The 56,086-nt window shown below is 71.2% G+C and carries 53 protein-coding genes, 1 tRNA gene and 1 pseudogene (2 of these 55 cut by a window edge); 30 read left to right on the top strand and 25 right to left on the bottom strand.

Annotated elements, in window-relative coordinates; translation table 11 throughout:
* Together ACQEWB_RS20065 and ACQEWB_RS20060 are read right to left on the bottom strand one after the other, a co-directional pair.
* On the bottom strand, positions 1-2,166 hold the 5' portion of the coding sequence (locus tag ACQEWB_RS20065) for an ABC transporter permease (protein ID WP_432832859.1). 363 nt of this gene lie to the left of the window's left edge; the window shows 2,166 of its 2,529 coding nt (coding positions 1-2,166); its start codon is at positions 2,164-2,166; its stop codon lies off the left edge, out of view.
* The gene (locus ACQEWB_RS20060) at positions 2,166-2,939 is read right to left on the bottom strand and encodes an ABC transporter ATP-binding protein (RefSeq protein WP_432832857.1); all 774 of its coding nucleotides are present in this window, start codon (positions 2,937-2,939) and stop codon (positions 2,166-2,168) included. Before ACQEWB_RS20060 ends, ACQEWB_RS20065 begins: the two co-directional genes overlap by 1 nt.
* Before the next feature lie 425 nt (positions 2,940-3,364).
* Between ACQEWB_RS20060 and ACQEWB_RS20055 the strand changes: the two genes are divergently transcribed.
* Positions 3,365-3,448 (top strand) — tRNA-Leu (locus tag ACQEWB_RS20055).
* 65 nt (positions 3,449-3,513) lie between these two features.
* Here the strand turns inward: ACQEWB_RS20055 and ACQEWB_RS20050 are convergent.
* Both ACQEWB_RS20050 and ACQEWB_RS20045 read right to left on the bottom strand, forming a co-directional pair.
* Positions 3,514-3,714, bottom strand: coding sequence for a hypothetical protein (locus ACQEWB_RS20050; protein ID WP_432832855.1), 201 nt, complete (start codon positions 3,712-3,714; stop codon positions 3,514-3,516).
* A 190-nt stretch (positions 3,715-3,904) separates the two neighbouring features.
* Complete coding sequence (locus ACQEWB_RS20045) at positions 3,905-4,279, bottom strand: transcriptional regulator (RefSeq protein WP_432832853.1); 375 nt, start codon at positions 4,277-4,279, stop codon at positions 3,905-3,907.
* Positions 4,280-4,518: 239 nt separating this feature from the next.
* Here ACQEWB_RS20045 and ACQEWB_RS20040 point away from each other — a divergent pair, with 239 nt between their 5' ends.
* The 6 genes from ACQEWB_RS20040 to ACQEWB_RS20015 all read left to right on the top strand — a co-directional run bounded on the left by ACQEWB_RS20040 (position 4,519) and on the right by ACQEWB_RS20015 (position 10,625).
* Entirely contained in the window at positions 4,519-4,734 is a 216-nt protein-coding gene (locus tag ACQEWB_RS20040; protein ID WP_360823865.1) for a hypothetical protein, read from the top strand.
* Between the two features lie 73 nt (positions 4,735-4,807).
* Positions 4,808-5,026: a hypothetical protein gene (locus tag ACQEWB_RS20035; protein ID WP_432832851.1), complete on the top strand. Its 219-nt coding sequence runs from the start codon at positions 4,808-4,810 to the stop codon at positions 5,024-5,026.
* A gap of 201 nt (positions 5,027-5,227) precedes the next feature.
* Positions 5,228-7,132: a hypothetical protein gene (locus tag ACQEWB_RS20030; protein ID WP_432832849.1), complete on the top strand. Its 1,905-nt coding sequence runs from the start codon at positions 5,228-5,230 to the stop codon at positions 7,130-7,132.
* Between the two features lie 448 nt (positions 7,133-7,580).
* Positions 7,581-8,252: a hypothetical protein gene (locus ACQEWB_RS20025; protein WP_432832847.1), complete on the top strand. Its 672-nt coding sequence runs from the start codon at positions 7,581-7,583 to the stop codon at positions 8,250-8,252.
* Between the two features lie 162 nt (positions 8,253-8,414).
* Positions 8,415-9,590, top strand: coding sequence for a 4-hydroxybenzoate 3-monooxygenase (locus ACQEWB_RS20020; RefSeq protein WP_432832845.1), 1,176 nt, complete (start codon positions 8,415-8,417; stop codon positions 9,588-9,590).
* A 147-nt stretch (positions 9,591-9,737) separates the two neighbouring features.
* A complete protein-coding gene (locus ACQEWB_RS20015) occupies positions 9,738-10,625 on the top strand; it encodes a Bax inhibitor-1/YccA family protein (protein WP_432832843.1) in 888 nt (295 codons plus the stop codon).
* 74 nt (positions 10,626-10,699) lie between these two features.
* Here the strand turns inward: ACQEWB_RS20015 and ACQEWB_RS20010 are convergent, their stop codons facing one another.
* Positions 10,700-10,930 carry a DUF4287 domain-containing protein gene (locus tag ACQEWB_RS20010; RefSeq protein WP_242765788.1) on the bottom strand — a complete coding sequence of 77 codons (231 nt, stop codon included), beginning with the start codon at positions 10,928-10,930 and terminating at the stop codon, positions 10,700-10,702.
* A 104-nt stretch (positions 10,931-11,034) separates the two neighbouring features.
* On the opposite strand from ACQEWB_RS20010, the gene ACQEWB_RS20005 reads away from it, so the two are divergent.
* On the top strand, positions 11,035-11,346 hold the full coding sequence (locus ACQEWB_RS20005; protein WP_432832840.1) for a hypothetical protein: 312 nt from the start codon (positions 11,035-11,037) through the stop codon (positions 11,344-11,346).
* Here the strand turns inward: ACQEWB_RS20005 and ACQEWB_RS20000 are convergent, their stop codons facing one another.
* The 3 genes from ACQEWB_RS20000 to ACQEWB_RS19990 all read right to left on the bottom strand — a co-directional run bounded on the left by ACQEWB_RS20000 (position 11,347) and on the right by ACQEWB_RS19990 (position 14,794).
* Positions 11,347-12,132: a hypothetical protein gene (locus tag ACQEWB_RS20000; RefSeq protein WP_432832838.1), complete on the bottom strand. Its 786-nt coding sequence runs from the start codon at positions 12,130-12,132 to the stop codon at positions 11,347-11,349.
* 272 nt (positions 12,133-12,404) lie between these two features.
* Entirely contained in the window at positions 12,405-13,625 is a 1,221-nt protein-coding gene (locus tag ACQEWB_RS19995; protein ID WP_432832836.1) for an acetyl-CoA C-acetyltransferase, read from the bottom strand.
* Positions 13,626-13,753: 128 nt separating this feature from the next.
* Complete coding sequence (locus tag ACQEWB_RS19990) at positions 13,754-14,794, bottom strand: SGNH/GDSL hydrolase family protein (protein WP_432832834.1); 1,041 nt, start codon at positions 14,792-14,794, stop codon at positions 13,754-13,756.
* 148 nt (positions 14,795-14,942) lie between these two features.
* On the opposite strand from ACQEWB_RS19990, the gene ACQEWB_RS19985 reads away from it, so the two are divergent.
* On the top strand, positions 14,943-16,331 hold the full coding sequence (locus tag ACQEWB_RS19985) for a cystathionine beta-synthase (protein ID WP_432832832.1): 1,389 nt from the start codon (positions 14,943-14,945) through the stop codon (positions 16,329-16,331).
* A 344-nt stretch (positions 16,332-16,675) separates the two neighbouring features.
* On the opposite strand, the gene ACQEWB_RS19980 is transcribed toward ACQEWB_RS19985, so the two are convergent.
* Positions 16,676-17,530 (bottom strand): helix-turn-helix transcriptional regulator, encoded by an 855-nt coding sequence (locus tag ACQEWB_RS19980; RefSeq protein ID WP_432832830.1) that lies wholly within the window; start codon positions 17,528-17,530, stop codon positions 16,676-16,678.
* Positions 17,531-17,676: 146 nt separating this feature from the next.
* On the opposite strand from ACQEWB_RS19980, the gene ACQEWB_RS19975 reads away from it, so the two are divergent.
* On the top strand, positions 17,677-18,438 hold the full coding sequence (locus ACQEWB_RS19975; protein ID WP_432832827.1) for an SDR family oxidoreductase: 762 nt from the start codon (positions 17,677-17,679) through the stop codon (positions 18,436-18,438).
* Between the two features lie 35 nt (positions 18,439-18,473).
* Here ACQEWB_RS19975 and ACQEWB_RS19970 read toward each other — a convergent pair whose 3' ends face one another.
* From ACQEWB_RS19970 to ACQEWB_RS19945, 6 genes are all read right to left on the bottom strand, one after another.
* A complete protein-coding gene (locus ACQEWB_RS19970; RefSeq protein ID WP_432843903.1) occupies positions 18,474-18,908 on the bottom strand; it encodes a hypothetical protein in 435 nt (144 codons plus the stop codon).
* A gap of 99 nt (positions 18,909-19,007) precedes the next feature.
* Positions 19,008-19,676 (bottom strand): carbonic anhydrase, encoded by a 669-nt coding sequence (locus ACQEWB_RS19965; protein ID WP_432832825.1) that lies wholly within the window; start codon positions 19,674-19,676, stop codon positions 19,008-19,010.
* 131 nt (positions 19,677-19,807) lie between these two features.
* Positions 19,808-20,737 carry an ABC transporter substrate-binding protein gene (locus tag ACQEWB_RS19960; RefSeq protein WP_432832823.1) on the bottom strand — a complete coding sequence of 310 codons (930 nt, stop codon included), beginning with the start codon at positions 20,735-20,737 and terminating at the stop codon, positions 19,808-19,810.
* 10 nt (positions 20,738-20,747) lie between these two features.
* Positions 20,748-21,410 (bottom strand): ABC transporter permease, encoded by a 663-nt coding sequence (locus tag ACQEWB_RS19955; RefSeq protein WP_432832821.1) that lies wholly within the window; start codon positions 21,408-21,410, stop codon positions 20,748-20,750.
* Position 21,411: 1 nt separating this feature from the next.
* Complete coding sequence (locus tag ACQEWB_RS19950; RefSeq protein WP_432832819.1) at positions 21,412-22,053, bottom strand: ABC transporter permease; 642 nt, start codon at positions 22,051-22,053, stop codon at positions 21,412-21,414.
* Entirely contained in the window at positions 22,050-23,084 is a 1,035-nt protein-coding gene (locus ACQEWB_RS19945; RefSeq protein ID WP_432832816.1) for an ABC transporter ATP-binding protein, read from the bottom strand. Before ACQEWB_RS19945 ends, ACQEWB_RS19950 begins: the two co-directional genes overlap by 4 nt.
* 141 nt (positions 23,085-23,225) lie before the next feature.
* On the opposite strand from ACQEWB_RS19945, the gene ACQEWB_RS19940 reads away from it, so the two are divergent.
* From ACQEWB_RS19940 to ACQEWB_RS19930, 3 genes are all read left to right on the top strand, one after another.
* Positions 23,226-24,773: an aromatic amino acid ammonia-lyase gene (locus ACQEWB_RS19940; protein ID WP_432832814.1), complete on the top strand. Its 1,548-nt coding sequence runs from the start codon at positions 23,226-23,228 to the stop codon at positions 24,771-24,773.
* A 179-nt stretch (positions 24,774-24,952) separates the two neighbouring features.
* Positions 24,953-25,813 carry a MurR/RpiR family transcriptional regulator gene (locus ACQEWB_RS19935; protein ID WP_432832812.1) on the top strand — a complete coding sequence of 287 codons (861 nt, stop codon included), beginning with the start codon at positions 24,953-24,955 and terminating at the stop codon, positions 25,811-25,813.
* Between the two features lie 104 nt (positions 25,814-25,917).
* On the top strand, positions 25,918-26,511 hold the full coding sequence (locus tag ACQEWB_RS19930; RefSeq protein ID WP_432832810.1) for a hypothetical protein: 594 nt from the start codon (positions 25,918-25,920) through the stop codon (positions 26,509-26,511).
* Between the two features lie 33 nt (positions 26,512-26,544).
* Here the strand turns inward: ACQEWB_RS19930 and ACQEWB_RS19925 are convergent, their stop codons facing one another.
* The 5 genes from ACQEWB_RS19925 to ACQEWB_RS19905 form a co-directional block, all read right to left on the bottom strand.
* Positions 26,545-26,919, bottom strand: coding sequence for a hypothetical protein (locus tag ACQEWB_RS19925; protein ID WP_432832808.1), 375 nt, complete (start codon positions 26,917-26,919; stop codon positions 26,545-26,547).
* Between the two features lie 16 nt (positions 26,920-26,935).
* Positions 26,936-27,442 carry a roadblock/LC7 domain-containing protein gene (locus ACQEWB_RS19920; protein WP_432832806.1) on the bottom strand — a complete coding sequence of 169 codons (507 nt, stop codon included), beginning with the start codon at positions 27,440-27,442 and terminating at the stop codon, positions 26,936-26,938.
* 13 nt (positions 27,443-27,455) lie between these two features.
* Positions 27,456-29,057, bottom strand: coding sequence for a hypothetical protein (locus tag ACQEWB_RS19915; RefSeq protein ID WP_432832804.1), 1,602 nt, complete (start codon positions 29,055-29,057; stop codon positions 27,456-27,458).
* Positions 29,054-29,461 carry a hypothetical protein gene (locus ACQEWB_RS19910; RefSeq protein ID WP_432832802.1) on the bottom strand — a complete coding sequence of 136 codons (408 nt, stop codon included), beginning with the start codon at positions 29,459-29,461 and terminating at the stop codon, positions 29,054-29,056. Before ACQEWB_RS19910 ends, ACQEWB_RS19915 begins: the two co-directional genes overlap by 4 nt.
* Before the next feature lie 169 nt (positions 29,462-29,630).
* Positions 29,631-31,004 carry a diaminopimelate decarboxylase gene (locus ACQEWB_RS19905; RefSeq protein WP_432832800.1) on the bottom strand — a complete coding sequence of 458 codons (1,374 nt, stop codon included), beginning with the start codon at positions 31,002-31,004 and terminating at the stop codon, positions 29,631-29,633.
* A gap of 157 nt (positions 31,005-31,161) precedes the next feature.
* On the opposite strand from ACQEWB_RS19905, the gene hutU reads away from it, so the two are divergent.
* Genes hutU through hutI form a run of 4 tightly spaced genes read left to right on the top strand, consistent with a single transcriptional unit; the run spans position 31,162 to position 36,618 of the window.
* Positions 31,162-32,826 carry a urocanate hydratase gene (gene hutU / locus ACQEWB_RS19900; protein ID WP_432832798.1) on the top strand — a complete coding sequence of 555 codons (1,665 nt, stop codon included), beginning with the start codon at positions 31,162-31,164 and terminating at the stop codon, positions 32,824-32,826.
* A 50-nt stretch (positions 32,827-32,876) separates the two neighbouring features.
* A complete protein-coding gene (locus ACQEWB_RS19895) occupies positions 32,877-34,079 on the top strand; it encodes an allantoate amidohydrolase (RefSeq protein WP_432843901.1) in 1,203 nt (400 codons plus the stop codon).
* Entirely contained in the window at positions 34,076-35,428 is a 1,353-nt protein-coding gene (locus ACQEWB_RS19890; RefSeq protein WP_432832796.1) for a formimidoylglutamate deiminase, read from the top strand. Before ACQEWB_RS19895 ends, ACQEWB_RS19890 begins: the two co-directional genes overlap by 4 nt.
* Positions 35,429-35,448: 20 nt before the next feature.
* Positions 35,449-36,618 carry an imidazolonepropionase gene (hutI, locus tag ACQEWB_RS19885; protein ID WP_432832794.1) on the top strand — a complete coding sequence of 390 codons (1,170 nt, stop codon included), beginning with the start codon at positions 35,449-35,451 and terminating at the stop codon, positions 36,616-36,618.
* Positions 36,619-36,730: 112 nt separating this feature from the next.
* On the opposite strand, the gene ACQEWB_RS19880 is transcribed toward hutI, so the two are convergent.
* Positions 36,731-38,401, bottom strand: coding sequence for a ricin-type beta-trefoil lectin domain protein (locus tag ACQEWB_RS19880; RefSeq protein ID WP_432832792.1), 1,671 nt, complete (start codon positions 38,399-38,401; stop codon positions 36,731-36,733).
* 180 nt (positions 38,402-38,581) lie between these two features.
* Positions 38,582-39,493, bottom strand: a complete 912-nt coding sequence (locus ACQEWB_RS19875) for an RNA polymerase sigma factor SigF (protein ID WP_432832790.1) — start codon at positions 39,491-39,493, stop codon at positions 38,582-38,584.
* Between the two features lie 239 nt (positions 39,494-39,732).
* Between ACQEWB_RS19875 and ACQEWB_RS19870 the strand changes: the two genes are divergently transcribed.
* The 7 genes from ACQEWB_RS19870 (at position 39,733) to ACQEWB_RS19840 (ending at position 46,629) form a co-directional block, all read left to right on the top strand.
* Positions 39,733-40,110 carry an STAS domain-containing protein gene (locus ACQEWB_RS19870; protein ID WP_432832788.1) on the top strand — a complete coding sequence of 126 codons (378 nt, stop codon included), beginning with the start codon at positions 39,733-39,735 and terminating at the stop codon, positions 40,108-40,110.
* Positions 40,111-40,332: 222 nt separating this feature from the next.
* Complete coding sequence (locus ACQEWB_RS19865) at positions 40,333-40,896, top strand: ATP-binding protein (RefSeq protein WP_432832786.1); 564 nt, start codon at positions 40,333-40,335, stop codon at positions 40,894-40,896.
* A 299-nt stretch (positions 40,897-41,195) separates the two neighbouring features.
* Entirely contained in the window at positions 41,196-42,461 is a 1,266-nt protein-coding gene (gene serS, locus ACQEWB_RS19860) for a serine--tRNA ligase (protein WP_432832784.1), read from the top strand.
* 162 nt (positions 42,462-42,623) lie between these two features.
* The gene (locus ACQEWB_RS19855; protein ID WP_432832782.1) at positions 42,624-43,307 is read left to right on the top strand and encodes an LPXTG cell wall anchor domain-containing protein; all 684 of its coding nucleotides are present in this window, start codon (positions 42,624-42,626) and stop codon (positions 43,305-43,307) included.
* 102 nt (positions 43,308-43,409) lie between these two features.
* Positions 43,410-44,237, top strand: coding sequence for a hypothetical protein (locus ACQEWB_RS19850; RefSeq protein ID WP_432832780.1), 828 nt, complete (start codon positions 43,410-43,412; stop codon positions 44,235-44,237).
* Positions 44,234-45,334 carry a hypothetical protein gene (locus tag ACQEWB_RS19845; protein ID WP_432832778.1) on the top strand — a complete coding sequence of 367 codons (1,101 nt, stop codon included), beginning with the start codon at positions 44,234-44,236 and terminating at the stop codon, positions 45,332-45,334. Before ACQEWB_RS19850 ends, ACQEWB_RS19845 begins: the two co-directional genes overlap by 4 nt.
* Positions 45,331-46,629: a hypothetical protein gene (locus tag ACQEWB_RS19840; RefSeq protein ID WP_432832776.1), complete on the top strand. Its 1,299-nt coding sequence runs from the start codon at positions 45,331-45,333 to the stop codon at positions 46,627-46,629. Before ACQEWB_RS19845 ends, ACQEWB_RS19840 begins: the two co-directional genes overlap by 4 nt.
* 60 nt (positions 46,630-46,689) lie before the next feature.
* Here the strand turns inward: ACQEWB_RS19840 and ACQEWB_RS19835 are convergent, their stop codons facing one another.
* Entirely contained in the window at positions 46,690-48,186 is a 1,497-nt protein-coding gene (locus ACQEWB_RS19835; RefSeq protein WP_432832774.1) for an oligopeptide:H+ symporter, read from the bottom strand.
* A gap of 297 nt (positions 48,187-48,483) precedes the next feature.
* On the opposite strand from ACQEWB_RS19835, the gene ACQEWB_RS19830 reads away from it, so the two are divergent.
* Entirely contained in the window at positions 48,484-49,161 is a 678-nt protein-coding gene (locus ACQEWB_RS19830) for a response regulator transcription factor (protein ID WP_240863652.1), read from the top strand.
* 41 nt (positions 49,162-49,202) lie between these two features.
* Positions 49,203-50,477 carry an ATP-binding protein gene (locus ACQEWB_RS19825; protein WP_432832771.1) on the top strand — a complete coding sequence of 425 codons (1,275 nt, stop codon included), beginning with the start codon at positions 49,203-49,205 and terminating at the stop codon, positions 50,475-50,477.
* Between the two features lie 13 nt (positions 50,478-50,490).
* Here the strand turns inward: ACQEWB_RS19825 and ACQEWB_RS19820 are convergent, their stop codons facing one another.
* The gene (locus tag ACQEWB_RS19820) at positions 50,491-51,009 is read right to left on the bottom strand and encodes a GtrA family protein (protein WP_432832769.1); all 519 of its coding nucleotides are present in this window, start codon (positions 51,007-51,009) and stop codon (positions 50,491-50,493) included.
* A gap of 217 nt (positions 51,010-51,226) precedes the next feature.
* Between ACQEWB_RS19820 and ACQEWB_RS19815 the strand changes: the two genes are divergently transcribed.
* Positions 51,227-52,369 carry a 5-(carboxyamino)imidazole ribonucleotide synthase gene (locus ACQEWB_RS19815; RefSeq protein WP_432832767.1) on the top strand — a complete coding sequence of 381 codons (1,143 nt, stop codon included), beginning with the start codon at positions 51,227-51,229 and terminating at the stop codon, positions 52,367-52,369.
* A 31-nt stretch (positions 52,370-52,400) separates the two neighbouring features.
* Here the strand turns inward: ACQEWB_RS19815 and ACQEWB_RS19810 are convergent.
* Positions 52,401-53,598, bottom strand: a pseudogene (locus ACQEWB_RS19810) (RNA-guided endonuclease InsQ/TnpB family protein).
* Between the two features lie 92 nt (positions 53,599-53,690).
* On the opposite strand from ACQEWB_RS19810, the gene purE reads away from it, so the two are divergent.
* From purE to ACQEWB_RS19795, 3 genes are all read left to right on the top strand, one after another.
* Complete coding sequence (gene purE, locus ACQEWB_RS19805) at positions 53,691-54,212, top strand: 5-(carboxyamino)imidazole ribonucleotide mutase (protein WP_432832765.1); 522 nt, start codon at positions 53,691-53,693, stop codon at positions 54,210-54,212.
* 5 nt (positions 54,213-54,217) lie between these two features.
* Positions 54,218-55,396 (top strand): dipeptidase, encoded by a 1,179-nt coding sequence (locus ACQEWB_RS19800; RefSeq protein ID WP_432832764.1) that lies wholly within the window; start codon positions 54,218-54,220, stop codon positions 55,394-55,396.
* 123 nt (positions 55,397-55,519) lie between these two features.
* A protein-coding gene (locus tag ACQEWB_RS19795; protein WP_432832763.1) for a dipeptidase crosses the window boundary here: on the top strand, positions 55,520-56,086 show its 5' portion. It continues 552 nt past the right edge of the window; the window shows 567 of its 1,119 coding nt (coding positions 1-567); its start codon is at positions 55,520-55,522; its stop codon lies beyond the right edge, outside the window.

The following is a 56,086-nucleotide window of genomic DNA, read 5'->3' as shown; positions in this document are numbered from 1 at the left end:
CGCCATGGCCAGCAGGCCGTAGAGCATGTTCAGCATCAGCGTGAACATCTGGGCGATGCTGTTCGACAGGTCCTGCTTGCTCTGGACCTTGATGGCCGGGTTGGTGCCGAGGGCCTTCTCCAGCCGGTCCTTGGTCGCGGTGGAGGCGCCGTCGGCCGTCTTCACCAGGACCTGCATGTCACCGGGGTCGGTCATGTGCGGGGTGACCACCGCGCTGTCGAGCAGGATGCCCCGGATCAGTTCGTTGCCCTCGTAGATGCCGGCCACCGTCAGCCGGGTCGACCTGCCGTCCTCGTAGTGTGCGGTGAACGTCGAACCGGCCTTCCAGCCATAGGACTTGGCGGTGTCCTCGTCGACGACGGCCTGGTCGCCGCCCACCTCGAAGGTGCCGCTGTCGACCTTCAGGTCGGTGAGCTTCGCGATCGCCGAGCCGTTCACGCCGGTCAGGGACTCGCCGTCGCCGTCGATGCGTGAGTAGACGTTGCGCAGGGGGCTGGTGGCGGTGACACCGTCGGTGGCGTTCAGCTTCTTGTCGACGTCCGGGGAGAGCTCGTTGCCGTTCGCCATCGAGACCACGTAGTCCGCGCGGATCGCCGAACTCGCCATCTTGTCGATCGACTTCTGGAGGCTGCCCGCCATCACCGTCATACCGGTGATGAGGGTGAGCCCGATCATCAGCGCGGAGGCGGTGGCGGCGGTACGGCGCGGGTTGCGCACCGAGTTCTGGCGGGCCAGCTTGCCCGAGACGCCGAAGACACGGAGGACCGGGGCCGCGGCCGCGATCAGCGGGCGGGAGAGGAGGGGGGTGAGGATGAAGACGCCGACGATGAGCAGGACCGCGCCGAGGCCCATGGGGGCCTGGCCGTCCGAGCCGTCCATCGTCGTGGCCGCGAGGACGGTCGCGATGCCCGCGGCGCTGAACAGCGCGCCCAGCGTGTTGCGCAGTACCAGTGACTTGGTGGTCGCCTTCGCGTGCACGCTGCTCATCGCGGCGACCGGCGGGATCTTCGCCGCCCGGCGGCCGGGCAGCCAGGCGGCCACCATGGTGATGACGACGCCGACCACGAGGGCCGTCGCGACCGTGCCGGGCGTGATGACCAGCGGGCCGTCCGGGACGGTGGCGCCCAGCGTGCCCATCAGGGAGCGCAGGCCCGCGCCGATGCCGATGCCCGCGACCAGGCCGGTGATGCCGGCGACCGTGCCGACCACGAACGCCTCGATCAGCACCGAGCGGGTGACCTGGCGGCGGGAGGCGCCGACCGCGCGCAGCAGCGCCAGCTCCTTGGTGCGCTGGGCGACCAGCATGGTGAAGGTGTTGGCGATGATGAAGGTGCCGACGAAGAGCGCGATGCCCGCGAAGACCAGCAGGCCCTGCTTCAGTCCGCTCATCGACGAGGAGATCTGCTGGGCCTGGTCGTCGGCCAGCTGCCTGCCGGTCGTGGTCTCGACGAGCTTGGTGCCGAGTGCCTTGTCCAGTCCGGCCTTCAGGGCGGTCTGGGAGGTGCCGGAAGCCGCCTTCACATCGATCTCGTCGTACGTGCCGGGCTTGCCGAACAGCTGCTGCGCGGTGGCCGTGTCGTAGAGGGCGAGGCTGCCGCCGGCCGCGACATTGCCGTCGTCGGTGGTGAAGATGCCGGTGATGGTGGGGGTGAGGACGGGCCCGTCGACCGAGAGCCGCACCTGGTCGCCGACCTTGTACCCGGCGCGCTCCGCGGTCTCGGAGTCGATGGCGACCTGGTTGTCACCGTGCGGGGCGGAGCCCTCCTTCAAGGGGTAGCGGGGGTCCTTGTCACCCCAGTAGTTCCCGCCCCGGGACTGGAAGCCGCCGCCGATGAGCTTGCCGTCCTTGTCGGCCATGGCGGTGAAGCCGCTCACGACACCGATCGCGTCGGCGGCGCCCGGCACCTTGGCCGCGGTGTCCAGCTGAGCCTTCGTCAGCTCGGGCGTCTTGTTGATCGTATTGCCCTTGTCCTCCTGGGACTTGGGCTGCACGGCGACGTCGACCTGGTCGAAACCCTTGGCCGAACTGTTCTGGTAGGCGTCGGAGATGGTGTTGGTGAAGACCAGCGTGCCGGACACGAACGCGACGCCGAGCATCACGGCGAGCACGGTCATCAGCAGCCGGGCCTTGTGCGCGAGGACGTTGCGCAGGGCGGTGCGGAACATCAGCTGGTGCGGCCCTTCGCGTCGAACTGCTTCATGAAGTCGAGTACGGAGTCCGCCGTCGGGCCGTACATGTGGTCGACGATCCGCCCGTCCGCGAGGAAGACGACCCGGTCCGCGTACGCCGCCGCCACCGGGTCGTGGGTCACCATGACGACCGTCTGCCCCAACTCCCTTACGGAGTTGCGCAGGAAGCCCAGCACCTCGGCGCCGGAGCGGGAGTCGAGGTTTCCGGTCGGCTCGTCGCCGAAGATGATGTCGGGGCGGGAGGCGAGGGCGCGGGCGACCGCGACGCGCTGCTGCTGGCCGCCGGAGAGCTGGGCCGGGCGGTGGCTGAGACGGTCCTTCAGCCCCACCATCTGGATCACGGTGTCCAGCCACTGCTTGTCCGGCTTGCGGCCCGCGATGTCCATCGGGAGCGTGATGTTCTCCAGGGCGGTCAGCGTCGGCAGCAGGTTGAACGCCTGGAAGATGAAGCCGATCTTGTCCCGGCGGAGCTTGGTGAGCTGCCTGTCCTTGAGCGAGCCGAGCTCGGTCTCGCCGATGCGGACCGAGCCGGAGGAGAAGGTGTCGAGGCCGGCCACGCAGTGCATCAGCGTGGACTTGCCGGAGCCCGAGGGGCCCATGATCGCGGTGAACTCGGCCTGCCGGAAGTCGACGGAGACCCGGTCGAGGGCGACCACCTGGGTCTCGCCCTGTCCGTAGATCTTCGACAGATCCGTGGCGCGTGCGGCCACGGTCGCGGTGGACCGGTCGGCGACTGGTGTGGTGGTCACGGGACGGGACTCCTTGGAGGACGGCGTCTTGAAGGGACGTGTTCCATCGTCGTGGCCGATCCGCGGCGTGTAGTCAGCCGCTGTTCCGGTTCACAGGGGCGACTCGGGTCGGACGCCCGGACCCTGTGTCATACCTGGGGATGACGGGGGTCCCTGAGTACCCCCCTTGCCGCAAGCGCTTGCGCCCTGCGGAGCCCCGAACCGTCGAGAACCGGTGGAGCACCCTCGTTCGGGCGGTGAAATTCCGTCATTCCGCATGCACCGCCGACGGCCGCGCGTAAGGCTATTGGCAAGTGCGGATGGCTCGTTCCACGGGCTGATGCACCCTCAGACGTCAATAAAATAAGACAACATCGGTCCGGGGTTCCGCTGTTCGGGGGAAGCATCCCGATAGGCTCGGGACCTCGACGCGGAGCCCATGGCCTGCCCGGATGGTGGAATGCAGACACGGCGAGCTTAAACCTCGCTGCCCCTTCGCGGGCGTGCCGGTTCAAGTCCGGCTCCGGGCACTTCCGTGCCTGCGGGACAGCGCGTTCCGTGGGCGGGTGTCACCCTTCGTGAGCGGCGGCGGTCGTCATCCCTCGTAGACGGTGAGGACCGCGCCCTCCACCTCGACCCGGCGGCCGGCGCGCATTCCGTAGGTGCTCAGCGTGTTCAGGCAGTCGTGGAACAGCTCCAGCTCGTCCGCGTCCAGGATCGCGGCGGCGAGGTCGAGGAGCTCGGCGACCGAATCCTCGGTGAGTACCTCCGGCAGCTCGCCGGACAGCAGCACCACCGACTCTCCTGCGGGCCCACGGACCACGGCCGTGGCCGGCCCACCATGCACGAACAACACATTCCCCCCAGCGGCCCGGGGACTTGCGGCTCGCTCCGCGGGCAGGACGAGAGACTAGCGGGGGATCTCGGTGTGTTCGGGGGCAGTTGAAGTTCTTTTTCCGACTTGGCGGAAGTTGACGGATGCGCGGTCACTTCTCCTTGCGGTCCAGGAGGGACTCCACCAGGGCCGCCACATGTCTGCGGTCGTCGGACGAGAGTTTCTGGACGCTGGCGATGAGGAGGTCGACCTCGGGGTCGGCGGTCGTGCCGGCCGCGTCGGGGCTGCCGTACACATGGATGCCGCAGGCCTCCGCGGCGGCGCGGCGGACGGTGTCCAACGGGAGTTCAAGTCCCTTGGACAGCCCCTCCAGCGTGCCCGACTGGGGCATCCGCACGACCCGGTCCGTGGTGGCCAGGTGGTGGACGGTGGAGCGCGGGATCCCGCCGCGGCGCGCCACCTCACCGTAGGACCAGCCCTTGCGGTCGAGGCGCTCACGGATCAACTGCTGCAGTGCGTTGGCCACGGGTGGGTCACTTCCTGCTCGCCGCTCGGCTGACGGGCTGTTCGTCCTTGTCGGGGCCGATTCTACGGTCGCGTCCCCGGGCCGCCGAAAGGGTGATTCCCCGAACGGGTTGCGCGACGGCCCCAGGAGGCCCTAGTGTCCAATCTCGTTGGACAGCTCGTCCGACCAGATTGGACAGAGTCCGGGGGGAACCTGACTCTCTCCGATCGGAACTGCCTATCCCTGAGGGGGAATTGATCATGATGGACGCTCACGAGCTTGAGGCCGAGTCCGCGGAGCTGCTGCCGGGTCGCGAGGCGCTGGGCAAGCTGAAGTTCAGCTTCAACCGCACCACCAACGTCACCAAGCACGTCGCCAACATCCAGGCGGCCAACTCCTCCGCCGCCCTCAACGACCACTCGTCGTGGTCGGTGGCCGACTCCGGCGCCGGCCAGACGATCAGCGTCAAGCAGTAACGCTCGCGCACCGCCGCGCAACCGAACGCCAAGCATCCAGAGCATTCAGAAACATTCAGAAGGGACATCCATCATGAGCATGGACATGCACGAGCTGGACACCGAGTCCGCGGAGCTGCTGCCGGGCCGTGAGGCGCTGGGCAAGCTGAAGTTCAGCTTCAACCGCACCACCAACGTCACCAAGCACGTGGCCAACATCCAGGCCGTCAACGAGTCCGCGGCCATCAACGACCACTCGTCGTACTCGGCCGCCGAGTCCTCGGCCGGACAGACCATCAGCGTCACCCAGTAACAGGGGACGACGGCCCCGGGGGCGGACCGCGCTCATGTGCGGCGCGGTCCGCCCCCGCGGTGCTTCCGGGGGGAAAGCCACCGCTTCCGCGGTCGGGGCCCGCCGCGATCCGGGGGGAACGCGGCGCAGTCACGGGGGACACGCGGCGCGGTCACGGGGGGACACGCGCGGACATGGGGGACACGTGGGGGGAGACCACACATGACAGTGCTCGGGAACGGGCCCGCGACGCTCTACGACACCGGGCCGGTGCCCGGACCGGGCGGCTGGCCGGTGACCTACGCGCAGGTCGCCACCGGCAGCCTGCCGGTCGTCGAGCCGTCACTGGTCCCGCGGCTGAGCGCGGGGCTGAAGCTGCACGGCGAGTACCAGGGCTCGGGCTTCACCGAGCCGAAGTACATCGCCCGCCGGGGGGACGGGCAGGTCGTGCAGCTGTCCCGGCTGCTGTACCTCGTGGCGTCGAACATCGACGGCGTCCGCGACATCGAGACCATCGCCTACCGCGTCAGCGCGCGGTTCGGCCGTGAGGTCAGCGGCGACAACATCCGCTACCTGGTGGAGAAGAAGCTCCAGCCGCTCGGGGTGACGGTCCCCGAGGGGCAGGAGAGCGACGAGGTCGACGCCCCGCGCTCCGACCTGCTGCTCGCCCTCAAGGGCCACCGCGTCATCTTCAACGAGAAGCGCACCGCGCGGATCGCGAAGACGTTCAGCTGGCTGCACCGGCCGGTCGTGGTCGCGGCCGTGCTGCTCGGCGCCGTCGCCATGGACGTATGGCTGTTCGGCTTCTTCGGGGCGATCGAGCCGGTGCTCCAGGTGCTCGACCAGCCGGTGCTTATCCTGATCGTGTTCGGGCTCACCGTGGCCTCCCTCGTCTTCCACGAGTTCGGCCACGCCTCCGCCTGCAAGTACGGGGGTGCCCGGCCCGGCTGCATCGGCTGCGGGCTGTTCCTGATCTGGCCGTCGATGTACACCGACGTCACCGACGTCTACCGGATCGGCCGGGGCGGGCGCATCCGCACCGACCTGGGCGGGGTGTACTTCAACGTCGTCTTCATGCTCGCCATGGCCGCGGCCTACTTCGCCACCGGCCAGCAGTTCTTCCTGGCCGCGGTCTACCTCGGCCACTTCGAGATCCTGGAGCAGCTGATGCCGGCCGTCCGTCTGGACGGCTACTACATCCTGGGCGACCTGGCGGGCGTGCCCGACCTCTACGGCAAGATCAAGCCGATCCTGCTCGCGCTGGTGCCGGGCGCGAAGGGGAAGGCGGCCCGCAAGGAGGTCGCCGGGCTGAAGAAGTCGGCCCGGCGCATCGTCGCCACGTGGGTGCTGACCATGGTGCCGCTGCTGGCGGGCGAGCTGGGCTACGCCCTGTGGAACCTGCCGCGGATCCTCGCCACCATGACCCGCTCGCTGACCGAGCAACTCGTGGGCACCTGGTGGGCGTTCACGCAGGGGCAGGTCGTCGCCGGACTCGTCGGCGTGATCGGCAGCATCATGCTGATGTGCCCCATGGCGGGCGTCGTGTACCTGTCGGTGAAGATGAGCGGCCGGCTCTTCCGCGCCGCCAAACGCACCACGTCCGGCCGCCCGAAACTGCGGCTCGCGATCTGCGCGCTGGCGCTGGCCGGCCTGACCGGCCTGAGCTACGCCTGGGTCTCCGGCATGACCCCGCAGCCCCTGCCGAAGCAGCCGCCCATCGCGCCGATCCTGCAACCCGGGGTGTCCACCGAGGCCCCCGGCCCGCAGGACGCCTCCCCGGCCGGCGACGACTCGAACGGCTCGGCCGACCCGGGCTCCGCCTCGGCCTCGCCGTCGGTGTCGCCCGGTGGTTCGGGCCCGTCCGACGGCCCTTCGGACGGTGCCTCCGGGAGTACGTCCGCCTCGGCCTCCGCCTCCCCGTCCGCACCGCAGTCGGCCCGGCCGAGCGACGGCACGACCCCGCCGCCGGCCTCCGCGGGCCCGTCGGAGGGGCCGACGTCCTCGTCCGGCACCGGCGGCGGCCCGTCCGATCCGCCGACGTCCCCGATTCCCTCGGAGAGCGCTCCGGCGTCGCCCTCCGACGTGCCCTCGTCGCCGCCGGTGAGTCAGTCGCCGGGGGCGTCCTGAGGGGGCCGGCCGGACGGTCGGCGGCCTCTTGAGGGCGGGCCGACCGGTCGCCGGGAGCCTCCCGACCCCGGTCGGCCGGTCGCCGGGGCTCCTGACCCACCGGTCGGCCGAGTGTCGGGGCTCCTGACCCACCGGTCAGCCGAGTGTCGGGGCCTTCCGACCGCCGGGCGGCCGGGGTCGGGAGGCTCCCGGCGACCGTTCGGCCGGGCGCCGGAGGCCTCCCGAGGGGCGGCGCGTTCCGTCGGCCGGCCCGGGGTGGACGTCCCCGGCCGGCCGGAGGGACGAGGCGTCGGCGTCCCGGCGATCCGCGTCGGTGCCCGGCGATCCCGTCGGCGCCCCGGCCGCCCGCGTGGGCGCACTCCCGGGTGCCGGGCCCCACCACCCGGAAGTGCGCCCACGCCATCCGCCCCCCGCCAACCGAATCCGACCCACCTACCAAGGAGCTCCGTTGAGCAGCCATCGAAAACCACGACCAGCCCACAACCCGCTCACCCGACGCGCCCTCGGCCTCGGCCTGTTCGCCGCCGGCGTCGCCGGAGCGGCGACCGCCGTACCGGCCCAGGCCGCGACCGGTCACGCGGCCTTCGCCGCCGACCACGTCTTCACCCACGCCGACCGCCTGCACCACACCCAGGCCAAGGACTCCTTCACCATCCGGCAGTTCGGCACGGTGAACGCCGCCTCGGCCCGCAACCAGGCCAACGCGGTCTCCACGGGCTGCTCGGCGGACGACGCCTGCCGTTCGGTCGCGCTGTCCTTCCAGATCGTGACGATCGCGGGCGAGCGCACGCACCTCAACGCCGTGAACCTCAGCGACGCCGTCAACAAGGAGTGCACGGGCTGCCAGACCCTCGCCGGGGCCTACCAGTTCGTGGTCTCCACGCCCAGGCCGCTGACCCTCGACGCCACCGCCAAACGGCAGCTCGCGGACATCCACCGCCGACTGGACGCGCTCAGCCGCTCCAAGCTGCCCGCCGCCGACCTGCGGACGAAGGTCGACGCCCTGGCAGCCGAGGTCACGGGCGTCCTGCACGACGCCGCGGCGAAGGCGCCCAAGGGCGAGGAGAAGCCGGCCGTCGCCGTCCACCGGCACATGGACGGCTGGCCCCCGGCCAGGTGATTCCACCGGTGCCCGGCCGCCGCGTCCGTCTCCCACGGCCCGGCGGCCGGCCACCGGGCCATTGACACCGAGTGCGGCCGGGCGCAGACTCACGACAGAAGTTGGTGAAGAAATTTTCACCACACGAACAACGGCAACGACGCCCACCGAAGGGAACGCCCGATGCGCACCACCGTCGGCATCATCGGCGCCGGCCCGGCCGGCCTCCTCCTTGCCCGGCTGCTGCACAACGCCGGCATCGACTCGGTCGTCCTCGAGAGCCGCGACCGCGCCTACGTCGAGCAGCGCCAGCGCGCCGGGATCCTGGAGCAGGGCACGGTCGACGTACTGCGCGCGGCCGGCGCCGGCGAGCGCATGGACCGCGAGGGCCTGCGGCACGACGGCATCGAGCTCCGCTACGACAGGAAGCGCCACCGCGTCGACTTCCCCGCCCTCACCGACGGCCGGTCCGTGATGGTGTACGCGCAGACCGAGGTCTGCAAGGACCTCATCGCCCTCCAGCTCAAGGAGGGCGGCCCGCTGCTGTTCGAGGCGGAGGCGCTGGCCGTCGAGGGTGCCGACACCGACCGCCCGCGGGTCCGCTTCCGGCACGAGGGCCGCGAGGACGTCCTCGACTGCGACTACGTGGTCGGCTGCGACGGCTTCTGGGGCGTGGCCCGGGGCGCGATCCCCGAGGAGCTGACCCGGGTCTTCGAGCGGACGTACCCCTTCGGCTGGCTCGGCATCCTGGCCGACGTACCGCCCTCGCACGACGAGCTGGTCTACGCCCGCCACGACCGCGGCTTCGCCCTCCTGTCCATGCGCTCCCCGTCCGTCTCCCGCCTCTACCTCCAGGTCCCCGAGGGCACCGACGCCGAGTCCTGGGGCGACGAGGAGATCTGGGACGAGCTGACGCGGCGCTTCGAGACCGACGACGACTGGCGGCTGGAGCGCGGGCCGATCACCCAGAAGTCGGTGACACCGATGCGCTCCTACGTCCACGAGCCCATGCGGTACGGCCGTCTCTTCCTGGCCGGCGACGCCGCGCACATCGTCCCGCCGACCGGCGCCAAGGGGCTGAATCTGGCCGTGGGGGACGTCGTCACCTTCGCGAGGGCACTGACGTACCAGAAGGACACCGGATCGGGCGAGCTGCTCGACGCCTACTCCGAGACCTGCCTGCGCCGCGTCTGGCAGGCCGAGCGGTTCTCGTACGACATGACGACGATGCTGCACCCGGCGCCCGGGGCCACCCCCTTCGACGACCGGCTCCAGCGCGCCCGGCTCGACCGGATCGCGAGCTCCCGCGCGGCCGAGACCGATCTGGCCGAGGGATACACCGGCTTCGCGTTCGATTGAGCCCCCATGGTGAGGGGAATCACCGGGCCGCGTAGCTTGTTGCGCAGCACGACGAGGGAAAGATCCTCCCCAAGCACTAGGGTCAATCCTTTGCCTACCTATTACTCTTGAGCCCAAGGCCGCGACGTGCGGCCATGGAGGAGTGAAATGAGGAGCAGAAACCCGGTCTTCTCGCGTCGGGGGTTCAGCCGCGACAACGGCTACGCGGGCTTCAACGCCGCGCCGCAGGCCGGGGGAACCGCTGTCGGCACGCAGGCCAACCCGTACGCGCAGGGCAACCCCTACGCGAACAACCCGTACGCCCAGCAGGACCTTCAGCACGGCGCCCCGCCCCAGGCCCCGGCCACCACCGGCCGGATGACCATGGACGACGTCGTCCTGCGTACGGCCTCCACGCTCGGCACCCTGATCGTCACGGCCGCGCTCGCCTGGGCGCTGCTGCCGGTCGACGACGCCAACATCAACCGCTCCTACGGGATCGGCATCGGCGCCGCGCTGATCGGCATGGTCCTGGCGTTCGTCCAGTCCTTCAAGCGCAAGGCCTCGCCCGCGCTGATCCTCTCGTACGCGGCGTTCGAGGGTGTCTTCCTCGGCGTCCTCTCCAGCATCGTCGACAACCGCATCGCGAGCGGCGCGGCCATGCAGGCCGTGCTCGGCACGATGGCGGTCTTCGCCGGTGTCCTGGTCGCCTACAAGGCGGGCTGGATCCGGGTCAACCGGCGCTTCTACGGCTTCGTGATGGCCGCCGCGATGGGCTTCATCCTGCTGATGGTCGTGAACATGCTGTTCGCGGTCTTCGGCGGCGGTGACGGCCTCGGCTTCCGCAGCGGCCCGCTCGGCATCTTCTTCGGGGTCGTCGGCATCCTGCTCGGCGCCTGCTTCCTCGCCCTGGACTTCAAGCAGGTCGAGGACGGCATCGCCTACGGCGCGCCGAAGGACGAGGCCTGGCTGGCGGCCTTCGGCCTCACGCTGACACTGGTCTGGATCTACATGGAGTTCCTGCGGATCATCGCGATCCTCAACAGCAACGACTAGCGGTCCGGCCGTAGCTGTCGCGAAGGGCCCCGGGTTCTCTCACCCGGGGCCCTTCGGCATGTATTCGGTGCGCGCTAGAGCAGTTTGCGCGCTGCCCTCCTCAGGTCGTATTCGTGGACGATCGCCTTCGCGTGGCCGTACGCGAGGTTGTGCTCGTGGCGGAGCCAGCTGACCTTTTCCTCGAAGCGGAAGAGGGCGGGGCCTTCTTCGACGGTGCGCAACCAGTCGGCGACTTCACGACCGGTGCAATGGGGGATGCGGGCGAGCATGTTGCGGTGGGTCTCCTCGGAGAGGACGTGGGACATCGGCGCCTCCGGACGAAAAGGGGATGTAAGCCGGTCCTTCAGGTCACGGTGCCTGAGCGTTCGCCTGTTGGCAACAGTCCTGCGGCGCCGCGTACGCTCGTTCTGTGGTTGATACGACGCCCTTGACGCGAGCCGTGGATCACTTCGCCGACCGTCTGCGGGCCGCGCCGCAGAGCCGTCTGCAAAGGGGAGCAGCCTCCGAGGCGCTCGAACTGGCCAGGGAACTGTCCCGCCGGGCCCAGCTCGTGGAGGATCCTGGAGCGGAGCCCCGGGTGATGCCGGACGCCGGGATGTTCGCGGCGGCCGACCAAATCACCGTCGCCGTACACGACTTGGCCCTCGTCCTGGATGACGAGGGCCAGTTGGCGGCAGCGGTCGAGCTGGTGGCCGAGGCCCAGCAGCGGGCCGGAGTGTGACTACAGGGACGCTATGACCCGGTCGGCCAGGATGTACACGTTCTCCTCGCCGCACTCGAACGTCAGGGTGTACGCCCCCGATATCCCGGAGCCGCCCAGCAGGACCGGGGTCTCGCCCGCGCGCAGGGCCGCCGAGAGGCGTTCCGCCGTTTCGCGGTGGCCCGGGGTCATGCAGAGGGTGGTGCCGTCGGCGAAGACGTAGACGTCGAGGGTGCCGAGCGGGCCGGGGCGGACGTCGGCCAGTTCGACGCGGGACGCGGCGAGTTCCTCGAGCGTCGCCACGGTGCGCTCGTGGTCGCCCACGGCCGGTGACTGGACCGGTACAAAGTCCGGGTGGGAGGGGTGCCGGCGGCGGGCCGCGGCCAGTTCGGGGGAGTCCCCGGCGAACTCCTCGGCGTCGGCGCCCGTCTCGGTCACCGGCTCCAGCGGCTCCAGGCCCACGAAATCGCTCTGCCGGGGCAGGAACAGCTCGCTGTCGGGCAGGCCGAGCAGGGAGGGCGCGTCGGAGGCGTCACGGGCCTCCTGCGCGGCCCAGAAGGCGCGCGCCTCGGCCAGTTCCCGCTCCCGCTCCTCGGCGAGCGCCTCGGCGACCGCGGCGCGTATCTCGTCGGCCTCGGCGGCGGGCCGGGCGGCCGGCACCAGAGCGTGCGGGACGCGCTGTGCGGCGAGCTGGGTGTGCAGGGCGGCGACCTCACGGCGCAACACCATCAGGGTGCGCAGGACGGCGAGGCCCACGGCGCCCGTGGCGGCCGTGATGACCAGCAAGGCGATCGGCATGGCGCTCACTGACGTACTCCCGGTTCAAAGTCGACCCCCGACTTCCTACATCAGCTTGAAGGGCGGACTAACCAGCTGTCAGTGCGTAACGTCACGAATCGGGCAGGACTTTGGGCCCGATGTTTGGGGGTGATGTGGCGCTGACCTGGGTAAATCCCTTCGCTAAGGGAGATAGGTCACATCCTGGGGGAGATTGGATCACAAAACGGCCCGGAGGCCCGGGGTTTCCCGGACTCCGGGCCATCGGCTCACGGTGGGTGGCCAGTTGACTACCGAGAGGTTCAGCTGAGGCGCTCGATGACCATCGCCATGCCCTGGCCGCCGCCGACGCACATCGTCTCCAGACCGAACTGCTTGTCGTGGAACTGGAGGGAGTTGATCAGCGTGCCGGTGATGCGGGCGCCGGTCATGCCGAAGGGGTGGCCGACGGCGATGGCGCCGCCGTTCACGTTCAGCTTCTCCAGCGGGATGTTCAGGTCGCGGTAGGAGGGGATCACCTGGGCGGCGAACGCCTCGTTGATCTCCACCAGGTCGATGTCGTCGATGGTGAGGCCGGCCAGGCGCAGCGCCCGCTGCGAGGCCTCGACCGGGCCGAGGCCCATGATCTCGGGGGAGAGGCCGGAGACCCCGGTGGAGACGATCCGGGCGAGCGGGGTCAGGCCCAGCTCGCGGGCCTTGGTGTCGGACATGATGACGACCGCGGCGGCGCCGTCGTTCAGCGGGCAGCAGTTGCCGGCGGTGACCAGGCCGTCGGGGCGGAAGACCGGCTTGAGGCCCTGGACGCCCTCCATGGTGACGCCCGCACGCGGGCCGTCGTCCTTGGAGACGACCGTGCCGTCGGGGAGGGTGACCGGGGTGATCTCGCGCTCCCAGAAGCCGTTCTTGATGGCTTCCTCGGCGAGGTTCTGCGAGCGGACGCCGAACTCGTCCATGTCCTGGCGGGTGACGCCCTTGACGCGGGCGAGGTTCTCCGCGGTCTGGCCCATCGCGATGTAGGGGTCGGGGACCAGGCCGTCCTCGCGCGGGTCGTGCCAGCTGGTGCCCTCCTGCTGGGCGACGGCCTCGGTGCGGGCCTCGGCCTCGGCGAACAGCGGGTTGCGCGTGTCCGGAAGGCTGTCGGAGTTGCCCTTGGTGTAGCGGGAGACCATCTCGACACCGGCCGAGATGAAGACGTCGCCCTCGCCGGCCTTGATGGCGTGCAGGGCCATGCGGCTCGTCTGGAGCGAGGAGGAGCAGTAACGGGTGACGGTGCAGCCCGGCAGGTGGTCCATGCCCATCTGCACGGCGACGATCCGGCCCAGGTTGTGGCCCTGCTCGCCGCCGGGGAGACCACAGCCGAGGTGCAGGTCGTCGATGTCGCGCGGGTCCAGCTCCGGAACCTTGGCGAGGGCCGCCTGGATGATCGTGGCGGTGAGGTCGTCGGGGCGCAGATCCTTGAGCGAGCCCTTGAAGGCGCGGCCGATGGGGGAGCGGGCGGTCGAGACGATCACGGCTTCGGGCATCACGGCTCCATTGGCGTACGAGGTTCTTCGGGGCAGGGCTGCTTGGGAAGTTACCCGTACGTATGGCCAGGGTCACGGGTGTGGCGGTGTGACCCTGGCCGCAGTTTTCTAAGCGCTTGCTTTTTCGCTCAGGGGGTTCGCTGGGTGGAGGGGACCGGCGCCGCCTGCGGCTCCGGCTCCTGCACCCGGCGCCGCTTCCTCCGCTTGAGCAGCGCCCACGGCCCTCGTGACCCGGTCGGCATGGCCGCCGTGACCTCCGTACCGGCCTCGGACGCCGCCTCCGCCGCCGCCCGCGCCACCGGCAGGAAGCCCTCCCGGCGCGACACGTCCGGGCGTTCCTCCTCCGCAGGCCACAGGGCCAGGGCCGCGCAGACCGTCGGCAGCATCGCCATCGCCGCCGTCGCGTAGCCCTCCGCGGAGGGGTGGTAGTTGTCGGGACCGAAGAGCTCGCGGGGGTTGGCCTCGAACTCCGGGCCCAGCATGTCGCCCAGCGACACCGTGCGGCCGCCCTGCTCGACCGTGCCGATGGTCTGGGCCGCCGCCAGCTGCCGGGAGGCCCGCCGGGCCAGCCAGCGCAGGGGCTGCCCGACCTGTTCCACCGTGCCCAGGTCGGGACAGGTGCCGACGACCACCTCCGCGCCGACCGTGCGCAGCCGTCTCACCGCCGCCGAGAGATGGCGGACCGAACGGGTGGCCGGCATGTGGTGGGTGACGTCGTTCGCGCCGATCATGATCACGCAGACGTCCGGCACCCGGGCCGGGTTCGCCAGGACCAGGGCCACCTGGCGGTCCAGATCGTCGGACGTGGCCCCCGGGAGGGCCACGTTGTGGAGCTCCACCGGCCGCTCGGCCACCGCCGAAAGCCCGGAGGCCAGCAGCGCGCCCGGCGTCTGGCCCGCCCGGTGCACGCCCTGGCCCGCGGCCGTGGAGTCACCGAGCATCGTCAGCCGCAGCGGAGGTTCGTCGGGGGTGACATAGGAGTTGCCGTACAGGCCGTCCGCCACCGGTACCCGGCCCCCGCTGCCGTTGCCCACATGGCGCTTGGCCAACTGCACCTCGGCCAGCAGCAGACCGACGGCGGCCGCACCGGCCAGCCCGATCCCGCCGCCCCCGTATGCCGCACCGGCCGCGATCCGCCGGGCCACCCGTGCCCTCGACATGCTCGTCATGCGCCGCCGCCACCTCCTCGTTGCCGTACATCCACTCCTTGCCCCGTACAGACCGTCCACCAATCTCAACGGGGAGTGAACGAACCTCGCGGGCCGTAGGCTGACGGAACCACCACGACCACTTCTTTTGCAGCATCCGGAGACAACGGTGCAATTCCACGACTCGATGATCAGCCTCGTCGGCAACACCCCGCTGGTGAGGCTCAACACCGTGACCAAGGGCATCAAGGCGACCGTCCTGGCCAAGGTCGAGTACTTCAACCCCGGCGGCTCGGTCAAGGACCGGATCGCCCTGCGCATGATCGAGGCGGCGGAGGAGAGCGGCGCGCTCAAGCCCGGCGGCACGATCGTCGAGCCGACCAGCGGGAACACCGGCGTGGGCCTCGCCATCGTGGCGCAGCAGAAGGGGTACCACTGCATCTTCGTGTGCCCCGACAAGGTGAGCACCGACAAGATCAACGTGCTGCGGGCGTACGGCGCCGAGGTGGTCGTGTGCCCGACCGCCGTCGACCCGGAGCACCCGGACTCGTACTACAACGTCTCCGACCGGCTGGTCCGTGAGACGCCGGGCGCGTGGAAGCCCGACCAGTACTCCAACCCCAACAACCCGCTCTCCCACTACCACTCGACCGGCCCCGAGCTGTGGGAGCAGACGGAAGGGAAGATCACCCACTTCGTGGCGGGCGTCGGCACCGGCGGCACCATCTCCGGCACCGGCCGCTACCTGAAGGACGTCAGCGACGGCAAGGTCCAGGTGGTCGGAGCCGACCCCGAGGGCTCGGTCTACTCCGGCGGCTCCGGACGCCCGTACCTGGTCGAGGGCGTCGGCGAGGACTTCTGGCCGACCGCCTACGACCGCACGGTCGCCGACGAGATCGTCGCGGTCTCCGACAAGGACTCCTTCCAGATGACCCGCCGCCTCGCCAAGGAGGAGGGCCTGCTGGTGGGCGGCTCCTGCGGGATGGCGGTCGTGGCGGCGCTGCGGGTGGCGGAGCGGCTGGACGAGAACGGCGTGGTGGTCGTCCTGCTGCCCGACAGCGGCCGCGGCTACCTCTCCAAGATCTTCAACGACGAGTGGATGGCCGACTACGGCTTCCTGGAGGACGAGGGCTCCAGCGCCCGCGTCGCCGACGTCCTCAACGACAAGGTGCACGGCGCCATCCCGTCCCTCGTCCACATGCACCCCGACGAGACGGTCGGCGAGGCCATCGAGGTGCTGCGCGAGTACGGCGTCTCGCAGATGCCGATCGTGAAGCCGGGCGCCGGTCACCCGGACGTGATGGCCGCCGAGGTCGTCGGCTCGGTCGTCGAACGAGAGCTCCTCGACGCCCTGTTCACCAAGCGGGCCTCCCTGGAGGACCCGCTGGAGAAGCACATGTCGGCCCCGCTGCCCCAGGTCGGCTCCGGTGAGCCGGTCGGCGACCTGATGTCGGTGCTCGGTGGCGCGGACGCGGCGATCGTCCTCGTCGAGGGCAAGCCCACCGGCGTGATCAGCCGGCAGGACCTGCTGGCCTTCCTCGCCAAGGGCGGGAAGTGACGGCAAACGTCCGGTGAACCGCCCGTGTCCTCGGCGAACTTGCGGTGATCATCGGAGTTCGTGACTTCGCGGAAGTGGTACGAGCGTGTCACGTCCACGCAGCACACGCTTAACACGGGTCCGGCAGATTAGTGGGTGTCGGCAGGGCGGGAGCGGCTCCCCGCCCGAGCCGGCACCGAACGTCCAAGGACCTCCGGAGCGGCTCCCGGACCTCCATGGACGCCGGACGCGAGACCCGGCCCTGACCCGGTCAGCGTCCCTCGCGGGGACCGCCGTCGTCCCGCCCCCCGGTAACGGGGGTGCGGCGGTCCCCGCGCATATCTTTTCCGGGGTCACCCGACCTCTCAGCCCACGTGCGTGGAAGCCCAACTTCCCAGCAGCGCAAGCCTTTCCGTCGTCTCCGAGCCTGGCTCCGGCGTATAGACGAGCAGTGTCTGGTCGCCGTCGCCCGGGACCGCCAGGGTTTCGTACGGGAGCGTCAGCAGGCCCGCGACCGGGTGGCGGAGGCGTTTGACGCCGTATGAGCACTCCTTGACCTGGTGGTCGGCCCACAGGCGGCGGAAGTCCTCGCTCTTGAGGGAGAGTTCGCCGACGAGTGAGGTCAGCTCGCGGTCGTCCTGGTGGTGGCCGGCCAGGACCCGCAGGTGGGCGACGTTCTGCGCGGCCACCGCCTGCCAGTCGGGGTAGAGATCGCGGGCGGCGGGGTCGAGGAAGACCTGGCGGGGCATGCTGCGGGCCCTGGGCGTCGTACCGCTGAAGCCGAGCACCGCGTCGGCCAGGGCGTTCCAGGCCAGCACGGTCATCCGGTGATCCATGACCATGGCCGGGGTGCGCTCCATGCTGTCGAGCAGTACCTGGATGCCCGGCCGTACGCGGGGTGTCGAGGGGCGCTCGGCCTGCTTGCGAGGGCGGGCCACCGCGTGGAGATAGGCGTGCTCGGTCTCGTCGAGCCGCAGTACGCGCGCGATGGCGTCCAGTACGGCATCGGAAACTCCCCCGGACTTCGTCCGGGAGGGGCCCGCGGGCCCACGCCCCTGTTCCAGGCGTATGTAGTAGTCGACGCTGACGCCCGCCAACTGCGCCACTTCCTCCCGGCGCAAGCCGGGTACGCGGCGCCGCCCGTGCGACGGCAGCCCCACCTCCTCCGGCTGGATGCGGGCGCGGCGCGAGCGCAGGAAATCTCCGAGGTCCCCGTCCATGGGTTCGATCGTAGGGGAGCGGCGGGATTCCAACCTGGTTCTGCCAGACCCAGGAAAAGCCGATCCCTGGGTAGGCCGCGCGGAGCGGCGCAGGGTGGTGGACGTCGCCGGGAGACACCGGGCGACTTCCTGAAAGAGGAGCCCCCATGTCTTACGAGAACCTGGCCGGCCGTACCGCCGTCGTCACCGGAGCCGCGAGCGGGATCGGCGAGGCGGTGGCCGCGACGCTGGCCGCGCAGGGCGTGAAGGTCGCGCTGCTGGCCCGGCGGGCGGAGCGGCTGGAGGCCGTGGCCGGCAAGATCCGGGCGAACGGCGGGCAGGCACTGGCCGTCGCCGTCGACGTCACCGACGGCGGGTCGGTGGACGCGGCCGTGGAGCGGATCCGTGCCGCCTACGGGGCCGTGGACCTGGTCGTCAACAGCGCGGGCGTGATGCTGCCGAACCCGGTCGACGACGGCCGTATCGACGAATGGCAGCGGATGATCGACACCAACGTCACCGGGGTGCTGCGGGTGATCCGGGCCTTCACCGCCGACCTGGTGGGCGCGGCCGCCGAGGGGCGGGCCGCAGACCTCGTGAACGTCTCGTCCATCGGGGCGCACGTCGTGTTCCCCAACTACGGGGTGTACGGGGCGACCAAGGCCGCCGTCACCCATCTCTCGCAGTGCCTGCGCAGCGAGTTCGGGCCGCGGGACGTACGGGTCACCAACATCGAGCCGGGGCTGACGCAGAGCGAGCTGAAGTCGCACATCGACAGCGACGGACTGCGCGACCAGGTCGACGGGATGGTCGAGGTCATGGGCTCACTGGCGGCCGAGGACGTCGCCGACCTGGTCGCCTACGTCGGCAGTCGCCCCCGGCACGTCAACCTGGCGCAGCTCGTGGTGCTGCCCACCCGGCAGGCGTGACGGCCCGGGGAGGTCGGTGGGAGGTCGGTGGGAGGTCAGTCCTCCCAGCGGTCCTCGTCCTTGGCCGAGCGGTGGTGGTGCCGGCGGCCGAAGAGGTTCGGGTTGGCGCGCACGGCCTGGAAGGCGTTGACGCCGACGATGCCCGCCCAGGTGACGAAGAGACCGGGCAGGTGGGCGACGCCACCGCCGATCGCGGACAGCGGGATCGCCAGGACCAGTGTCACGATGCCGAAGCCGAACCGCTCGCTCCAGGAGTCGGTGGCCTTCGGCGCCCGCGAGCCCCGGGCCACCACCATCTGCTGCTCGGCCATCTGCCGCCGCACCCGCCGCTCGACCGCGCCGTCGATGCGCGCGTCGACCTTCTCCAGGAACGAGTCGACCAGAGCGGACTCGTACTCCTCACCCAGCTCCCGGCGGGCCTGCAGGGTGGCGTTGAGTTCCTTCTTGAGCTCGGCGTCCCGCGCGTCCATCGTGGTCTCCGTCCCCATCGTCATGGACACCACGTTAGGGAGCCGGGGCGTTCGCCGCACTGGGGATAGCCCCCCTGTCGGGGAGGGGGTTCGCCGGGTTCAGGGCAGTAACGACACGAGGCCCGTGTCGAGGTCGAACCGCGCCGCCGTGACGTGCGCCGACGTGAAGGACGGGTCCGCCCGGATCGCGTCCCGGACCCAGGCCGTGTGGGCCCGCATGGTGTGTTCGGCCCAGTCGCCGGGGAGGGCGTGGGTGCGGCGGGCGGCCGGGGCGATCTCGTCGACCAGGAGTTCCAGGTGGCCGGGGACGGGCGCGCCGGTGCGCAGATGGTCCAGGGTCGCGGCCACCGCCCCGCAGCGCTCGTGGCCGAGGACCAGCACCAGGCGGACGCCGAGCTCCTCGACGCCGTACTGGATGGATCCGAGCACCGCCTCGTCCAGGACCTGGCCGGCCGTCCTTGTGCACAGCAGGTCGCCGAGCCCCTGGTCGAAGACCAGCTCGGGCGGGACGCGCGAGTCGATGCAGCCGACGACCACCGCGAACGGGTGCTGGACGGCTGCCAGGGTGTGCCGCCGCCGGAGTTCCTCGTCGGGGTGGCGGGAGTTGCCGGTGGCGTAGCGCCGGTTGCCGGCGAGCAGTTCGGCCAGGGCGGCGCGGGCGGTGGCCGGGGGACGGGGGTGGCCGGCGGCCGCCGCCGGGGTCGGGGCGGCGGCCAGTGCGCCGACGGCGGCCGTGGCGGTGAGAAAGGCCCTGCGGTTCGAGGCCATGACGGTTCCTCAGGTGGTGTGCTGACAGCGCGTATTCACCCTACGCACGCGATCAGTCACCCTGAGTGTCTGTTTAACGACACTTGGTGGATTCGTCGTCAGATCATCGACCTCGGGATACCACCGCTTGATCAGGCCAGCCCGTGCTGCTTCGCGTACGCGTTCGCCACGTCCTCGGGGTCCTTCTTGTCCTTGTCGACCTGGCGGTTGAGCTCGGTCAGCTGGTCGGTGGTCAGCACGTTGCCGACCTTGGCGAGGGCCTTGCGGACCTTGTCGTCGGCCACCCGGTTCGCGATCAGCGGGACGATGTGCTGGCTGGGGATCAGGTTCTTCGGGTCGGTCAGCACCACCCAGTCGTTGGCCGCGATGTCCGTGTCGGTGGTGAAGAGGTTCGCCACGTCCACGTCCCCCTTCTTCAGCGCGCCCTTGACCAGCGGCCCGTCGGAGTCCAGCGACTTGAACTCCTTGAACTCGACGCCGTACACCTCCTTGAGCCCGATCGCGCCGACCCGGCGCTTCTTCACCTCGGGCGCGGCGCCGATGACCAGCTTGCCGTTCTGCTTGGCGAGGTCGGCGAGGGAGGTCAGGCCGTACTTCCGGGCCGTCTCGCGGGTTACGGCGAAGCAGTCGGAGTCGGCGGCCTGGCCGTAGCCCAGTACCTGGAGGCCGCTGGGCATGGCGAGTGTGAGCGCGTTCTGCATGGTGCCGGGCTCCGCCGAAGCGTCCTTCGGGGCAAGGTAGTTGAGGAGGGCGCCCTGGTACTCGGGCAGCAGGTCGATGTCGCCCGCCTTGAGCGCGGGGATCACGATCTCGCGGGTGCCGAGGTTCGGACGGACCTTGACCTTCACGCCGGCGGCCTGGAGAGCGGCCGCGTACAGGTAGCCGAGCACCTGGTTCTCGGTGAAGTTGGCGGTGCCGATGGTGACGCCGCCCTTGCTGGAGCCGCCGCCACCGGACGAACTCCCCTGGCTGTCCAGGGAGGTGATGCCGCTCGCGCAGGCGGAGAGGGCGGGGACGGAGGCCGCTGCGAAGAGGCCGCCGAGGAGGGTACGTCGGTTCATCGAAAGGTCCCTAGGCAGTGCGGTGGCGGAAGAGGAAGCGCTGGAGGCCGGACAGCAGCAGGTCGAGGGCTACGGCGACCACGGCGACCAGCACCGCGCCGCCGAGCACCTGCACGAGGTCGCGCTGGGCGAGGCCGTCGAAGACGTAGCGGCCGAGGCCGCCGAAGGAGACGTACGCGGCGATCGTGGCCGTGGCGACGACCTGGATCAGCGCGAGGCGCAGGCCCGTCATGATCAGGGGGAGCGCGAGGGGCAACTCGACCTGGAACAGCACCTGGTGGCCGCGCATGCCCTGGCCCTTGGCGGCGTCGCGGACCTCCGGGTCGACGGCCGTCATGCCCGCGTAGGTGTTGGTGACGATCGCCGGGACCGCGAGGGCGACCAGGGCGACGTACACCGGAAGCATCGACAGGCCGCCGGCCAGGAAGACCAGCACGACCAGGCCGACGGTGGGCAGCGCGCGCCCGAAGGAGGCGAGGTTGATCGCGACGAAGGCGCCCTTGCCGGTGTGGCCGATCAGCAGGCCGAGGGGGAGGCCGATCGCGGCCGCGATGAGGGTCGCGAGGAGCGAGTACTGGAGGTGCTCGGCGAGGCGGTGGGTGATGCCGTCGGAGCCGGTCCAGTTGGCGCCGCTGGTCAGCCAGGTGCCGAGGTTCTTGAAGAGTTCGTACATGTCAGGCTCGCCTCCGCCGCCACGGGGTCAGGACGTACTGCACGGCCACCAGCAGCGCGTCCGCGACCACCGCGAGCAGGATCGTGAGGACCACGCCGGCGATCACCGGGGTCGGGAAGTTGCGCTGGAAGCCGTCGGTGAAGAGCTGGCCGAGGCCGCCGTCGCCGATGTAGGTCGCGACGGAGACCAGCGAGATCGACATCACCGTGGCGATCCGGACGCCCGCCATGATCACGGGGAGCGCCAGCGGGAACTCGACGGTGAGCAGCGTGCGCAGGGGGCGCGTGCCCATCGCCTTGGCCGCCTCCTTGGTCTTCGCGGGGACCGAGTCGAGGCCCTCGACCGTGTTCCGCAACAGCACGACCAGGGTGTAGACCGTCAGGCCGATGACCGTGGTGGTGCGGGTCAGGCCGCTGATCGGCAGCAGGAGCACGAAGATCGCGATCGACGGGATCGTGAAGAGCACGTTCGAGAGGCCGAGCAGGAAGCCGCGCAGGGGGCGGATCCGGTGGGCGATCACGGCGAGCGGGAGCGAGATCAGGACGCCGAAGAAGACGGCGGTCATGGCCGCCTGGAGGTGCGAGATCGTGAGCGAGGTGAGGTCGTCGGTGTGGTCGCCTATCCACGACCAGTCGACGGTCATGCGGCCACCCGCGCTTCCGAGTGCGCCTGGCCCGCGTGCCGGTGGATGTCGTCGCGCGAGGTGACGCCGGTGAGCACGCCGTCGGCGTCGACGCGGGCGACCAGGCCGGTGGGGGAGGCGATGGACTCGTTCAGCGCGGCGAGCAGGGTGTCGCCGTCCCTGAGCGGTCGTACGGGGATCTCGGCGTCCTTGGACGCCCAGTGCAGGGGCTTGTCCGCCGCGTCGAGTACGAGGGTCCAGGCGTCGCCCTCCGGCGCGGGGCCCTGCGGGACCTCGGCGAGGGTCTTCAGCGAGAGCAGCTTCAGGCCGCGCTCGGCGCCGAGGAAGTCGGCCACGAAGTCGTCGGCCGGGCGGGCCAGCAGTTCGGCGGGGGAGGCGCACTGGACCAGGTGGCCGCCGGTGCGGAAGATCGCGATCTGGTCGCCCAGGCGGACGGCCTCGTCGACGTCGTGCGTGACGAAGACGATGGTCTTGCTCAACTCCTTCTGGAGCCTGAGCAGTTCGTCCTGGAGCTGGGTGCGCACCACCGGGTCCACGGCGCCGAAGGGCTCGTCCATGAGCAGCACCGGCGGGTCGGCTGCGAGCGCGCGGGCCACGCCGACGCGCTGCTGCTGGCCGCCGGAGAGCTGGTGCGGGTAGCGCCTGCCGGCGTCGGCGGCGAGACCCACGGTCTCCAGCAGCTCGGCCGCACGGGCCCGTGCCTTGCGGCGTCCGTGCCCGAGCAGCAGCGGCACGGTGGCGATGTTGTCCAGCACCGTGCGGTGCGGGAACAGGCCCGCCTGCTGGATGACGTAACCGATGGAACGGCGCAGCTCGGCGGCGTCCTGCCGCGTGACGTCCTTGCCGCCGACCTGGATGGTGCCTGATGTCGGCTCGACCATCCGGTTGATCATCCGCAGCGTTGTGGTCTTGCCGCAACCGGAAGATCCGACGAGGACGGTCACGCCGCCTTCCGGCATCTCCAGGGAGAGATCATGGACTGCTGTCGTGCCGTTGGGGAAGCGCTTGTGGACCGCATCGAACTGGATCATGAGATGTCCCTTGCCCGGCTGTATAACGTCATGCAGAGTTCTTTGTATCTGAATAGTTTGTCAACGGCTCGGTGTTAATCCGAGGTAACAGGTGACCGCGGATCAAGATCGAGTGTCCGGTTTTAGGAGGTTTTAGGCTTGATGTCGTCTCGGATCGTGGACACGCCTGATTCCGTCCACACGGGGCTCGTCGTCCTCGACGGGATCGGCCTCGGCATCGCGGACGTCGTCCGCCTCGCCGACGGGACCGCACGGCCGGTGGCGGGGACCGACGCGATGAGGCGGGTGACCGAGTCCTGGGACGCGGCGCGGCAGATCGCCGCGACCGGCCGGGTCTACGGCCGCTCGACCGGCGTCGGCGCCAACCGGAACGAGCCGGTGCCCACCGAGGCGGCCGCCGAACACGGCCTGCGTCTGCTGCGCAGCCACGCGGGCGCGATCGGCGACGAGCTGCCGGCCCGGCAGGTACGGGCGATGCTCGCCGTCCGCGCCAACCAGCTGCTGGCCGGTGGAGCGGGCCTCAGGCCGACCGTCGTGACCGCCCTGTGCGAGGCGCTGGAGAGCGGGGCGTATCCGGTCGTCAACGAGTTCGGGTCGGTCGGGACGGGGGACATCGCGGCGCTGGCCCAGGTGGGGCTGGCGCTGGCGGGGGAGCATCCGTGGCGGAAGGGCGAGGGGTCCGGCGGGCTCGGCCCGGGTGGCTCGGGCGTGGCCGGTGCTCCCGAGCCCCAGCCGCTCGACAACAACGACGCGCTCGCCTTCATCAGCTCCAACGCCCTCACCCTCGGACAGGCCGCGCTCGCCCTGCACGAGTTGCGCGGGCTGGTGGAGGCCACGCAGGTCGTCGGGGCCTTGTCCCTGCTGGCCGTGGACGGGTCGCACGAGGCGTACGCCGCACCCGTGCACGCCGCCCGGCCGCACCGGGGGAGTGCCAGAGTCGCCCGGCGGATGCGGGAGTTGATCGGTGCCGCCGACCGGCCCACCCCGCCGCTCGGCCGGATCCAGGACCCGTACGGCTTCCGCTGCCTGCCCCAGATCCACGGCCCGGCACACGACGCCGCCGACGCCCTGGAGGAGGTCCTCGCCATGGAGATCAACGCGGCCAGCGAGAACCCCCTCATCTCCCCCGAGGACATGGCCGCCTACCATCACGGCGGCTTCTACCAGGCCGAACTCGCCCTCGCCCTCGACCACTTCAGGCTCTCGCTCACCCAGGTGGCCCGTCTGTCCACCTCCCGCCTGTCCACCCTCAACGAGCCCGCCTTCACCCGCTTGCGCCCCTTCCTCGCCGACCCGGAGCCCGCCTCCTCGGGGGTGATGATCATGGAGTACGCCGCCGCGGCCGCGCTCGGCGATCTGCGCGCGTTCTCCGCTCCCGCCTCCCTCGGGCACGCTGTACTCTCCCGGGGCGTCGAGGAACAGGCCAGCTTCGCCTCGCTCGCCGCACGTCAGACACTGCGCGCCTGCCGCGCGTACCGTCTCGTCGTCGGCTGCGAACTCGTCGCCGCGGTACGGGCGCTGCGCCAGCGCGACCTGCGGCCCGACCCGGAACTCCCGGTGGGCCGGGCGCTGGAGCTCGCCGAGTCGGTACTCGACGAGGAACAGGCCGACCGGCCGCTCACGGAGGATGTGGCCAAAGCGGCCGCACTCCTTGACCGGTTCACGGACATCTGGAGGGGGAGCGAGTGATGGGCGCGGAGAGGGGTGCGGAAGTGGGCACGGGTGTGGGTGCGGGTGTGAACCCCAGTGCGGGCGCCGGTGTGAACCCGAGTGCGGGCGCTGGTGCTGCTTCGGGTGAGGGCGCGGCGTCGGCTTCGACTTCGGGTGCGGCGGCGGCTTCGGGCGCGAAGTCGGGTGCGGGCTCGGCCGTGGGCTCCGCTGTGGGTCCCGGTGTGATCGACACCCCGGCCGCGCGGTTGCAGGCGCTCTTCGAGGGGCATCGGCTGACGCCGACCCAGCGGCGGATCGCGCACAGCATGGTGCGGCGGGCCTCCGACGTGCCGTTCCTGTCCAGCGTGGAGCTGGCCGAGCTGGCGGGGGTGAGCCAGCCCTCGGTGACCCGGTTCGCCGTCGCCCTCGGCTTCGACGGCTATCCGGCGCTGCGCAAGCACCTGCGCGAGGTCGCGCCCGCCGAGCAGTCCGCCGAGGCCGGCTCCTACAACGAGTACCAGCAGGCCGTCGAGGCCGAGATCGAGAACCTCCGGCACCTCGCCGAGCTGCTCGCCGACCCGCGGCCGCTGCAGAAGGCGGGCCGGCTGCTGGCCGCCTCCCGCCCGCTGCCCGTCCTGGGCCTGCGCGCCGCCGCCTCCCAGGCCTACGGCTTCGCGTACTTCGCCGCCAAGGTCCACCCGGACGTCCGCCTGCTCAACGAGGGCGGCACGATGATCCAGGACCGCATCGAGGCCGCCGTACTCGCGGGCGCCACGGCCCTGCTCTGCTTCGCGCTGCCCCGGCATCCCCGCGAGGTGGTGGACACGCTGACCTTCGCCAAGGAGGCCGGCCTCACCGTCGTCACCGTCGCCGACTCCGCCTTCGCGCCGGTCGCCAAGGTCTCCGACCTGCTGCTGCCCGCCGCCGTCGGCACCGGGCTCGCCTTCGACACCGCCTGCGCGCCGATGCTGCTCGGCCGGGTGCTCCTCGAGGCGATGTGCGACGACCTGCCGGACGCGCAGGCCCGCCTGGAGGAGTTCGACGCGCGGGCGGCGGCGCGGGGGCTGTTCGTCGAGTAGCCGGCTGCCGTTCGGCGGGGGCCGGGGTTTTCAGATCCCTCTCACGTTGTCTGGTTAGCGTGCGTCTCACGGATGCCGTACAGACGTGAGACGGGAGGACGGACGTGGCACGCGGAGAGGGCAGGGCCCAGGGGCTGGCTCGGGTGGCCGTCGTCGTTCGGGCCGGAGCCGCGCCCATGTGGTGGGCCGGGGTGTTCGCGGCGGGTGTCGGGGTGCTGGTGCCGGGCGTCACCGGCCGGCGGATCGGCGTCATGGCCGGCGCCGCGCTGTTCGTCGTCGCGGCGGCCGTCGTCTCGTACACCCGCCGAAAGCGGTACACCGCCCTCGCGCGCTCGGCCGCCCGCGCCGGCAAGCACGACGTGCTCCAGGACCGCGCGGTCAGTGTGCGCAACTGGCGGCGCGGACACCGCTGGTGGCTGCTGCTCGCGTTCCTCGTCGCGCTCGGCGCGTCCTTCGCCGTACCGGCCGCGGGCGGCATGCTGCTCGCCGGCGCGGGTACCGGGCTGCGGCTGAAGGCCGCCTGGCTCGGGCGGCGGGAGCGGGCCGAGGACGCGCTGCTGTGGGTGCGGGTCGACTGGCTCGCCGGGAACGGCGGCCGTCCGGCCGGCAAGACGGTCAGGGCGTACCGCAGTACGGGCATCGCGGCGGGCGACGCGGCCCCGGGCGGGTCGCGACGCCGCACCGCGGCGCTCGTCTGACGGCCTCCTAGGCGGCCGTCAGACCGCTGGCCGTCACACCTCCAGGTCCTCCTCGATCTTCTTCAGCTGGTGGCGGGCCATGGCCAGGTTCGACCGCTTGGCGTCCAGCACCAGGTAGATGAACAGGCCGTTGCCGCCCCGGCCGCTGATCAGGCGGATCAGGTGGTACTGGTCGGAGAGCGTGATCAGGATGTCCTCGATCTGGCCCTTGAGACCGAGGTGCTCCATGGTGCGCATCTTCGCGCGAACGACGTCGGTGTTACCGGCGGCGGCGACGTTGAGGTCGAAGCCCTTGCTGCCTCCCATCGTGCCCAGCGCCATGCCGCTGGTGTAGTCGACGAGTGCGACGCCGGTGGCGCCCTCGATGGACGCGAGAGCCTCTTTCAGTGCGGTTTCGGTGTTGGCCATGTCCGTGGTGTTCCTCTCAACTTTCCGTGGTGGTGCGCGCGTTGGTGTTGGTGGTGCGTGGTGCGCGCGGGGTTCTGGTCCTGGCGGTGGTCGGTTTCGCGGCGGTCTTGGTCTCCGGCTTGGCTGCCCTGGCCGGCTTGGCGGGTGTCGTACGGCTGTCGACGAGCTCGGCGATACGGGCGGACGCCCGGCGCCCTTCGAGGAGGAGCCGGCCGAGGTTCACCCGGTCCTGGGCGAGCAGGGTGAGTACGGCGGTGCTGCTGCCGGCCGCGAAGGTCGCGACGTAGCCGTACATCCCGCGCACCAGCAGCTCGCGGAACTCGCCCTGGCCCGTCGCGTCCGCCAGCTTCGCGGCGCTGCCGTGCGCGGTCGCGGCGAGCGTGGCCATGGCCTGCGGGTCGACGCCGGGGGTGTCCTGGGCGAGGATCGCGCCGTCGACGCCGGTGGTGAGGGCGCCGGTGAGCTGCGGCACGCGTGCCCTCAGCCGGCGCAGCTCGTCGAGGATGTCGGGATCGGCAGCCATCCGGTGTCTCCTCTCAAAGGGCCTCCAGCGCATCTCTGAGCCTCTTCAGCAGCGTGATGTGGGGATCGGAATCAGGCGGGATCTCCGCGGCGGGCGCTGAAGGCTCTTCGCCGGGTGCGAGTGCGGGGGCGGGTGCGGCGACCATGCCCACGCGCTCCGCCGCACGAAACGGCTGCCCACGCCCCGGCGGCGAAGGCCGAGGACGCCCGTCCGGTGGCTCGCCTCGGGTGGGGAGGCCGGGTTGGCCGCGGGTGGGGAGGCCGGGTTCACCGCGGGTCGGGAGGCCGGGTTCACCGCGGGTCGGGAGGCCGGGTTGGCCATGGGCCGGGGTGTCGGCGGGGGCTCCGCGGCTCGGGGAACCGGCGGGTGCTTTGTGGCCTGGGGCGCCGGGGGGTTGTCCGTTGGCCGGTGCGCCGACAGGTTGGCTGTGGGTTGGGACGCCGGCGGATTGGCTGTGGGGCGGTGCGTCGACGGGCGCCGCGTGGCTTGCGGCGCCAGCGGGTAGGCCCTTGGCCGGGGTGTCGGCGGGTGCCGCGTGGCTTGCGGCGGCAGCGGGTCGGCCCTTGGCCGGTGTGGCGCCGGGTTGGCTGTGGGCCGGTGTGGCGGCGGGTGTTGCGTGGCTCGTGGCACCAACGGGTCGGCCCTTCGCCGGTGCGGCAGCGGGGTGGCTGTGAGCCGGTGCGGCGGCGGGTTCGCCGTTGCCTGGCAGGCCCGTCGGGGCCGTGTGGGTGGCTGGATCGGCCGGGCCTTCGCGGGTGGGTACGGTGGCCGACTCGCCGCGGCCCGTCAGGGCGGTCGGTGTTCCGTGGCCCGTCAGGTCGGTCGGTGTTCCGTGGGCCGTAAGGTCGGTCGGCTCTCTCCGGGCGGGTGCGGCGCTCGGCTCGGCGTGCGTCGGCAGGAGCGGGGCCACCACGCCCGCCGCTGCCAGCCGGCGGATGTCCACCAGGGTGTGGAAGGTCAGGTGGCCCAGTTCGCGGGCTATGTCCGTTGCCGTGCGGGCGCCGTCCACCTGGGCCAGGACCTGTTGCTGGCGGCGGGTGAGGGCGGGCGGTGCCGGGAGGTCGGTTCGGGTGAGTGGGGCGTCGTCGGTGGCCGGGTTGGGCCAGATGCGGTGCAGGAGGTCGCGTCGGCGGAGCGTCTCACGTTCCAGGGCGGCCACGGGGACCGGGGTCAGGACGCCGGGGCCGGGTGCGGAGCCGTAACGGAAGCGGCCGGGCGTGCTGCTGGGGGCGAGCACGAAGTACGCGGCGTCGTACAGCGCCGTCAGATGGCACAGCTCCAGCGCGCCGAGCGCGAGCCGCCCCGCGTCGACGAGCTGCCGCCCCGCCCCGTGCCGGTCGCCGGCCGCCGTGAGCGCCTCCTGCCAGACCTGCGCGGTGAGCACGCCGCGGGCGGTGAGGAGGGCGTCCAGTCCGGTCGCGAGCGGGCTCTCGGCGAGGATCACCTGTCCGTCGGCGAGGTACAGCGTGCCGCGCTCGCGCATGAGGACGCCGGTGGCCCGCTCGGCGGCCAGCCGGGTCAGCATCGGCGAGACACCGCCCCAGCCCCGCTCGGCGGCCGCCACCTTGTTGCGTATCGGCAGCCGCGGGGGCTCGGCCGTGCGCAGAACCGTCATGCCAGCACCAGCCGTTCGGCCATCTCGCCCAGCCGGATGCGGGCCAGCGCGAGGTTCCCCTCGGTGCGCGCCAGCCACAGGTGCAGGAACACGCTGCCGTCGAAGGACGCCCCCACGAACCGCAGCACGTGATAGCTGTCCCGGTTGCTGACGATCAGGTCCTCGACCGGCGGATCCGCGTCGGCCGCCGCGCCCGCGTCGGGGTCGTCGTCGGGGGCGAACGCGTGCTGCTCGGCCGCCAGCCGCGCGATCTCGGCGGCCTCGACCGCGGCCGTCTCCTGGTCGCCACCGGGGGACTCGCCCACGGTGCCCAGGGCAAGTCCGCTCGTCCAGTCGATCAGCGCGGCGCCGCGGGCACCGGGCAGTCGCATGGCTTCCAGCAGACACTCGTCGATTCCGGGCACCGTGGTTCCCCTCCCGCCTGGGGTTCGGCTGAGTGACGCCGAAACTACGCAACGTGTGCGCGACGGGTGAGGGATCTGGCATTTTCCGGTGGAACATGCGACAGGGGGACTAGGATGGGTCGACTTGCCTGGTTTTCAGGGCAGTTGAACCGCAGACCGACCGGCTGCGTCAACCGCGCCCGGGTGTGCGCAGGGTGGTGAGCGCACGGGCGTGCGCCCCTCCGGACTCGGCCACGATCTCGTCGAGCGTCTGCTCCTCCCGCACGGTCGCGAAGCCCACGCCCCCCGATCCGTCCGGCACGAACCCGTGGATCCCGGGCCGGGCGAGGGAGTTGTACGCGTAGTGGTGCGCGAAGTAGTACGCGCCCGTGTCCAGCGCCGCCGCGTAGTCCCCCTGCTCCAGCAGCGGCAACGCCCGCCCCTCGGCGAGCAGATCGCCCGCGAAGCAGGCCGGCCCGGCCACGTCCTGCACCACCGCCGGCCCCTCCTTGGGTCGCCCCTTCGCGTCGTACGCGGCGATCCTGAGCGGCCACGACCCGGGTACGTACACCGTCCGCGTCGCCACCTGCACCCCCGCGTGCGTCACCGCCACCGGCCGCCCGCCCGCGCTCTTGGCGTACTCCACGCGCGCCACCACGGTCCCGTGCTTGGCCAGCAGCGACCGCCCGAACTCGGTCACCAGCCCGTACCGCCCGGAGAACAGCCCCGGCACCGCTTCGCTCAGCAGCCGCGCGTACTGCGGGTAGGTCGGCGTCGACTCGTCCGAGCCGAAGTTGACCGGCAGCCCGCCGCCGATGTCGAGCGTGTCGATCTGCGGCCGCCCGAGCCGCCCGTTGATCTCCTCCGCGAGCGCGTACACCCGCGCCACACCCTGTGCCATCAGCGACAGCGGAATCCCCTGCGACCCGGTGTGCGCGTGCAGCCGCGTCAGCCACGGTCGCTCCGCGTAAGCGCGTACGACCCACTCGCGCGCCCCCTCGTCCCGCAACGCCACCCCGAACTTCGAGGTGGCCGTAGCGGTCGAGGTCGCCCCGATCGACCCTCCGCCGACCTGCGGATTCACCCGTATCCCGAGCGGCGAACGGCTTTCGGCGGACCTCATCAGCGCGTCGATCCGCTCCAGCTCCTGCGGATTGTCCGCGTTGACGGCGATCCCCAGCGCCAGCGCCTCGCGCAGCTCGGCCGGCGTCTTCGCGGGCGAGTCCAGCACCGTCCGGTGCGGCGGCACCCCGGCCGCCCGCGCCAGCGCCAGCTCGCCCGGACTGGCCACCTCGGCGCCCAGGCCCTCGTCGTAGAGCAGCCGCAGCACCGGCACCAGCGGGGTCGCCTTCACCGCGAAGGCGTGCAGCACGGGCGTGCCGGGCGCCGTGACCGCGTCGAACGCCGCCCGCAGCTCCCGCGCCGACTCCCGGATGCCGGTGACGTCGAGCAGCCCCACGATGGGGGTGCCGGGCCCCAGCAGCCCCTGCTCCACGGCGGCCCGCACCGCCTCGTCCCGCCGGGCTGCCCGCTCCCCGTCGACCTCGGCCCTGTCCCTGTGCATACCGTCCACAACTTCCCCCGTCGTGCAGTTGCCCGCGTTCGTACATCCAGCCAAACATCCACCGCCCGACCGCGCTGGCGCAAGAACGTATTGACTAGTTCTATTCATCCCGCCAGGATGTGAATAACGACAGCAACAATCCGCTAGGAGGCAGACCATGTCAGGACCCCGCCCCGTACGAGCGCCGCGCGGTACGGAACTGAGCGCCCTGGGATGGCAGCAGGAAGCCGCCCTGCGGATGCTCCAGAACAACCTCGACCCCGAGGTCGCCGAGCACCCCGACAAGCTCGTCGTCTACGGCGGCACCGGCAAGGCCGCCCGTGACTGGCGCTCCTTCGACGCCATGGTCCGCACCCTGCGCACCCTGAAGCAGGACGAGACCATGCTGGTCCAGTCCGGCCGCCCGGTCGGCGTGATGCAGACCCACGAGTGGGCCCCGCGCGTCCTCATCGCCAACTCCAACCTGGTCGGCGACTGGGCCAACTGGGAGGAGTTCCGCCGCCTGGAGGCCCTCGGCCTGACCATGTACGGCCAGATGACCGCCGGTTCCTGGATCTACATCGGCACCCAGGGCATCCTCCAGGGCACCTACGAGACCTTCGCCGCGGTCGCCGCGAAGAAGTTCAACGGCACCCTCGCCGGCACGATCACCCTCACCGCCGGCCTCGGCGGCATGGGCGGCGCCCAGCCGCTCGCCGTGACCATGAACGACGGCGTCGCCATCTGCATCGACGTCGACCCGCGGGCCATCGAGCGCCGTATCGAGCACCGCTACCTCGACGTGAAGGCCGACAACCTGGAGCACGCCCTCCAGCTCGCCGTCGAGGCCCGCGACGCCCGCCGCCCGCTCTCCATCGGCCTGCTCGGCAACGCGGCCGAGCTGCTGCCCCGCATGCTCGCCGAGAGCGCCCCCATCGACATCGTCACCGACCAGACCTCGGCCCACGACCCGCTGGCCTACCTGCCGATCGGCGTCGACTTCGACGACATGGCGGACGCGGCGGCGAAGGACCCGGCCGGGTTCACCACCCGTGCCCGTGAGTCCATGGCCAAGCACGTCGAGGCCATGGTCGGCTTCATGGACGCCGGCGCGGAGGTCTTCGACTACGGCAACTCGATCCGCGGCGAGGCCCAACTCGCCGGGTACGAGCGGGCGTTCGCCTTCCCGGGCTTCGTCCCCGCCTACATCCGCCCCCTCTTCTGCGAGGGCAAGGGCCCCTTCCGCTGGGCCGCGCTCTCCGGCGACCCGGCCGACATCGCCAAGACCGACAAGGCGATCCTGGACCTGTTCCCGGAGAACGAGTCCCTGCACCGCTGGATCAAGATGGCCGGCGAGCGCGTCCACTTCCAGGGCCTGCCCGCCCGTATCTGCTGGCTCGGCTACGGCGAGCGGGACAAGGCCGGCGAGCGCTTCAACGACATGGTCGCGAGCGGCGAGCTGGCCGCGCCCCTGGCCATCGGCCGCGACCACCTCGACTGCGGCTCCGTCGCCTCCCCGTACCGCGAGACCGAGGCCATGCTCGACGGCTCCGACGCGATCGCCGACTGGCCGCTGCTCAACGCCATGGTCAACGTGGCCTCCGGCGCCTCCTGGGTCTCCATCCACCACGGCGGCGGCGTCGGCATGGGCCGGTCCATCCACGCCGGCCAGGTCTCCGTGGCCGACGGCACCAAGCTCGCCGGCGAGAAGATCCGCCGCGTGCTGACCAACGACCCCGGCATGGGCGTCATCCGGCACGTGGACGCCGGGTACGACATCGCGGAGTCGGTTGCCGACGAGCGGGGCGTGCGGGTGCCGATGCGCGAAGGTGGCGACGCGTGACCCAGCCTGCAGCGGGGGGCGCCGCCGTCCACGCGAGCTCCTTCCACACCATGTGGCGCGAGCTGCTCCCCATCGGCCGTCACCCCGACTCCCGCGGCTACCGCCGCTTCGCCTGGACCGGGGCCGACACCGAATGCCGGGCCTGGTTCCAGGAGCAGGCCCGGGCCCGTGGGCTGGCCTACGAGGTCGACGGGAACGGCAACCAGTGGGCCTGGCTCGGGGATCCGGCCGCCGGGGACGCCGTCGTCACGGGGTCGCATCTCGACTCCGTGCCCGACGGGGGTGCCTTCGACGGCCCCCTCGGGGTCGTGTCGTCCTTCGCCGCCCTGGATGAACTCCGCGCCAGGAACGCCGAGTTCACCAAGCCCCTCGCCATCGTCAACTTCGGCGACGAGGAGGGCGCCCGGTTCGGGCTCGCCTGCGTCGGGTCCCGGCTCACCTCCGGGCAGCTCTCCGTCGAGGCCGCCCACAGGCTGACCGACGGGGACGGGATCAGCCTCCCGCGGGCCATGGAGGCCGCCGGGTACGACCCCGACGGCATCGGCGTCGACCCCGAACGGCTCGCCCGCATCGGCGCCTTCGTCGAGCTGCACGTCGAGCAGGGCCGGGCGCTGGACCTCTCCGGCGACCAGGTCGGCATCGCCAGCGCCATCTGGCCGCACGGGCGCTGGCGGTTCGACTTCCGGGGCGAGGCCAACCACGCCGGCACCACCCGGCTCGTGGACCGGCGCGACCCCATGCTGTCGTACGCCGAGACCGTGCTCGCCGCCCGCCGCGAGGCCGAACTCGCCGGTGCCGTCGCCACCTTCGGCAAGATCTCCGTCGAGCCGAACGGCGTCAACGCCATCCCCTCCCTGGTGCGCGGCTGGCTCGACTCCCGCGCCGAGGACCAGGCCACCCTCGACACCGTCGTCGGCGGCATCGAGAAGGCGGCCCGCGAGTACGCCGAAGCGCACGGCATCGACCTCGACGTCGTCCGGGAGTCCTTCACCCCCGTCGTCGAGTTCGACCACGCCCTGCGCGACGAACTCGCCCGCATCCTCGGCAAGGACACCGGCATCACGGTCCCCGTCCTGGGTACGGGCGCCGGACACGACGCCGGGATCCTCTCCGGAACCATCCCGACCGCCATGCTGTTCGTGCGCAACCCCACGGGCGTCTCGCACTCCCCGGCCGAGTTCGCCGCCGAGGACGACTGCGTGGCCGGAGTGCTCGCCCTCGCCGACGTACTGGAAGGACTGGCCTGCCGGTGACCACGCGGACCTATTGGCTGGAGCACGCCTGGCTCGACACCCACGTCGAGCCGGGCGTCGCCCTGGAGACGGCGGACGGCCGCATCACCGCCGTCCGCGAGGACGTCGACACCCCGCCCCCGGGCGCCGAGATCCTGCGCGGTCTCACCCTCCCCGGACTCGCCAACGCCCACTCGCACGCCTTCCACCGCGCCCTGCGCTCCACCGTCCAGGTCGGCTCCGGCACCTTCTGGACCTGGCGCGAGGTCATGTACTCGTTCGCCGACAAGCTGACCCCGGAGACGTACCACGCGCTCGCGCGGGCCGTGTACGCCGAGATGGCCCTCGCCGGCATCACCTCCGTCGGCGAGTTCCACTACGTGCACCGCGCCCCCGGCGGCACCCCCTACGCCGACCCCAACGCCATGGGCGAGGCCCTCATCGCGGCCGCCGCCGACGCCGGCATCCGCATCACCCTCCTCGACACCGCCTACCTCTCGGCAGGCATCCTGAACCAGCACAGCGGCGAGGCGCCCAACAAGCACCAGCTCCGCTTCTCCGACGGCAGCGCGGAGGCCTGGGCCGAACGCTGTTCAGTTCTCAAGGAACGGGATCACGCACGGATCGGGGCGGCGATCCACTCCGTACGGGCCGTGCCCGCCGCCCAGTTGGCGACCGTGGCACGCTGGGCCGAGGAGCGGCGGGCGCCGCTGCACGTCCACCTCTCCGAGCAGACCGCCGAGAACGACGCCTGTCTGGCCGTCCACGGCTGTACGCCCACCCGGCTGCTCGCCGACCACGGCGTCCTCGGGCCGCGCACCACCGGCGTCCACAACACCCACCTCACCGACGAGGACATCGCCCTCATCGGCGGCAGCTCCACCGGCACCTGCATGTGCCCGACCACCGAGCGCGACCTGGCCGACGGCATCGGCCCCGCCGTCGCCCTGCAGAACGCCGGCTCACCGCTCTCTCTCGGCTCCGACAGCCACGCCGTCATCGACCTGCTCGAAGAGGCACGCGCGATGGAGCTCAACGAGCGGCTGCGCACCCGCACCCGCGGCCACTGGACGGCCGCCGCACTGCTGCGCGCCGCCTCCGCCGACGGTCACGCGGCCCTCGGCTGGGACGAGGCCGGCACGATCGAGGCGGGCGCGCTCGCCGACCTCACCACCATCGCCCTCGACTCGGTCAGGACAGCGGGGCCGCTGCCCAGGCTCGGCGCCGAGACGGCCGTATTCGCCGCGACGGCAGCGGACGTACGGCACACGATCGTGGGAGGACGGCACGTCGTGCGAGACGGTGCCCATGCCCTCGTACCGGATGTACCGCAAGCCCTCGCGCAGGCAGTCGAAGCCCTCCGCGCGTGATGACCACCCACAAGGACGCCATGAGCACTGTCATCACCAACATCGCCACGCTGGTCACCAACGACCCCTCCCTCGGTGACGGTTCTCCCCTCGGTCTGGTCCAGGACGCGGCCGTCGTCATCGAAGGCGACCGCATCGCGTGGACCGGTGAATCAAGCAAAGCACCCGCCACTGACAACCGGGTCGACGCCGGTGGCAGGGCCGTCCTCCCGGGCTTCGTCGACTCCCACTCCCACCTCGTCTTCGCGGGCGATCGGACGCAGGAGTTCAACGCCCGGATGTCCGGGCGGTCGTACACCGCGGGCGGTATCCGTACGACGGTCGCGGCCACCCGCGCCGCGACCGACGCGGAACTGGAGGCGAACCTCACCCGTTACCTGGGCGAGGCCCTCCGCCAGGGCACCACCACCTTCGAGACCAAGTCGGGCTACGGCCTGACCGTCGCCGACGAGGCCCGCGCCCTGCGGATCGCCGCCGCACACACCGACGAGGTCACCTACCTCGGCGCCCACATCGTCTCCCCGGACTTCGCTGACGACCCCGCCGCCTACGTGGCCCTGGTCACCGGCGAGATGCTCGACGCCTGTGCGCCGTACGCCCGTTGGATCGACGTGTTCTGCGAGAAGGGCGCCTTCGACGGCGACCAGGCCCGCGCCATCCTCACCGCGGGCAAGGCCAAGGGCCTGCACCCCCGAGTCCACGCCAACCAGCTCTCCTACGGCCCCGGCGTCCAGCTCGCCGTAGAACTCGACGCCGCCAGCGCCGACCACTGCACCCACCTCACCGACGCGGACGTCGACGCCCTCGCGGGCAGCGCCACGGTCGCCACGCTCCTCCCCGGCGCCGAGTTCTCCACCCGCGCCGAGTGGCCGGACGCCCGCCGCCTCCTGGACGCCGGCGCCACGGTCGCCCTGTCCACGGACTGCAACCCGGGCTCGTCCTTCACCTCCTCCGTCCCCTTCTGCATCGCGCTCGCGGTACGGGACATGGGCATGACCCCGGACGAGGCGGTCTGGTCGGCCACGGCGGGCGGCGCCGCAGCCCTCCGCCGCACCGACATCGGTCGCGTCACCCCGGGTGCCCAGGCCGACCTGCTCCTCCTGGACGCCCCGAGCCACGTCCACCTGGCCTACCGGCCGGGCGTGCCCTTGGCCGCGGGGGTCTGGCGGCGAGGGGCACGAGTGCTCTGAGCAGCCCAACCGCTCAGCAGCCCAACCGCTCAGCGGCCCAACCGTTCAGCGGCCCAACCGTTCAGCGGCCCAACCGCTCAGCATGCCCAAACCGTTCACGCGGCGGACACCGTCACCGCGCCCCCGCCCGCCACCGCTGCTCCGCACCCCCGCTCAGCGGTCGCAGCGCCACCCCGTCCCCACCGTCCGGCGTGACCCCCGTCTCGATGGCGATCGCCGGGCGGATCACCCCGTCGGAGTCGACGGTGAACCGCAGGTTCCGGCCGTGGTCCCCGTCCACCGAGCCGCAGTTCCAGATGCCCACCCCGTTGTCCACGTCACCGCGGCTGTCCAGGCAGAAGTCCGAGTCGGCGTACGACTGCACGACCCCGCGCGCCGCGTCCACCCGCCAGCGCTGGGTGCGGGACGAGGAGCAGGGGGCCGTGATCACGTCGGTGCCTTCCGAGAGGTCGCCGTCGCGGATGTCGAGGCAGCGGCCGGTGGAGACGTTCACGATCTGCGCGTACGTGCCGTTCGGGGCATGGGTGGGGGAGGGGGACGGCTTCGGTGACGCCGAGGCGGACTTCGACGGGGTGGAACTCCGGGACGGGGACGGCGACTTGCCGCTCGGCGTCACGGACGGTGTCGTCGAGACCGTCGCCGTCACCGTGACCTGCGGCGCGCTCGTCGGCGTGCCCAGCGCCCCCGCCGCCCGCTGCGACGGCGACTTCGAGCCGCCCGTCTGCGACAGCAGGAAGACCAGCAGCGGGGTGAGGGCCACGCCGAGCGCCACCGCGGAGATCAGGAATCGCCGGGAGGGCCTGGGCCGACCGACCGGTCCCACAAGGGCCTTGGAGCGCCGACCACCGCTCGTCGAAGCGACCCTCGATGCCGCCCTCGACGCCGAAGCCGCCCCGGATGCCGACACCGACGGCTCAGGGCCCGGCTCCCGCTCGCCCGCCCGCTCGCGCATGGCGTACGCCGTACCCGCCCACGGCAGCAGCCCCTCCGCCAGCGCGGTGCGCGGGGCGTCGCGCAGGGCCGAGAGTTCCTCGTAGGCCGCCGTGCAGTGGGGGCAGTGGACCATGTGGGCGCGCAGGTCGCTGCTGGTGCGCGGGCTGTCGGGGCGTACCGACTCCTCGATCAGCCGCCCGAAGTTGCCGCAGCGCGGGTCCGTCGAGGCGGCGAGCCGGGTGCGGAGGCAGGCGTGGCCGAGGGACTGGAGCGCCGAGCCGGTCTCGTGGGTCACGTCCTCGCGGGTCAGGCCGAGGAACACGGCGGTGGTGTCGGCGGGTTCGCGGTCCACCACGCCGTACCAGATCAGGCCCTGTGCGCGGGACGGGAGGGACTGGAAGGCGGTCAGCATGGGCGGGACGGGGCCCTCGGGGCCCGCCGGGCCCAGCACCAGCAGCAGCGTGGGGTCGAGGCCGGCGGCCCGCTCGTCGCCGGCCCAGGTGGCGGTCAACCGGCCGGTCAGCAGCAGGAGTTGGTGGCGCAGCGGCACGGTCGGCTCGGTGCCGCGGGCGGTCTGACGGGCCGCCAGCGTGAAGGCCTGCGCGGCCAGTTGCCGGGCCGAGGTCTCGCTCGCCGTGCAGAGGCGGGCGTAGGCGAGCACCGCGGGCTGATGCCGGGCGCGGACCTCCTGGAGCGCCGGGTAGGCGGTGGGGGTGCTGGTCCGCAACAGCTCGACGAGCCGCGGGTCGGAGGTGCGGGCGTGCACACCGAGGCCGTCTCCGGCCTTGGCCTCTCCGCCCCCGGCCCCTCCCGTCTCGACCCCGTTGTCGGTCCGGTCGGCCCGAGCCATCACCACCCGCCTCCCTGCGCCGAGCGCCCCGCGGCAGCTCCGGCGTACCGGCGGGTATGGAGGCCATAGTGATGGATGCGAACCCATGGGGAAAGGGTTTCTGTGAGTAACCCAGGTGACAGCTGCAGTCACCTGGGTCACTTGTGACAACCGGGCACCGGCCTGAATGCCGAGGAGCCGCTACTCCTCCAGCGTCAGCCCCTTCCGCAGCCGCACCAGCGTCCGCGACAGCAGCCGGGACACATGCATCTGCGAGATGCCGAGCTCGTCCCCTATCTCCGACTGGGTCATGCCCGCGACGAAGCGCAGGGAGAGGATCTTCCGGTCCCTGGGCGGGAGTTCGGCGATCAGCGGTTTGAGGGACTCGACGTACTCGATGCCCTCGAGCCCGTGGTCCTCGTACCCGATCCGGTCCGCGAGCGCACCCTCCGCGTCGTCCTCCTCCGGCTGCGCGTCGAGCGAGGAGGCGGTGTACGCGTTCGACGCGGCCATGCCCTCGACCACCTCGTCCTTCGACAGGCCGAGGCGCTCCGCGAGTTCCCCGACCGTCGGCGCCCGGTCCAGCTTCTGGGCCAGTTCGTCACCGGCCTTCGCCAGGTCGAGCCGCAGTTCCTGGAGCCGGCGCGGGACGCGCACGGACCACGAGGTGTCGCGGAAGAAGCGCTTGATCTCGCCGACGATGGTCGGCATCGCGAAGGTGGGGAACTCGACTCCCCGCGAGAGCTCGAACCGGTCGATGGCCTTGATCAGGCCGATCGTGCCGACCTGGATGATGTCCTCCATCGGCTCGCTGCGCGAGCGGAACCGGGAGGCGGCGAACTTGACCAGGGCCAGGTTGAGTTCGACGAGCGTGTTGCGCACGTACGAGTACTCGTGTGTCCCCTCTTCGAGGGACTCCAGCCGCTCGAAGAGCGTCTTGGACAGGGCGCGGGCGTCGACCGGGCCCACCTCGTCGTAAGGCGGGATCTCCGGAAGCCCGGCGAGGCCGTCCGCGTCGGTGCTCTCGATGGGATCCAGATGTTCCGGAGGGGGTGTCGACGTCGCCTGCTGGGTATGCGGTGCGTCGAGCCGGGGTGACATGATGTCCTCCATCGTTCTCGGCATATGGCTGCCGAAGCCGTGTGCGTGCACTGCGGTGTGCGGCGCCTCCAAAGCCGGCCGTGTCGGTTACGTATCTCTACTAGCCCTACCCGCTTTCCCACACCCGCCGCAAGTGCGTTCTGTGCGGTTATGTCCGTTTGTGGGCGGTTGTTCGGGTGTCGGAGAGTGTGAGGAAGGCGTAGTGTTCGAGGGCGTACGTCAGCAGCCACGACGTCGGGAGAAGAGACGGCATGGACCGCGGGACGGTCGGCAGCGCACAGTCTGGCCGGCTACTGGTGGAGGTCAGGGAAGAGGGCTCCAGTGCCGTCGTGACACCGGCAGGTGAGTTGGATCACCACACCGCCGACCTGTTGCGCGAGCCGCTGGAGGACTGCCTCGCCAAGGGATTCAACCGGCTGGTCGTGGACTGCTCGCGGCTGGAGTTCTGCGACTCCACCGGGCTCAACGTACTGCTCGGCGCACGACTGAAGGCGGATGCCGCCGGCGGTGGGGTGCATCTCGCGGGCATGCAGCCCGTGGTCGCCCGGGTCTTCGAGATCACCGGGGCGGAGGCGGTCTTCACCGTCCACGACACGCTCGGGTCGGCCCTGGCCGACGAGACCGGCTGAGCCCCCGCACCCGGCCGGGCCCCTGTGTGCCGCCCCAGCCACCCCTGTGTGACCGGCAATTTCCGGGCGTCACGGCTTCCGTGCCGAAACAGGGGGTGTTCTGCCGGTTCGCTCGGGCAGGAGACATCCTGAACATGTCGGCAGGCACACCGACGGAACAGCCGTCGGGATACGTACTGACTTTTGAATCGTGAACCGGTGAATCGGTGAGGTGAAGCGCTGATGAGCACCACCCGGCCTTACCCGCCGGGCGACCGCGGCCCGGAGCCCAGCGGCGCTTCCGGGACGTCCGAGGGGGGCGCCGCCGCGACCGGCGCGTCCGAAGGGGACGCCGCCGGATCGCCGGCGGCAGCCGTGTCGTCTGCGTCGCCGGCGGGCCGACAGGTCCGCCGGCTGAACTTCGACGGCGAGAGCGGTGTCGTCCCGCTCGCCCGCGACTTCACCCGGCAGGCGCTGTACGCCTGGGGCTGGCTGCCCGCCGCCACGGCCGACCGGCGGGCCGCCGCCGAGGACGTGCTGCTCGTCGTCTCCGAGCTGGTCACCAACGCCTGTCTGCACGCCGAGGGCCCGGACGAGCTGGGCATCACCTGCGACAACAAGGTGATCCGCCTGGAGGTCTCCGACCGGGGCACCGGCCAGCCGGCCCCCCGCACCCCGCACCGCGCGGGCCGCCCCGGCGGCCACGGCATGTTCATCGTGCAGCGGCTGTGCCTGGACTGGGGGGTCGTACGGACGCCGGGGGCGACCGGCAAGACGGTCTGGGCGGAACTCGGCGCTCCGGCGTAAATCGTTTCCGCACGCCGGACGGGGCCCGCTACCCTCCCCGGCAACGCGCTGACGGAGACAAGTAGCCGAGGCCCGCACGAGCCGAGGCGAATCCACTCCCGAGTGCGGGGAGGAAATGCCCCGCCGGCCGGCCCCCGTCACCGGGCCACGACGAGACCGTCGTACGGCATCGATACCGATCCAGTCGTCGATACGGCGGTGAAGGCGTGGTGGCACCGCGAGCACCCTCTCGCCCACGCCCCCAGGGACAGCCCCGGGGCGGTGCGTGCCGCTCCGGACGACCTTCCCGGAGCACACCCATGCTCGACATCACCCTCATCCGACAGCACCCCGACCGGGTCCGCGCCGCGCTCGCCAAACGGGCGGTGGACGCCGACCTCAGCGGCTTCCTCGCCCTGGACGCCGAGTTCCGCGCGACCCGCACGGCCGTGGAGCGGCTGCGCGGCGAACGGCGGCGCGTCTCGGCGGACATCGCGGTACGACACCGGGCCGCGGAGCCGGTCGAGGAACTCCGGGCCGCCGCCAAGGCCCTGACCGACGAGCTCACCGGGACCGAGGCACGCCTGGCCGAACTCACCGCCCGCCACCAGGAGTTCCTCGACACCCTGCCCAACCTCCCGGACGAGGACGTGGTCGCGGGCGGCAAGGAGAACAACGAGGTCGTACGGACCGTAGGGGCCCCGCCCGCCTTCGACTTCGAGCCGAAGGGCCATGTGCGGCTCGCCCAGGACCTCCACCTGGTCGACCACAGGCGCGGCACCGCCCTCGCCGGCAACGGCTACTGGATCTACCGCGGCGACGGCGCCGCCCTGGAGTGGGCCCTGCTCAACCACTTCCTCGACGCCCACCGCCGCGCCGGGTACGAGTTCGTCCTCCCGCCGCACCTGCTGTCGTACGAAGCGGGTTATACGGCGGGACAGTTCCCGAAGTTCGCCGACGAGGTCTTCCGCACGGACGACGACCACTTCCTCCTGCCCACCGCCGAGACCGCCCTGGTCAACCTGCACCGCGGCGAGACGCTCGACGAACGCGAACTGCCGCTGAAGTACGTGGCCTACACGCCCTGTTACCGCAAGGAGAGCGGCGGCTACCGGACCGCAGAGCGGGGCACCCTGCGCGGTCACCAGTTCAACAAGGTGGAGCTCTTCCAGTTCACGCGGCCGGAGGACTCGGCGGCGGCCCAGCTGGAACTGCTGGCCCGCGCCGAGGAGTTGGTGACCGGCCTCGGTCTGCACCACCGCACCACCAAGCTCGCCGCGGCCGACATCAGCCACGCCCAGGCCAGGACGTACGACGTCGAGGTCTGGCTGCCCAGCCTGGGCGCGTACGCCGAGGTCAGCTCGGTCTCGAACGCCCGCGCCTACCAGGCCCGGCGCGGCGCCATCCGCTACCGCCCCGAGGGTGGCGGCAAACCCGCGTACGTCCACACCCTCAACGCCTCGGGCCTCGCGACCAGCCGCCTCCTCCCCGCGATCCTGGAGCAGCGCCAGCGGCCCGACGGGACGGTGGAGGTGCCGGAGGTCCTGTGGCGGTGGGGTGCGCCGGAGGTGCTGCGCACGGCCTGACCCTGAGTTACCCCAGGTCACCTTCTCCACCCGACGCCCCTCCCGTGCGCGCCGGATCCCCACAACTCCGGCGCGCACTGTCCCTTCCCTCCTCACGACCCCGGGCGTACCTTGACGGCCCAATCTGATGTGCCGTCAGGAAACCGAGAGGGAGCGGAAATCGTGTCGTACCGGAAACGAACCGCCGCGCTCGCGTCCGTCGCGGCCCTGGCCGGCTCGGCGGTGCTGATGACCGCCCCCGCCGCCCGGGCCGAGGTCGTCGACGTCAACTACCAGTGCAAGACGCCGATCGGGAACAAGAGCGCCGTCTCGCCGATCGACATCAAGGGCGTGAAGAGCGGCAGCGGCTACAAACTCACCATGTCCTGGCAGAAGGGCGTCTCCTCCAGCCCGGTCGAACTGGGCAAGGGCGCGATGAACCCGAGCGCCACCATCAAGCTGGGCGGCGCCGACAGCGGCACGGTGGCCGTCTCCGGGCCCGCCAACCAGGCGGCGATACCGGCCAACACCCCCATCAAGATCAACGACTTGACGGGCACGTACACGCCGAAGAAGACCGGCAAGGTCACCTTCACGCCGGCCATCCTGACCATCAAGGCGCTGGGTACGACGACGACCTGCACGCCGTCGAACAGCCCGGGACCCGCGCTGACCCTGGACGTGACGGCGGCGAGCGGGTCCTCCGGGGGCACGAGCGAGAGCGGTACGGACTCGGGCGGCTCGCTGCCGCAGACCGGTCCGGACGACTCGGCGATCGCGCTCGGCACGCTGGGCGGGACGGTGCTGCTGGCCGGGGCGGCGGGGGCGTTGTGGATCACGCGGAGGAATCAGGCGGCCCGGCGTTGAAGGTTCCGATGGGTTGTCGGATATCTGCCGCGCCGTCGTGGCTGGTCGCGCAGTTCCCCGCGCCCCTTTAGGGGCGTTGCCCCTTGACTGCTGGAGCCGCTGATGCCAACTGCCGCTCGTGTTCTGCTCGTGTCCCTCCTCCTGGTGTTGAGCGCCGCGCCGACCGCTGCCGGCGCGGACGGCTGGTCCCTCGCGCCCTCCGGCGGGGGCCGCCCCTCCTTCTATGCCGAAGGGGCGCCCGGGGCCGTGCTGCAGGACACCGTTTCCGTGACCAACCGGAGCGGGCGGGCGGTCACCGTGCGGCTCAGCGGCAGTGGTGTCGCCGTCGTCTTCGCCCAGAACCCGGTGCGGGTGCCGGGGCGGACGCGGGCCGACGTGCCGTTCACCGTGCGGGCGAGCGGCGATCGCGGCGGTGAGATCGTCGCCCGGGACCGGGACGGCCGCCGGGCCGCCGTCCCGGTCCGGGTGCGCGCGGGCGGGCCCGCACTGTCCGCGCTGACCGTCGAGCACCTCGCCGTGCACGGTGGCCGGATCACGTACGAGCTGGTCAACCGCGGTACGACCCCCCTCGTACCGCGTCTCGCCGTACACGCGGACGGCCTCTTCGGCCGGGTCCTCGACCGCGCCCCGCGCACCCTGCCCGTCCGTCTCGCGCCGGGCCGCCGTGTGCAGCTGACCGAGTCATGGCCCGGCCATCCGGCGCTGGACTCGGTCGACGTGCGGCTCACGGTGACGGCGGCCGGCGGTGCGCGGGACACGGCGACGGCATCGGCACGGTTCGTGCCCTGGGGCACGGTGGCGGGGGTCGCGGGGGCGGTGGCGGCCGGGGGTGCGCTGCTTCTCGTACGACGTCACAGGCGTCGTGGTACGAGCGAACCCGCACCCCGATCCCCGCACACGGAAGTCGAGTTGACGGGAGCGGTGACGTGAACGGCAAGGTGCGGATCACGGCGCTGGCGGCGGTGCTGGCGCTGCTTCTGCTGCCCCTGGCGGGCACCGCGACGGCGGCGGACGGGCCCACCGTCAGGCTGTCCAAGTCGCAGGCGGGGACCGGCGGTTCGATCACCGTGAGCGGCAGTGGCTGGCGGCCGCACGCGCTGCTGATGATGCTGATCTGCGGGCAGGCCACGCCCGCGCGCGGGGTCGTCGGCGGCACCAACTCCTGTGCCAACGCGGAGGGAAGGGCCGTCACCACCGACGCCAAGGGCGCCTTCAGCAAGCAGCTGCCGGTGTCCGAACCGCCGGTGCCGTGCCCGTGCGTGGTGCACGTGGCGACCGTGGAGGGCGCCAAGGCGCAGGCCGACGCGGTCCTCCAGGTGGCGGGGCACGCCGTGGAGCCCCTGCCCGCGGAGCCGACCGGCGGACGCCTCTCCATCCTCACCGACACACGACTCGACGGCTCCAGCGGCCTGTTGACCTGGTTCGGCGCCCCGCCCTCCCGCACTCTCACCTTCACCGTCGGCAACGCCGGGACCTCCCCGATCAAGAACCCCGTCTTCCAGGTGGGCACCTCCCACGGGGTGTTCGCCCCGGAGTGGGAGGACCAGGAGTGGCGCGGCACGCTCGCGCCCGGCAGGAAGGCCGAGATCAAGCTGCCGGTCGAGCTCTCCGCGGGCGCGCACGGCGACTACACCGTCTCCCTCAAGTACGGCGGCAAGGTGCTCGCCGAGCAGCCCTGGGGCGTGGGCCGGCCCTGGGGCGTGACCCTGTTCTGGGTCCTGGTCTGCCTGGTGGTGCCGGCCGCGCTGTTCCGCGCCGGGATGGCGATCGTGGACCGGGTACGGCCGCGCAAGGCGGGCGGCCTGCGCCACCGCGGCCTGCACCTGCCCGAGCAACTCACCCTGCGCCTGCCGAAGTTCACCATCCCGAAGCCGGCCACCAGGACGGCACCGGACGCGCCCGCCACCAACTCGACCCTGCCGTGGTTCACCCCGGACTCCGATCCGAACGCGGCCGGTCGGCTCTCCGCACCGCACGACGACAGCCCGACGAGTCCTACGACTCCCACCAGAAAGGGACCCCCGTGAGCAAGCGAAGGAGAGTCACACCGGCCGGCCGGCTGAGAGCGGCCGCGGCGGGCACCGCCCTGGTGCTCGGCGGGGCGGGGGCCCTGCTGGGCCTGGCCGCCGGGTCCGCGCAGGCGGCGGAGGTGTCGTTCGCGACGCACTGCGTGCCGCCCGCCGGGGTGGCCGACCCCGTCGACGGCACCACGAAGGTCGAGATCACCGCGCCGGCCACGGCGAAGGTGGGCGACACGGTGGACGTCGTATGGAAGTTCGTCCAGGCCGCCTCCAAGAACCCGGACATCATCGACCTGCCCGCCAACACGGTCCAGCCGTCCGGGGTGCTGAAGGCGGCCGGCGCGCAGAGCGCCGACATCGCGATGGAGGGGCCGCGGGAGAACCCGGCGATCCCCAAGGGCGGCGACATGGTGCTGTCCGACATGAAGGGCAGCCTGAAACTGACGACGGCGGGCGAGGTGACCCTCACGCCGGACGCGTACACCGTCAACGCGTACTCGACGGACACCAAGTGCACACCGACGGAGACCGTGCAGAAGGCGGCGACCATCGAGGTGGCGGCGGGCGACGGCAGTTCGTCGAGTACGACGCCCGACCCGACGGACTCGACCTCGCAGTCGGCGTCCCCGTCGGACTCGGCGTCGGAGTCCGCGTCCGCCTCCGCATCGGCGAGCGACGGCACGGGTGACGGCCAGACCGACTTCACCGGCAAGGCGGTCGACATCCCCTACACCTGCCAGTCACCCATCGGTGAGAAGAAGGCGACCTCCACGATCCAGATCAACGCCAAGAAGGACGGTGGCAGTTACGGCATCACGGTGCAGTTCAAGAACTCGCCGATGGACAGCCCCGCCGACATTCCCGCGGACTCCGTGAAACCGTCCATGGAGGTCGCCCTCGGCGGCGCGGACACCGGCTCGGTCCATGTCGAGGGACCGACCAACTCCAAGGCCATCAAGTCCGGTGACCCGATCGAGATCCCCGACATGACCGGCACGTACAAGCCGGGCGCGACGGGGGAGTCGACGCTCTCCCCGGGCGTCCTGACCATCGAGGCCCTGGGCACGACGACGACCTGCAAGCCGGACAGGACGGCGGTCTCCCTGACCCTGGACACGACGGAACAGGCGAGCGGAGCATCGGGCTCGACCACGTCCGGCGACTCGTCATCGAGCGGCGGCCTGGCAGCGACGGGCTCGGACGACCACGGGGCCCTGAAGGCGCTGGGCCTGGTGGCGGGCACGGCGGTGTTGCTGGGCGCGGCTGTGTTCACGTTCATGCCTGGCCGGAGGACGAGGTAATGCCAGAAAGCCACCACCTCCTGTGACGGAGGTGGTGGCCCTCGGACGGCCCCTGGGACGTCAGTGCACGTCGCCCATGAGTTCCTTGACCCGCTTCCGGTACATCCACACCGCCGCACCGGCGAGCACCGCGAGCACCGCCTGCAGTGCCACGATGCCCGTCTTGTTGAGGTCGACCCCGGCGATGGACAGCAGGCCCGTCGTCGCGTCGCCCGCGGTGACCGCCAGGAACCAGACGCCCATCATCTGCGAGGCGTACTTCGCCGGCGCCATCTTCGTCGTCACCGACAGACCCACCGGGGACAGCGTCAGCTCGCCCACGGTCTGCACGAAGTAGATCGCGACCAGCCACATCGCGGCCGCCTTGTGACCGCCCTCGGCGATCGTCAGGGGGGCCAGGAAGAGGAAGAAGGACGCGCCGATCAGGACCAGGCCGGAGGCGAACTTCACCGCCGTGCTCGGCTCCTTGCCGCGCCGGTTCAGGGCCAGCCACATCCAGGCGAAGACCGGCGCGAGCGCCATGATCATGACCGGGTTGACGGACTGGTACCAGGAGACCGGGAACTCCCAGCCGAAGACGGTGTTCTCGGCGGAGGAGTCGGCGAAGATCGACAGGGTCGAACCGCCCTGGTCGTAGATCATCCAGAAGACGGCCGCGGCCACGAAGAACCAGATGTACGCGGACATCTTCGACTGCTCGACGCGGTCGAGGTCCTTGTCGCGCTTGATACGGCCGATGACCATGACCGGGATGACGAGGCCCGCGACGGTGATCGGGACCAGCAGCCAGTTCAGGGTGTAGTGGCCGGAGAAGCCGACGACGGAGTAGAAGACGACCGCGACGGCCGCCCACAGGGCCGACTTGCGCAGCGTCGCGGACTTCTCCGCGGCGGACAGCGGCGTCGGGACGTCGTTCGAGCGGGCGCTGAGGTGCCGCCCGCCGAGCAGGTACTGGGCGAGGCCGAGGGCCATGCCGAGCGCGGCGAGCGCGAAGCCCAGGTGCCAGTTGACGTTCTCGCCCACCGTGCCGATGACCAGCGGGGCCGCGAAGGCGCCGAGGTTGATGCCGACGTAGAAGATGGTGAAGCCGCCGTCGCGGCGCGCGTCGTCGGCGCCGTTGTAGAGGTGGCCGACCATCGTCGAGATGTTGGACTTCAGCAGGCCGGAACCTATCGCGACGAGCCCGAGGCCCGCGAAGAAGGTGCCGGAGGAGGGCAGGGCCAGGGTGAGGTGGCCGAGCATGATGATCAGGCCCGCGACCGCGACGGTCTTACGGGGGCCGAGCACCCGGTCCGCGAACCAGCCGCCCGGCAGGGCGAGCAGGTACACGAGGGACACGTACACCGAGTAGACCGCGGTCGCGGCGGCGGCGCTCATGTGCAAGCCGCCCGGTGCCACCAGGTACAGCGGAAGCAGTGCCTTCATGCCGTAGTAGGAGAATCGCTCCCACATCTCGGTCATGAAGAGAGTGGCCAGTCCCCGGGGGTGGCCGAAGAAGGTCTTCTCGGAACCGGGGGTGCCCGGGGTGACCGAGTCCTTCGTCAGGCTGGACGCCATGGTCGATCCTTGCTGGTGGGGGTTTACCGCACACAAAAGAGACCTTCAGCGACATGTCCGCCGAAGGTCCCCGCAGTGCTACAGGCGTTGTTTTTTCACCATACGGCAGGGTAGTGCCGGAAAAGGAAGGACTTGAGACACGGATCACAGGTGTCGATGGAACCGTACACCGCTTTTCCAAGGTCCCTACCAAGATCACACCGCAGATCCACAGGTTCGTCGCACGGCGTGCGAAGGTAAGAATCACGCGAGCCGATCACACCCCAGCACATGTCAAGAGCGGACTACCATCACCTCATGACCCGTGTACTGCTCGCCGAGGACGACGCGTCCATCTCGGAGCCGCTGGCCCGCGCCCTGCGCCGGGAAGGCTACGAGGTCGAGGTGCGCGAGGACGGCCCCACCGCACTCGACGCCGGAATGCAGGGCGGCTGCGATCTGGTCGTGCTGGACCTCGGTCTGCCCGGCATGGACGGCCTGGAAGTCGCCCGCCGCCTGCGCGCCGAAGGCCACACCGTGCCGATCCTCATCCTGACCGCGCGCGCCGACGAGGTGGACACCGTCGTCGGACTCGACGCCGGCGCCGACGACTACGTCACCAAGCCGTTCCGCCTCGCCGAACTGCTCGCCCGCGTCCGGGCCCTGCTGCGGCGCGGTGCCGCCGAGCCGGCCCAGCCGCCGGCCACGCACGGCGTGCGGATCGACGTGGAGTCGCACCGCGCGTGGATGGGCGACGAGGAACTCCAGCTCACCGCCAAGGAGTTCGACCTCCTGCGGGTCCTGGTGCGGGACGCCGGCCGGGTCGTCACCCGCGACCAGCTGATGCGCGAGGTCTGGGACACCACCTGGTGGTCCTCCACCAAGACCCTCGACATGCACATCTCCTGGCTGCGCAAGAAGCTCGGCGACGACGCGGCGAACCCCCGGTACATCGCCACCGTGCGCGGTGTCGGCTTCCGGTTCGAGAAGAGCTGAACCCCAGCCGTCCGTAGACCGCCCGAGCAGGTACAGAGGACATGCGCCGTCGACTGATCCAGTCCACGCTCGCCGTGGTGCTCGTCGTGATCGCCGTCTTCGGCGTGTCCCTCGTCATCGTCGAGACCCGGACCATCAGCAACAGCGCCCAGGAACGGGTGAGTTCCGAGGCGCAGCGGCTGGCCAGCATCGTGGACAGCCGGCTGATCGACGCCGGGGCCGTCAACGCCGAGGTGCTGCACGGGCAGGTGACCGGGGACCGGTACGCCGTCGTGCGGATCCCCGGCAAGCCGGTCATCGAGCTCGGCACCCGCCCCGAGGGCGAGGTCATCCGGGGGCACGCCACCGGCGAGAAGGGCGAGACCGTCGCCGTCGAGGAGCCCCGCTCGGTCGTCAGCAGCGAGGTCGGGCGGACGCTGCTGATCATCGGCCTGGTGGCGCTGCTCGCGGTCGTGGCCGCCGTACTCCTTGCCATCCGGCAGGCCAACCGGCTCGCCTCGCCGCTCACCGACCTCGCCGAGACCGCCGAGCGGCTCGGCTCGGGCGACCCCAGGCCCCGGCACAAGCGGTACGGCGTCCCCGAGCTGGACCGGGTCGCCGACGTCCTCGACTCCTCCGCCGAGCGCATCGCCCGCATGCTCACCGCGGAGCGGCGCCTGGCGGCCGACGCCTCCCATCAGCTCCGTACGCCCCTCACCGCCCTCTCCATGCGGCTGGAGGAGATCACCCTCACCGACGACCCGGACACGGTGAAGGAGGAGGCGAACGTCGCGCTCACGCAGGTGGAGCGGCTGACGGACGTGGTGGAACGTCTCCTCACCAACTCCCGCGACCCCCGGGCCGGCAACGCCGTCTCCTTCGACCTCGACGAGGTCATCCAGCAGCAGCTCGCCGAGTGGCGGCCCGCCTACCGCAACGTCGGGCGGGCGATCGTCAGCTCCGGCAAGCGGCATCTGCGGGCCGTCGGCACCCCGGGCGCGGTCGCCCAGGTGCTGGCCGCGCTGATCGAGAACTCCCTCATGCACGGCGGCGGCACGGTCGCGCTGCGCACCCGCGTCACCGGCAACCAGGCGGTGGTGGAGGTGACCGACGAGGGTCCCGGCGTCCCGGCCGACCTCGGCGCCCGTATTTTCGAGCGCACCATCAGCGGCCGCAACTCCACCGGCATCGGCCTGGCCGTCGCCCGCGACCTCGCGGAGGCCGACGGCGGCCGCCTGGAGATGCTCCAGACCAAGCCCCCGGTGTTCGGCCTGTTCCTGTCGCGGACGCCGCCGCTGACGAGGCCGGAGCCGGAAGAGGAACCGACGGTCCGCTGAGCCCCGTGAGGGGTCAGCCGACCCGCTGCTCCGCCTTCGCCGGCTCGGCCTCGGCGGCCGCCTCCGCCTCCTCCAGGAACGATTCCGCGTCGGCCACGGCCTCACGGGCCGGGAGCGTCTTGAAGACCCAGGTGCGGTAGGACCAGAACCGGAACAGCGTGCCGAGCCCGATGCCGACGACCTTGAAGACGTTCCGCTCCAGCGAGCTCTCCCAGCCGAAGCCGTAGATCGCGGCGAACAGGATGCCGTTCTCGATCACCAGGCCGACCGCGCTGAAGGCCAGGAAGAGGGAGAGCTCCTTCGTACGGGCGCTCTTGTCGCGGTCCCGGTAGGTGAAGTAGCGGAAGCCCAGATAGTTGACGCCGATCGCGACGACCGTGGCGATCACGTTGGCGCGCACCGCCTGCAGGCTGGTCAGATGCCACAGCAGGTTGGAGACGCCGAAGTTCACGACGGTGCCGAGTGCACCCACCGCGCCGAACTTGGCGATCTCGTGTGCGAGCCTTCGCAGCCCGGAGGAACCCTGTCCCATGGTCCTGAAGGCCCCCGTCCGGTCGGTGGTATCGGCGTTTTCGTCAACTCAGCCATGCTAACCACCCCCCTTCATAAACTCCTGTGGATGAGCTCACAGGTCGGAAACAGGATGGGAAGAGCGGGGGAAGAGGGGGAAAAGTCCGGGAAGAGGGCGGTAAGAGCCCCGGGAAACGGCCGGAAACCGGTCGCGTCCGCGCGGCCGATACCCTAGGGGCGTGACGTTCCCGGTAGTCGGCATGGTCGGCGGGGGCCAGCTCGCGCGTATGACACACGAGGCAGGCATCCCGCTCGGCATCAGGTTCAAGCTCCTCAGTGACACCCCTCAGGATTCCGCGGCGCAGGTGGTGAGCGATGTCGTCATCGGCGACTATCGCGACCTCGACACGCTCCGCGAGTTCGCGAAGGGCTGCGATGTGATCACCTTTGATCACGAACATGTACCCACCGAGCACCTCCGGGCGCTGGAGGCGGACGGCATCCCCGTCCGCCCCGGCCCCGACGCGCTGGTGCACGCCCAGGACAAGGGCGTGATGCGCGCGAGGCTCGACGCGATCGGCATCCCGTGCCCACGGCACCGGATCGTGACCGATCCGGCCGACGTGGTGGCCTTCGCGGCGGAGGGTGAGGGAGGCTTCCCGGTCGTCCTCAAGACCGTCCGCGGCGGCTACGACGGCAAGGGCGTGTGGGTCGTCGAGTCCGCGGAGGAGGCCGCCGACCCGTTCCGTGCGGGCGTCCCGGTCCTCGCCGAGGAGAAGGTCGACTACGTCCGCGAGCTCGCCGCCAACGTCGTGCGCTCCCCGCACGGCCAGGCCGTCGCCTACCCGGTGGTCGAGTCCCAGCAGGTCAACGGCGTCTGCGACACGGTCATCGCCCCCGCCCCCGACCTGGACGAGTCCCTCGCCCTCCGGGCCGAGGAGATGGCCCTGTCCATCGCCAAGGAACTGGACGTCGTCGGCCACCTCGCCGTCGAGCTGTTCCAGACCCGCGACGGCCGCATCCTCGTCAACGAACTGGCGATGCGCCCGCACAACAGCGGCCACTGGACCCAGGACGGCGCGATCACCTCGCAGTTCGCCAACCACGTCCGAGCGGTCCTCGACCTCCCCCTCGGCGACCCGCGCCCCCGCGCGAAGTGGACCGTGATGGCCAACGTCCTCGGCGGCGACTACCCGGACATGTACTCCGCGTACCTGCACTGCATGGCCCGCGACCCCCAGCTGAAGATCCACATGTACGGCAAGGACGTGAAGCCCGGCCGCAAGGTCGGTCACGTCAACACCTACGGCGACGACCTGGACGACGTTCTCGAGCGCGCACGTCACGCAGCCGGCTACCTGAGAGGCACGATCACCGATTGACCTCGTCCCCTCCCCTTCGAGGAGGGGGCTGTCATGGCTCGCACCATGACGCTTCCTGCTTCATCGCCGACTGCCCGCCCGGAGGAGCTCCGTTGGGGTCTTACACCGGCTCCACAGGCCGACACCGCCAGCCCGGCGGCCAGAATGGTCTTCGCGGCGTTGTGGTCCCGGTCGTGGTGGGTGCCGCAGCCCTCACACGTCCATCGGCGCGCCTTCAGAGCCAGCTTCTCTCGGATCAGACCGCACGCGGAGCAGGTCTTGCTCGACGGGAAGAAGCGGTCGACCATGATCAGCTTGCGCCCGTACCAGGTGCACTTGTACTCCAGCTGGGAGCGCAGTTCCGTCCACGAGGCATCGGAGATCGCACGTGCGAGAGTGCGGTTGCCGAGCAGGCTGCGGACGGGCAGATCCTCGATCACGATCGTTTGGTTCTCACGAACGAGTCGAGTGGTCAGTTTGTGGAGGAAGTCCCGGCGCCGGTCAGTGATTCAGGCGTGGACGCGTGCCACTTTGACGCGCGCCTTCTCCCGGTTCTTCGAGCCATTGGCCTTGCGGGAGAGTTCTCGCTGGGCCTTGGCGAGGCGGTTCCGGTCCCTCCGCTCGAACCTCGGGTTGGTGATCTTCTCCCCGGTGGACAGAGTGACCAGACTGGTGAGGCCCGCGTCGAGCCCTACCGCCGCGTCGGTGACCGGTCCGGGACCGACAACGCTTTCGACGAGCAGCGAGACGAACCAGCGGCCTGCTCTGTCCCGGGAGATCGTGGCCGTGGACGGTTCGGTGCCGTCAGGCAGAGGCCGCGACCACACGACGGCCAGCGGATCACGCATCTTCGCCAGCGTGAGTTCTCCGTCGCGGAAGCGGAATGCGGAGCGGGTGTACTCGGCGGAGTCCTTGGACCTTTTCTTCGACTTGAAGCGGGGGTGCCGAGCACGCTTGTCGAAGAACGCGGTGTACGCGGCCTGCAGGTGCCGCAGCGACTGCTGCAGCGGCACAGAAGACACTTCGGCCAGAAAACCGTGTTCTGCGGTCTTCTTCCACTCCGTGAGCATCGCGGACGTATCCACGTAGGAGACCCGGCGCTGTTCCACCGTCCATGCGCGAGACCGGGCGTCAAGCGCCATGTTGTAGACCTTGCGCACGCAGCCGAAGGTTCGCGACAGCTCGGCTGCCTGCTCCTCCGTCGGATAGAAGCGGTACTTGAAAGCCCGCTTCACGCACCTGGCCCCCATGTCTCACAAGCTAGCCCCTCTGATGTAAGCCTGTCCGGCAGTTCGGTGATCACGCCGTCCGGGACACGGATGACGTATGCAAGGAGATTGAAATGAGCCCCGTTGTAGGCATCGTCATGGGTTCGGACTCCGACTGGCCCGTCATGGAGGCCGCCGCGCAGGCCCTCGACGAGTTCGAGATCGAGTACGAGGTCGACGTCGTCTCCGCGCACCGGATGCCGCGCGAGATGATCACGTACGGCGAGCAGGCGGCGGACCGCGGCCTGAAGGTGATCATCGCCGGCGCCGGGGGAGCGGCCCACCTCCCGGGCATGCTCGCCTCCGTGACCCCCCTCCCGGTGATCGGCGTCCCGGTCCCGCTGAAGTACCTCGACGGCATGGACAGCCTGCTGTCGATCGTGCAGATGCCGGCGGGCGTCCCGGTCGCCACCGTCTCGGTCGCCGGCGCCCGTAACGCCGGCCTGCTGGCCGCCCGTATCCTCGCCACCTCCGACGAGGAACTCCTCGCGCGGATGCGGGACTTCCAGCAGGAGCTGAACGACCAGGCCACCGAGAAGGGCAAGCGCCTGCGCACCAAGGTCGAGGGCAACGGCGGCTTCGGGTTCGGGAAGTGACGCGGATGACCTCCCTGGAGGAAGCCCGCGAACTCCTCGCCGACTTCCCGGTCGTCGACGGCCACAACGACCTCCCGTGGGCGCTGCGCAACCAGGTCCGCTACGACCTCGACGCCCGCGACATCGCCGTACACCAGAACGCGCATCTGCACACCGACATCCCGCGGCTGCGCGAGGGCGGGGTCGGGGCGCAGTACTGGTCGGTGTACGTCCGCTCGGACCTGCCCGACGCGGTGCCGGCCACCCTCGAACAGATCGACTGCGTACGGCAGTTGCTGGCGCGGTACCCGGCGGACCTGGCGCCCGCGCGGACCGCGGCCGACATGGAGAAGGCGCGGCTGGACGGCCGTATCGCCTCCCTCATGGGCGCGGAGGGCGGCCACTCGATCGCCAACTCCCTCGGCACGCTGCGGGGGTTGTACGACCTCGGCGTCCGCTACATGACGCTCACGCACAACGACAACAACGACTGGGCGGACTCGGCGACGGACGAACCGAACGTCGGCGGCCTGTCGGCCTTCGGCCGCGAGGTCGTCCGTGAGATGAACCGCCTCGGCATGCTGGTCGACCTCTCGCACGTGGCGGCGACGACCATGCGAGCCGCGCTGGACGCGACCACCGCCCCGGTGATCTTCTCGCACTCCTCCTCGCGCGCGGTCTGCGACCACCCCCGCAACATCCCGGACGACGTCCTCGAACGCCTCCCCGCCAACGGCGGCGTGGCGATGGTGACCTTCGTGCCGAAGTTCGTCCTCCAGGCGGCCGTCGACTGGACGGCGGCGGCCGACGAGAACATGCGCGCCCACGGCCTGCACCACCTGGAGACCACCCCCGAGGCGATGAAGGTCCACCGCGCCTTCGAGGAGCGCAACCCGCGCCCGGTGGCCACGGTGGCAACCGTCGCCGACCACCTGGACCACATGCGCGAGGTGGCGGGCGTCGACCACCTGGGCATCGGCGGCGACTACGACGGCACGGCCTTCACCCCCGACGGCCTCAGTGACGTCTCCGGCTACCCCAACCTCGTCGCGGAGCTCCTCGACCGAGGCTGGTCGAAGCCCGACCTGGCCAAGCTGACCTGGCAGAACTCGGTACGGGTGCTGGGCGCGGCGGAGGACGTGGCGCGCGAGCTGCAAGGGACGCGGGGACCGTCGAACGCGACCATCGAGCGGCTCGACGGCTGACGTGCGCGGGGCGTTCGGGGGGTCGCTGAACCGGCCGACGCCCGAACGCCCCACCCACCAGGAAGCCCCCCGTCCTCCGTGCGACGGTGAACCGTACTGCGATCACGACGTACGGAGCCCGCCATGGCAGACCTCCAGGACGAACTGCACCCCACCACCGAGGTCGGCGAGCTCGACGGCCTGCCGGATCCCTTCGAGGGAGCGGAGCCGTACACCCCGGTCTCGGACCCGGACACCGCCCCCCTGGAGCGCGCTCACGCCATCCTCGCCGCGCACCCCGTCGCCGACGGCTACAGCGGACTGCCGTGGGCGCTCAGGCACCTGCCCTGGTACGACCTGGAGCTCGGCGAGAGCGCCGTCGACACGGACGTGCCGCGGATGCGCGAAGGGCACGTCGGCGCGCTGTTCTGGTCGCTGCACCTGCCCGAGGGCCTCGCCGGGGACCGGGCCGTGGGGGCCACGCTGGAGCAGCTGGACCTGGTGAAGACCGTCGTGCAGGCCCACCCCGAGGGGCTGAGGCTCACCTGCACCGCCGGGCAGACCACCGACGCCCGCAACTGCGGCCGCGTCGCCGTCGTGCTCGGCCCCGCCGGCTCCGCCGCCCTCGGCGACTCCCTCGGCATCCTGCGCTCGCTGCACGCCCTCGGGCTGCGCGTCCTCACCCTGTCCGGCGCGAGCTGGGCGAGCGAG

Origin of the sequence: Streptomyces sp. CA-249302, assembly GCF_050936785.1 — a bacterium.
Classification (GTDB): Bacteria; Actinomycetota; Actinomycetes; order Streptomycetales; family Streptomycetaceae; genus Streptomyces.
The sequence above is the reverse complement of the archived record's forward strand: the minus strand, read 5'-3'. Positions and strand labels throughout refer to the sequence as shown.

Bases quoted from the DNA above. Each gene is read 5' to 3' on its own strand.
- ACQEWB_RS20035 (WP_432832851.1), top strand. From the start codon at position 4,808: ATGAGCATGGACATGCACGAGCTGGACACCGAGTCCGCGGAGCTGCTG.
- ACQEWB_RS19875 (WP_432832790.1), bottom strand. From the start codon at position 39,493: ATGGAGGACATCATGTCACCCCGGCTCGACGCACCGCATACCCAGCAG.
- ACQEWB_RS19975 (WP_432832827.1), top strand. From the start codon at position 17,677: ATGTCTTACGAGAACCTGGCCGGCCGTACCGCCGTCGTCACCGGAGCC.
- hutI (WP_432832794.1), top strand. From the start codon at position 35,449: ATGAGCACTGTCATCACCAACATCGCCACGCTGGTCACCAACGACCCC.
- ACQEWB_RS19870 (WP_432832788.1), top strand. From the start codon at position 39,733: ATGGACCGCGGGACGGTCGGCAGCGCACAGTCTGGCCGGCTACTGGTG.
- ACQEWB_RS19955 (WP_432832821.1), bottom strand. From the start codon at position 21,410: ATGTACGAACTCTTCAAGAACCTCGGCACCTGGCTGACCAGCGGCGCC.
- ACQEWB_RS19820 (WP_432832769.1), bottom strand. From the start codon at position 51,009: ATGGGACAGGGTTCCTCCGGGCTGCGAAGGCTCGCACACGAGATCGCC.
- serS (WP_432832784.1), top strand. From the start codon at position 41,196: ATGCTCGACATCACCCTCATCCGACAGCACCCCGACCGGGTCCGCGCC.
- ACQEWB_RS19880 (WP_432832792.1), bottom strand. From the start codon at position 38,401: ATGGCTCGGGCCGACCGGACCGACAACGGGGTCGAGACGGGAGGGGCC.
- ACQEWB_RS20020 (WP_432832845.1), top strand. From the start codon at position 8,415: ATGCGCACCACCGTCGGCATCATCGGCGCCGGCCCGGCCGGCCTCCTC.
- ACQEWB_RS19960 (WP_432832823.1), bottom strand. From the start codon at position 20,737: ATGAACCGACGTACCCTCCTCGGCGGCCTCTTCGCAGCGGCCTCCGTC.
- ACQEWB_RS19825 (WP_432832771.1), top strand. From the start codon at position 49,203: ATGCGCCGTCGACTGATCCAGTCCACGCTCGCCGTGGTGCTCGTCGTG.
- ACQEWB_RS19995 (WP_432832836.1), bottom strand. From the start codon at position 13,625: ATGCCCGAAGCCGTGATCGTCTCGACCGCCCGCTCCCCCATCGGCCGC.
- ACQEWB_RS19990 (WP_432832834.1), bottom strand. From the start codon at position 14,794: ATGACGAGCATGTCGAGGGCACGGGTGGCCCGGCGGATCGCGGCCGGT.
- ACQEWB_RS19850 (WP_432832780.1), top strand. From the start codon at position 43,410: ATGCCAACTGCCGCTCGTGTTCTGCTCGTGTCCCTCCTCCTGGTGTTG.
- ACQEWB_RS20015 (WP_432832843.1), top strand. From the start codon at position 9,738: ATGAGGAGCAGAAACCCGGTCTTCTCGCGTCGGGGGTTCAGCCGCGAC.
- ACQEWB_RS19950 (WP_432832819.1), bottom strand. From the start codon at position 22,053: ATGACCGTCGACTGGTCGTGGATAGGCGACCACACCGACGACCTCACC.
- ACQEWB_RS20040 (WP_360823865.1), top strand. From the start codon at position 4,519: ATGATGGACGCTCACGAGCTTGAGGCCGAGTCCGCGGAGCTGCTGCCG.
- hutU (WP_432832798.1), top strand. From the start codon at position 31,162: ATGTCAGGACCCCGCCCCGTACGAGCGCCGCGCGGTACGGAACTGAGC.
- ACQEWB_RS19915 (WP_432832804.1), bottom strand. From the start codon at position 29,057: ATGACGGTTCTGCGCACGGCCGAGCCCCCGCGGCTGCCGATACGCAAC.
- ACQEWB_RS19835 (WP_432832774.1), bottom strand. From the start codon at position 48,186: ATGGCGTCCAGCCTGACGAAGGACTCGGTCACCCCGGGCACCCCCGGT.
- ACQEWB_RS19865 (WP_432832786.1), top strand. From the start codon at position 40,333: ATGAGCACCACCCGGCCTTACCCGCCGGGCGACCGCGGCCCGGAGCCC.
- ACQEWB_RS19970 (WP_432843903.1), bottom strand. From the start codon at position 18,908: ATGGACGCGCGGGACGCCGAGCTCAAGAAGGAACTCAACGCCACCCTG.
- ACQEWB_RS19920 (WP_432832806.1), bottom strand. From the start codon at position 27,442: ATGGCTGCCGATCCCGACATCCTCGACGAGCTGCGCCGGCTGAGGGCA.
- ACQEWB_RS19940 (WP_432832814.1), top strand. From the start codon at position 23,226: ATGTCGTCTCGGATCGTGGACACGCCTGATTCCGTCCACACGGGGCTC.
- ACQEWB_RS19980 (WP_432832830.1), bottom strand. From the start codon at position 17,530: ATGGACGGGGACCTCGGAGATTTCCTGCGCTCGCGCCGCGCCCGCATC.
- ACQEWB_RS20030 (WP_432832849.1), top strand. From the start codon at position 5,228: ATGACAGTGCTCGGGAACGGGCCCGCGACGCTCTACGACACCGGGCCG.
- ACQEWB_RS19895 (WP_432843901.1), top strand. From the start codon at position 32,877: ATGTGGCGCGAGCTGCTCCCCATCGGCCGTCACCCCGACTCCCGCGGC.
- ACQEWB_RS20010 (WP_242765788.1), bottom strand. From the start codon at position 10,930: ATGTCCCACGTCCTCTCCGAGGAGACCCACCGCAACATGCTCGCCCGC.
- ACQEWB_RS19905 (WP_432832800.1), bottom strand. From the start codon at position 31,004: ATGCACAGGGACAGGGCCGAGGTCGACGGGGAGCGGGCAGCCCGGCGG.
- ACQEWB_RS19830 (WP_240863652.1), top strand. From the start codon at position 48,484: ATGACCCGTGTACTGCTCGCCGAGGACGACGCGTCCATCTCGGAGCCG.
- ACQEWB_RS19925 (WP_432832808.1), bottom strand. From the start codon at position 26,919: ATGGCCAACACCGAAACCGCACTGAAAGAGGCTCTCGCGTCCATCGAG.
- purE (WP_432832765.1), top strand. From the start codon at position 53,691: ATGAGCCCCGTTGTAGGCATCGTCATGGGTTCGGACTCCGACTGGCCC.
- ACQEWB_RS19965 (WP_432832825.1), bottom strand. From the start codon at position 19,676: ATGGCCTCGAACCGCAGGGCCTTTCTCACCGCCACGGCCGCCGTCGGC.
- ACQEWB_RS19945 (WP_432832816.1), bottom strand. From the start codon at position 23,084: ATGATCCAGTTCGATGCGGTCCACAAGCGCTTCCCCAACGGCACGACA.
- ACQEWB_RS19800 (WP_432832764.1), top strand. From the start codon at position 54,218: ATGACCTCCCTGGAGGAAGCCCGCGAACTCCTCGCCGACTTCCCGGTC.